Source organism: Hymenobacter nitidus, from assembly GCF_020447315.1.
GTDB lineage: Bacteria > Bacteroidota > Bacteroidia > Cytophagales > Hymenobacteraceae > Hymenobacter > Hymenobacter nitidus.
In genome coordinates, this window is the sequence record NZ_JAJADQ010000009.1 from 115343 (window position 1) to 172495 (window position 57153).

The window sequence follows — 57153 nt, forward strand, 5'->3', positions numbered from 1 at the left end:
TCTCGTCGACCAGCGGCTGCAGGCTGGGGTCTTTCTTCACGGCTTCCAGGGCCGGATTGGCCAGAAAAAATCGGTCGTATACCGTTTCGCTGAGCTTGGCCTGGTTGATGCTGCCCGAAGTCTGGGACGTGCCCTGGTAGGCCAGCACCAGGTCGGTACCCATTTCCAGGTCGGTGCCGTTGCGCAGGGCGTTCATCGTGTTGTGCACCGAGCCCCAGTCACTCATCACTACTCCGTTGAAGCCCCACTCCTTTTTGAGAATGTCGTTCATCAGGTAGGCATTTTCGGTAGCCCAGGTGCCCCGAAACTTGTTGTAGGAGCCCATCAGCGTATTCACCCCGGCTTCCTGCACGGCGGCCTTGAAGCCCGGCAGGTAGATTTCGCGCAGGGCCCGTTCGCTCATATCCACGTCGATGTCGTTGCGGTGGATTTCCTGGTTGTTAGCCGCGTAGTGCTTCACGCAAGCCGATACGCCCTGGTCCTGCACACCCTTGATGTAGCCCACCACCATGCGCGACACCAGAAACGGGTCTTCGCTCAGGTACTCAAAGTTGCGGCCGTTCAGCGGGGCCCGGATGATGTTGATGCCCGGGCCCAGAATGACGTCTTTGCCGCGGTAGTTGGCTTCGGCGCCCAGCACGGCGCCGTAGGCGTAGCCCAGGGCCGGATTCCAGGTCGAGGCCAGGGTGTTGTTGGTGGGCAGGTAAGTACCGGCGTCGTCTACGCCTTTTTGGGCCGTCCAGCCCCGGCCGTGCTCAAACCGCACACCGTGGGGCCCATCGGAGGTTTCGAGCTCCGGAATGCCGAGGCGCTCCACGCCGCCCGAATTAAACGACGACACGCCGTGGATCATCTTGATTTTCTCTTCCGGGGTGAGCTTGCTGAGCAGGGCATTGACCTTGTCGTCGTTGGCCGTGAGGCGGGCCTGCTGGTTTTCCTTGGGCGCAGGCTTCTCGGTTGTCGGGCCCGACTTGCTTTGGGCAACGTAGATGCTCATCATAGCGGAACAGACAGTGGTACCCAAGAGGGCCACCAAGCGGGGGAATTTGTAGAGCATAGAAGTAAAGGGTAAGAAGGTAAGCGGAAAGACTGTGGCCCAGCCGGTAGCCAGGCCGCCGACGGGGAAAAGCAACGCCCGTTGCCGGACGCTACTTTTCCCATCAAACGGGACCAGCCAGGGTTAGTAGCCGGGGTTCTGAGTCAGGTTCGGATTCACGTTGCGCTCCGACTGCGGAATGGGCAGCAGGTTGTTGAAGTCCTGAATGGTTTTGCCCTGGGCCCGCATCGTTTCCACGAGCTTGCCGGTGCGCTTCAGGTCGTACCAGCGGTCCATTTCGAAAGCCAGCTCGTAGCGCCGCTCCCGCAGCACGGCGGCGGCAAAATCGGGGGTGGCGGCCGTCAGGTCCTTGGCCGAGGGCGAATTGAGGGGCAGGCCAAAGGCGCGGCGCCGCACCTTGTTGATGGCCTCCAACCCCTCGGCATTAGGCCCTACGGCCTCAGCCAGAATCAGGTACACCTCGGCCAAGCGCAGCACCGGCACGTTCAGGGGCGAGTCCCAGTTGTTCACGTTCACGGTGCCCACAAAGAACTTGCGGATGTTGAAGCCAAACGGGTCCCCGACGAGCGAGGCGGGCTGCACCTGCCCGTCGGGGTATTTGTCGCCGGGCACGAACACCGTGGGGCCCTTGCGCAGGTCGCCGGGCTCGAAGCCGTCCACAAACTCCTTTTCCGGGATGTTGAAGCCATAGCCGCCCGACGACACCACGTACGGGTTGCCAAAGAAACGGGCGCCCCAGAACTCGTTCATCACCGAGCCAGGTCCGTCGGTGGTATAGCTGCTCAGGCCGTTCTTGAACTGCACTTCGAACAGCGACTCCTGCCCGTTCTCGTTTTCTACCTTGAAATTGTCGCCGAAGTTGGTCCACAGGCTTTTGCCGGAGCCGGCAATAACGGCCCGGGCCTGCACAGCAGCCTCCGACATTTTCTTCTGGGTCAGATACACCTTGGCCAGCAGGCCGGTAGCCGACCATTTGGTGGCCCGGCCCACGTCGTCGCCGGTGTAGGAGGCGGGCAGCTTGGCAATGGCGTCGAGCAGGTCTTTCTCAATCTGGGCGTACACCTGCGCGGCGGGCGTCCGGCTCAGGCCGGCCGCTTCGGCGGCCGTGGCGGGCGGGGCCAGCACCAGCGGCACGTCGCCGAAGCCGCGCACGAGGTAGAAGTAGTAGAGGGCCCGCAGGAAGGCCGCCTCTCCCAGGCAGCGGTTCTTGATGGCGGCGTCCATCTCAATGGCCGGCACGCGGGTCAGCACCTGGTTGGCCTGCCCCACGCCCAGGTAGGCCCGTTGCCAATGACTGGTGGTTAGCGGGTTGGTGGCCGGAATGGTGAAGTTGTCGAGCTGCTGGAACTCGATACCGTCGGCGGCCCCGCCCCCACCGAGGTAGGAATTGTCCGACATCACGTCGCCGATACCCCAGAGCGAGTAGTTGTACATCCCGTTCTGGCTCAACTGCGAGTAAACGGCGTTAGTGGCCTGAATGGCGTCGTTCTGGGTTTTGTAGAATATTTCGGTCGTCACCGCATTACGGGGCTGCAGATCCAGGAATTCCTTGCCGCAGCCGCTGAGCAGGCCCAGGGTGCCCAGGGCCAGCAGCAGCGCGTGTTTGGTAAAATGTGGAGTAGTCGATTTTGGGAACATGGTCGTCAGATTTGAGGGAGGGAAAAGGCAACTCGGCGGCCTGGGCGCTTAAAAGCCGATGTTGATGCCGGCCAAAAAGGTGCGGGCCTGCGGATACACGCCCCGGTCGACGCCGAAGCTGCCGCCCTGATTGCCCAATTCGGGGTCGAAGCCCTGGTAGTCGGTGAACGTCAGCAGGTTTTGGCTGCTCACGTAAATGCGCACCCGCTGGGTATAGATCTTCTTGGCCAGATCCAGGGGCAGGGTGTAGCCCAACGTGAGCAGCTTCACCCGCAGGTAAGACCCATCCTCCAGGTAATGCGAGGAGATGCGCAGGTTCTGGTTGGGGTCACCAGCCACGGCCCGCGGAATGTCATTACTCGTGTTTGCGCCGGTCCAGCGGTCCAGCGTAAGGCTGCTGGCGTTGGAGGCGCCGTACAGACCGCCTTCGGTGTAGTAGCGGTTCAGATTGTAGACATCATTGCCCTGGGAGCCCTGCAGGAAGATATTCAGGTCAAAACCCTTGAAGCCCAACGTGTTGTTCAGGCCGTAGGTAAAGTCCGGGTTCGGGTCGCCGATAAACGTGCGGTCGTCGGCATTAATAACCCCGTCCCCGTTCAGGTCCTTGAAGCGGATGTCGCCGGGGGCCGTACTCTTAGCGGGGTCGGTGCCGGCCACCTGCACGGCGTGGTTTTTCACGTCTTCCGGGGTCTGAAACAGGCCGTCGGCCACGTAGCCGTAGAAGGAGCCGAACGGCACGCCCGCCTCGTAACGGACCAGATTGCCGCCGCCCCGGGTATTCTGCCCATCGAAGGGCTTGCCGGCGCCGAGCGAGGTAATTTCGTTGCGGTAGGCACTCACGTTCAGCGAAGTCGACCAGCTCAGGCCGCCGGCTTCCCCCACAAAGTTGTTGGAAGTAATAGCCAGGTCGATACCCCGGTTGGTAGCGGCGGCAGCGTTGGTATTAATGCTCTCACTGGTACCCGACACGTAGGTTACCGGCACGGCCGCAATCAGGTTGGGCGAGGTACGGCGGTACAAGTCAACTGAGCCCGATAGGCGGTTTTTCCACAAGCCGACGTCGATACCCACGTTGATCTGCGCGTTGTTTTCCCAGCGCAGGTCCGCGTTCTGCAACCGAGTGGGGGCTCCCCCAATCACCTGTAGCTGGCTGCCGGTGCCAAACACGTAGCCCGTGCCTGGCACCCCGTTGTTCGACTGCGGCGTCGAGTTGACGGTAGTCAGGTAGGCAAACGTACCCGCGTTGAGCGGATTGCCTACCCGGCCGTAGCCCGCGCGCAGCTTCAGGTTGCTGATGGCGGCGTTGTCTTTGAGGAATTCTTCCTCCGACAGGCGCCAGCCAGCAGAAGCCCCGGGAAAGAAGCCAAACTGGTTGCCGGGCGCAAAAGCCGAGGAGCCGTCGTAGCGCAGAATGGCTTGGAACAAGTACTTCCCGGCAAACTCGTAGTTGGCCCGCCCGAAGTAGCTCGCCAGCCGGGTCCGGCTGTTGCCCCCGTTATTGCTGAGCTGGGAGTTTACCGGTCCCCGATCCAGAATCGTCAGGTTGTTGGTGCTGTAGCCGGTGCGAGCCCCCCCGAGGTAGAAATTGTCGAACTGCTGCGCCGACTGCCCCAGCAGCAAGCTGAACTGGTGGTTGTTGCCGATCAGCTTGTCGTAGGTCAGCGTGTTTTCAATCAGGTAGCTCGGGCTATAGTTGGAGCTGCTGTTGGCCGTGGCCTGCGAAGTAGGGTATTTGGAAGAGCCCACAATAGACGGGAAGAACTGGTCGCCCTGCAAGAACTGCAGGTCGGTGCCTACGTTGGTGCGCAGGCGCAGGCCTTTCAGGGGCTCCAGCTCGGCGTAGAATGTGGACGTGACCCGGTTGCGGTTGTTCTTGATCTGGGGCCGGCGGGCCGCCGTCACCGGGTTTTCCTCCCCGTAGTTGTCGGCACTGGTAAATTCGTAGTACGTCCCGTCGGGGTTGAAGGCTGGGGCCGTGGGCGGGGCCTGCAGCGCCAACTGGATAACGCCCGAAAACTCGTTGTTTTCGTTGTTCAGAGGCTGTTCTTCCTGATGAGTCAGGCCCAGCGTATTGCCGATTTTGAGGGCTTTGCTGAGCTGCACTTCCCCATTGGCCCGCAGCGTGAAGCGCTGAAAGCTGGAGTTGATAATCGTGCCGTCCTGCTGAAAATAGCCGGCACTGGCGGCGTAGCGCGCTTTTTCACTGCCCCCCGTGGCCGACAAGGCGTAGTTCTGAATCTTGGCGGGCCGGAAAATCTCGTCGAGCCAATTGGTACCCGTTCCCAGCGCGCCGGGGTTGGCGTACTTCGGAATTACGTCGAGGCCTCCGTTGCGCCGGGCTTCGTTGTTGAGTTGGGCAAACTCCTGGGCGTTGAGCATATCGGGTTGCCGCCACACCTGCTGGGTGCCTACGTAAGCATCCAGGTTGATGCTGGACACGCCGGCTTTGCCCCGTTTGGTGGTCACAATCACGACGCCGTTGGCCGCCCGTACCCCGTAAATGGCCGTGGCTGAGGCATCTTTGAGCACGTCGATGCTTTCGATGTCGTTGGGGTTGATGCTGTTCAGCTCGTTGCCCGTGGCATTGCCGTTGCCATCTACCGCCGAGGGCAGCGGGAAGCCGTCGACTACGTACAGCGGCGAGTTGTTGCCGGCCGAGGTGATACCACGCACCCGAACCGACGTCCCCCCTGTTCCGGGCGAGCCGGAGTTCGACACCACCTGCACACCCGCCGCCCGGCCCTGCAGGGCCTGGGCCGCGTCGGCCACGGGCTGGGCCGCCACATCCCTCCCCGATACCGAGGCCACCGCCCCCGTCACGCTTTGCCGTTCCTGCGTGCCGTAGCCCACGACCACTACTTCCTTCAGCGCCTGCGCATCTTCGCTGAGGGTAATATTGAAGCTCGTGCTGGCTTCCGTTACCGGTACTTCCCGGCGCGAATAGCCAACAAAGCTGAAGACCAGTACGCTCCCTTCGGGCACTTCCAGGCTGAAGTTGCCAGTAGCATCGGTACTAGTACCCAAGGACGAGCCCTTCACCACGACCGTGACGCCCGGCAGCCCCTCGCCATTGGTTTGGGTCACCCGGCCGGCCACCCGGATATCGGCCTGAGCTAGGGGCTGCTGGCTTGTACCGGGTCCGGACCGCAACGGTGCTGCCGAGGACACAAACGTTTGCAGGCTACTCGCAGTAAGCAGCACCGCTCCTTGTAAAAGGATTTTCCTGTGTGATTGTGAAAGCATAGAGGTGGGATTTTAAATGGGAGTTAGTGGACAAAGCAGGCAAAGAGGTGCCAGCCAAAAGCGGATAGGCTTTTGAATTAGGGGCAGAGTGGAACAGAAATAGATAATAGTATCGCCGGAAAGTTCAATCCTTCGATAAGCAAGGGCACACTGATTCAGGTCAGGAAATTCTGACCATTGCATACAGGCAAACAGGTGCGGGAGGGCCATTTCAGGCCCTAAAAGGCTGTGCTCGACCTCGGCTTCGTAAACTCAGGAGTCAGTCGGGCAGCTAAAAACCGGCGGCTGTGCCAGTCAGCAAGGCGGCCTCAGAGCGGAAATAATACTAATAAGGACTGCGGCTCATCTTCAAGCTTGGCTAGAGCTGGAAGGAGCTGGGTGTCGCCGGAGTAGCCAGCGGAGGGTTCGGCATGCGGTTAGAATTAGCAGTGGGAATTTTGGCAGGTCGGAAGCAGAGGATAAGCAGGAAAACAGGAACTTGCGTATCTAAAAATCGGGCAAGCTTCCACGGTTTTCTGCGCCGTCTACGGGCCGAATATAGAAACATTTGCTTACAATGCGTAAATTCTACGCAATAAACTTTTACCTATGAATACGCGTCAGGAAGTCCTGGATTTTGTGCACCACGGCGCAGAGCGGTTTTTGCCCCATCTTTCCATCGACTGCGCCATTTTCGGCTACCACGACCACGAACTCAAAACCCTGCTGATTCGGCACCACGGGCAGGAAAACTGGAGCCTGCCGGGCGGCTACATTGGCCGGCACGAAACCCTGACCGAGGCGGCCCACCGTATTCTGGCTGAGAAGACCCAGCTTACCGGCCTGTTCCTGCAGCAGTTCTACACCTTCGGCGACAGTGCCACGCGGATGAACAACATCAAGACTGAGCAGACCCATAACACGACTTACTCCAAGGTGGGCGTCAGCCTGAGCCCGGGCCACTGGCTATCGGAGCGCACCCTGTCTATTGGCTACTACGCCTTGGTCGACTACCTGCAGGTGGTCGTGACGCCCGAGTTTTTGGTGGACGAGTACTGCTGGCTGAACGTGGCTGATATCCCTCAGGAACTGGTGTACGACCACAACGAAATCATCCAGAAAGCTCTGCTGACGTTGCGGGCCCACATTTTCCAGCAGCCTATTGGCTACAACCTGCTGCGGGACAAGTTTACCCTGCCCGAAATTCACTCCCTCTACGAAACCATTCTGTGCAAGCAGATCGACCGGCGCAACTTCCGTAAGAAGCTCCTCACACTAGGCCTCATCCGGCAGCTCGACGAGCAGAAAAAAATCGGGCCGCACCGCTCCCCTTTCTTATACGAGTTCGATCTGGAGAATTACAGCCGGGCTCTGGAAGACGGCTCTATCCTGACGTTTTAGTTAGCGACTGGCCGAGCAATTGAACATGACCCGTTGTAGGCAGCGCCGCCCGGGCACCATTCCTGCTACTCTCGTAAGCAAGCCACTGCCAAGATCCGCGGCGGCCTGCTTCGTGTATGCGCTGGTACGCAAGTACAACGCGGCAACCAAGCGTCAGGCCGTCTGGGGCCACCTAAGACGACAGCGGCAACTATAACTACCCGTGCCCTTACTGAGCCCGACTGCTCAGCTTACGCTTGCCAGCCCCGGACTAATCGCCATTCTTACAAAGCCCGGGACCTTGGCAGGGCGGCCTAATCGCCCATAGGGCCTCATACGCATTGCGGTAAGCCCGGCAAAAATCCTGGTATCCGCTATAATACCCTGTGGTTCGGCACAAGGGCGAGGCACATTAAGAAAACCTAATTTGTCCAAATCCGCCCCATTCCGACCCCTACCCGCCAGAACCTTTGTTCCCAACCCACCAAGCGCTACCTTTGCCCCTCAATGCCTGTTTATACGGGCCTTTAACTGCTGAATCGTATGCTTCTCGCTGTAACCACTAATTACCAGCCGGTTGATTTTCTGCCCATTGTGGTGCAATTCGGCCTGGCCATTGCCTTCGTTGCCTTCGCCATGATTGTGTCCCACCTCGTGGGACCCAAGCGCGCCAGCACGGTAAAAGACTCCTCTTTCGAGTGCGGTATCGAGTCGGTGGGCAATGCCCGCACCCCGATTTCGATTAAATACTTCCTCACCGCCATTCTGTTCGTGCTCTTCGACGTGGAGGTAATCTTCATGTATCCCTGGGCCGTGAACTTCCGCACCCTGGGCTGGGACGGCTTCGTGCAGATGATTGTGTTCCTGACGCTGCTGATGGCGGGCTTTGCCTACGTCATCAAGAAGGGCATTCTGAAGTGGACCGGCACCCACGCCTAAGTCCAATTCAACCAAACTTTTGCCGGCTCGCTGGTGTTCGGATAAAGGGCAAACAGCCCCTCCAAACTGACAAATCTCATGAGCGATATTCGTGTTCCTGAAATAAAGATGGTGGACGCGCCCGACGGCGTGGAAGGCGCTGGCTTTTTCGCCACCTCACTGGAATCGGTGGTGGGCATGGCCCGCGCCAACTCCCTGTGGCCCCTGCCTTTTGCTACTTCCTGCTGCGGCATCGAGTTTATGGCTACCATGGGCTCGCACTACGACATCTCCCGCTTCGGCTCGGAGCGCCCCTCCTTCTCGCCCCGGCAGGCCGACCTGCTGATGGTAATGGGCACCATCGCCAAGAAAATGGCGCCCATCGTGAAGCAGGTGTACGAGCAGATGGCCGAGCCCCGCTGGGTGCTGGCCATGGGTGCCTGTGCCTGCTCGGGTGGTATTTTCGACTCCTACTCCGTGCTCCAGGGCATCGACCGGATTATTCCCGTCGATGTGTATGTGCCCGGCTGCCCGCCCCGCCCCGAGCAGGTGCTCGACGGCCTGATGCGCGTGCAGGATCTGGCCCGCACCGAATCGATTCGCCGCCGCAACGCGCCCGAGTACCAGGCGCTGCTGGCTTCTTACAACATCAAGTAGTTTGGACGCTGGCCCTTTCGGTACTCTGCCGAAAGGGCCAGTTTTCGCCTCTTAGCTTCTCGTACAGGAATGGCTGAAAATACCCAAGAATCCGCGGCAGCACCAGAAGAAACGGCGGCCCCGCTAGACCCGCAAGCAGCCAAGAACGCCCAGTTGCTTGCGCTGCTGCACCGCCTGTTCGGCGCCGACACGTTTACCGACGTGCACGAGCCCTACGGCCTGCTGACGGTGACCACGACGCGGGAGCGGATTCACGAAATCATGGCCGGCCTGCAGCAGGATCAGGAGTTGCAGATGAACTTCCTGACCACGATGTGCGGCATTCACTACCCCGAAAACGAGGGCAAGGAGTTGGGCATGATTTACCACGTGCACAGCTTGGTGAACAACCTACGCCTGCGCCTCAAGATTTTCTTCCCCATTGCCGATCCGACGGTTCCTACGCTAACCGACCTCTACGCCACGGCCAACTGGATGGAGCGCGAGGCCTACGACTTCTACGGCATCATCTTCACGGGCCACCCCAACCTCATCCGCATTCTGAATGTGGAAGACATGGACTACCACCCCATGCGCAAGGAGTACGCGCTGGAAGATGGTACCCGCGAAGACAAAACAGACCTTTTCTTCGGCCGCTAGGCCCCTGATTACTATATCATGGCAGTAAACGACACGCTGGAAGGCACCCACAAGATCATCCAGGAAGCTAAGGAACAGCAGCAGAACAGCGGCCTCGTTCCCACGCTCAACGACTTCTCGCAGGAGCTGACGACCCTGAACCTGGGTCCGACGCACCCGGCTACGCACGGCATTTTCCAGAACATCCTGCAAATGGATGGGGAGCGGATTATTTCCGGCGTGCCGACCATCGGCTACATTCACCGGGCTTTTGAGAAGATTGCCGAGCGCCGGCCCTTCTACCAAATCACGCCCCTCACCGACCGGATGAACTACTGTTCGTCGCCCATCAACAATATGGGCTGGCACATGACGGTAGAGAAGCTGCTCGGCGTGACGGTGCCCAAGCGCGCCCAGTACATGCGCGTCATTGCCATGGAACTGGCCCGCATCACCGACCACCTCATCTGTAACTCCATCCTGGGCGTGGACACGGGTGCTTTCACCGGCTTCCTCTACGTGTTCCAGGAGCGCGAGAAGGTGTACGAGATTTACGAGGAAATCTGCGGTGCCCGCCTCACCACCAACATGGGTCGCGTGGGCGGCATGGAGCGCGACTTCTCGGATGTCGCCATCCAGAAGCTGCGCGACTGGCTCAAGACCTTCCCGGCGGTGATGAAGGAGTTTGAGTCCATGTTCAACCGCAACCGCATCTTCATGGACCGCGTGGTGAACGTGGGCCCGATTACGGCGGAAAAAGCGCTGAACTACGGCTTCACCGGCCCCAACCTGCGCGCCGCTGGCGTCGACTACGACGTGCGGGCCATGAACCCCTACTCCAGCTACGAGGACTTCGAGTTCGAAATTCCCGTGGGCACCAAGGGCGACACCTACGACCGGTTCATGGTGCGCAACGAGGAAATCTGGCAGAGCCTGCGCATCATCAACCAGGCCCTGGAAAACCTGCCCGAAGGTCCGTTCCACGCCGATGCGCCGCACTACTACCTGCCCCCCAAGCAGGCCGTGTACAAGAACATGGAGGCCCTGATCTACCACTTCAAAATCATCATGGGTGAGATTGAAGCGCCGGTGGGTGAGGTGTATCACTCCGTGGAAGGCGGCAACGGCGAGTTGGGCTTCTACCTGATTTCCGACGGGGGCCGCACGCCCTACCGCCTGCACTTCCGCCGCCCCTGCTTCATTTACTACCAGGCCTACCCCGAAATGGTGGTGGGCAGCAGCCTCTCCGACGCCATCGTGACCTTGTCGTCGATGAACGTTATTGCCGGCGAGCTGGACGCGTAGTTTTTTGCTGAATTTAACTGTATGGAATCGACAACCGCGCCCGTGAAACCCCAGTTTTCGGAAGCTGCTAAGGCTGAAATAGACCGTATCTGCAAGCAATACCCGGAGGAGCGCCGCAAGTCGGCCATGCTGCCGGTGCTGCACATTGCCCAGGCCGAATTTGGCGGCTGGGTGGCGCCCGAGGTGCAGGACCTGGTGGCCGAGGTATTGGGCGTGAAACCCATCGAGGTGTACGAGGTTTCGACCTTCTACACCATGTTCAACCTCAAGCCGGTGGGCAAGCACGTGCTGGAAATCTGCCGCACGGGTCCCTGCCAGCTACGCGGCTCCGACGAGCTGACCCTGGAGCTGGAGCGTATCACCGGCGCTAAGGTTGGCGGCGGGCCGTCGGCCGACGGCCTGTTTACCTTGAAAGAGGTGGAATGCCTGGCTGCCTGCGGCTTTGCCCCGGTGGTGCAGGTGCGCGAGAAATACTACGAGCAGCTCGACACCGAAGCATCGGTAAACGCCATGCTCTCGGAGCTGCGCACCATGGTGCACCGCCCGGCTCTTCCCTGGGAAGAAAAAGGCCTGCCCAACGCCATAGCCAACAATTAACCTCTTTCAGCTAACCGCTCAGACACTATGGGACGCAAACTGCTGACCGAACATATCAACGTTGAAGGCATCGACACCTTCGAGGTGTACCGCAAGCACGGCGGCTACCGCTCGGTGGAGAAGGCCGTCAAAACCATGACCCCCGACGAGGTGGTGGAAGAGGTGAAGAAGTCGGGCCTGCGCGGCCGCGGCGGCGCCGGTTTTCCCACGGGCCTGAAGTGGAGCTTTCTGGCCAAGCCCGAAGGCGTACCGCGCTACCTCGTCTGCAACGCCGACGAATCGGAGCCGGGCACCTTCAAGGACCGGCAGCTGATGTCGAAACTGCCCCACCTGCTCATCGAGGGCATGATTACGAGTTCCTACGCCCTGGGCGCCAATACCTCGTACATCTACATCCGCGGCGAGTTGTTGTACGTGCTGCGCATCCTGGAAAAGGCCATTGCTGAAGCCTACGCAGCCGGTTTCCTGGGCAAGAACATCCTGGGCTCGGGCTACGACCTGGATTTGTACGTGCATCCCGGTGGGGGCGCTTACATCTGCGGCGAGGAAACGGCTTTGTTGGAATCCTTGGAAGGCAAGCGCGGTAACCCCCGCAACAAGCCCCCATTCCCCGCCGTGCAGGGCCTCTACGCCCGCCCGACGGTGGTGAACAACGTGGAGTCTATTGCGGCTGTGCCGGTTATCGTCAATGACGGGGGCGACGAGTACGCCAAGATTGGTGTGGGTAAGAGCACCGGCACCAAGCTGATTTCGGCCTGCGGCCACCTCAACAAGCCCGGAATTTACGAAATTGAGCTAGGCGTGCCCGTCGAGGAATTCATCTATTCGGATGAGTACTGCGGCGGCATCTGGAAAGGCCGCGACCTGAAGGCCGTGGTGGCCGGCGGTTCGTCGGTGCCGATTCTGCCCAAGGAGCTGATTCTGAAAACTGCCGCCGGCGAAAACCGCCTGATGACCTACGAGTCGTTGTCGGATGGCGGGTTCGTGACGGGCACCATGCTGGGTTCGGGTGGCTTCATTGCCATGGACGAAACCACCTGCATCGTGCGCAACACCTGGAACTTCTCGCGCTTCTACCACCACGAGTCGTGCGGGCAATGCTCGCCCTGCCGTGAGGGCACGGGCTGGCTGGAGAAAATACTGCACCGCCTCGAGCACGGCCACGGTAATGAGCGCGACATCGACGTGCTGGCCAGCGTGGCCAAGCAAATCGAAGGCAACACGATTTGCCCGCTGGGCGAAGCCGCGGCCTGGCCGGTTTCGGCCGCCATTCGTCACTTCCGCGACGAATTCGAGTGGCACGTGCGCTACCCCCAGGAAGCTACCCGCCCCGGCGCCGTGTTTCCCGGCAAAGCGGTACTGGCTTAATTTGTACTAACTGACTTTCACTTCCGCCCTTAGGAAGCTCTGAATAATGGCTAAAATAACATTTGACGGCATCGAGGTTGAAGTTCCGGACGGAACCACCATCCTCAACGCGGCCCGCACCATCGGCGGCGGCATCGTGCCCCCGGCCATGTGCTACTACACGCCGCTGAAAGGCTCGGGCGGCAAGTGCCGCGCCTGCCTCGTGCGCGTAGCCGCCGGTTCGGCCAAAGACCCCCGCCCCATGCCCAAGCTGGTCGCCTCGTGCGTGACGCCGGTGCAGGACGGTATGGTGGTCGAGAATACGACGTCCGAGCAGGTGCTCAACGTGCGCAAGGGCATCGTGGAAATGCTGCTCATCAATCACCCGCTGGACTGCCCCGTGTGCGACCAGGCCGGGGAGTGTGATCTGCAGAACTTCGCCTTTGAGCACGGCGTGAGCACGACTCGCTACGAAGAGGAGCGCCGCACCTTCGAGAAAATTGACATCGGGCCGCTGATTCAGCTGCACATGACGCGCTGCATCCTGTGCTACCGCTGCGTGTACACCGCCGACCAGCTCACCGAGAAGCGCGTGCACGGCGTACTAGGCCGCGGCGACGCCGCCGAAATCGGTACCTACATCGAGAACATCATTGACAACGAGTTCAGCGGCAACGTCATCGACGTGTGCCCGGTGGGCGCTTTGACCGATAAAACCTTCCGCTTCAAGCAGCGGGTGTGGTTTACGAAACCCGTAAATGCCCACCGTGACTGCGAGAATCCCAAGTGCTGCGGCAAAGTGGTGCTCTGGTACAAAGGCAAGGACGTGCTGCGCATAACGGCCCGCAAGGACCAGTACGGCGAGGTAAAGGAGTGGATCTGCAACACCTGCCGCTTCGACAAGAAGGAAACGTCGGACTGGACCATCGAAGGCCCGGCTCACATCGACCGGTCGTCGGTGATTTCGGCCAACCACTACGAGCTGCCCGTGCTCAACGCCCAGGTTATTGCCGACCTGCCCGAAAGCTCCGTCCGCGACCTGGAACAGAATCCTCCCATGCGCTTAGGTAATTAGTTTTTAGGTAGTGGTTTTTGGTTTTTGGCTTTGTTCCGACAGACGCCAGCCCAAAGACCAAAAACCAAAAACGAGAAACCAAAAACCATCCATGATAGAACTACCAACCTTAGGCTGGCAATCCATTGTTATCCTCGTCGTTTTCGGCGTTTCGCTACTGATTGCGACCTACTGCACCTACGCCGAGCGCGTTATTGCGGCCTTTTTGCAGGACCGTGTCGGCCCGGACCGCGCCGGTCCTTTCGGCCTGTTGCAGCCCCTGGCCGATGCCGTAAAGCTCTTTACGAAAGAGGAGTTCTTCCCGGCTGGTGCCAACAAGGCCCTGTTTATCATGGGTCCTTGCCTGGCTATGATTACGGCCCTGATGTCGTCGGCGGTTATTCCATTCGGCAACGTAATCCAGTTCGGCAACAACGTCTTTAACCTGCAGGGTATTGAAGTCAACATCGGCATGCTGTGGGTGTTCGGCATCGTGTCCTTGGGCGTGTATGGCGTGATGATTGGCGGCTGGGCTTCCAACAACAAGTTCTCTTTGCTCGGCGCCATCCGGGCTGGTTCCCAGAACATCAGCTATGAACTAGCTATGGGTATGGCGCTCATTGCCGTACTGATGATTTCGGGCACCTTGTCGCTGCGCGAAATCACGCTGCAGCAGTCGGTAGCGGGCGAGTGGCACTTCTGGAACATCGTGAAACAGCCCCTGGGCTTCATTATTTTCCTGGTCTGCGCCTTTGCCGAAACTAACCGCACGCCCTTCGATTTGCCCGAGTGCGAAACCGAGCTGGTGGGTGGCTACCATACCGAGTATAGCTCCATGAAAATGGGCCTCTACCTGTTTGCCGAGTACGTGAACGTATTCGTGGCTTCGGCCGTGATGAGCGTGCTCTACTTCGGCGGCTTCAACTTCCCCTTCCAGTACGAATTGCGTGACTGGTTGGTATCGGCCCAGGGCTGGGAGCTGATGTCGGCCCAAAACCTGATTTCCGTGCTCGGCCTGCTGGGCTTGTTCGGCAAGATCTTCGCCTTCATCTTCTTTTTCATGTGGGTGCGCTGGACCCTGCCCCGTTTCCGCTACGACCAGCTGATGCGCCTGGGCTGGACCATTCTGATTCCGCTGGCCATCTTCAACATCGTGCTCACCGGCGGCCTGATTCTGGGCGGTATCATTAAGTAACAGAACCTATGCAGTCCTTAAGCAATAGAGCGAAAAAGCTGGAGGCCAAGCCCATGACGCTGGCCGAGCGGGCTTACCTGCCGGCCATCTTTCAGGGTCTGAGCATCACCATGCGCCACTTTTTCCGGGCCGCTACCAAAAAGCAGGTGACGGTTCGGTACCCCGAAGAGCAGCGTCCTTTCTCCCCCATCTTCCGCGGCCTGCACGTGCTCAAGCGCGACGAAGTGGGCCGGGAGCGGTGCACCGCCTGCGGCCTGTGCGCCGTGGCCTGCCCCGCCGAAGCCATTACGATGGTAGCCGGGGAGCGGAAAAAAGGAGAGGAAGGCCTCTACCGCGAGGAGAAGTACGCCGTCAGCTACGAGGTGAACATGCTGCGCTGCATCTTCTGCGGCCTCTGCGAGGAAGCCTGCCCCAAAGCCGCCGTGTACCTGCAGCCCGATAAGATGGCCCCGCCCCGCTTCGAGCGCGACGAGTTTATCTACGGCAAAGACCGGCTCGTGGAGCCGGTTGATCCTGCTGCCCGCAGCATCCGCGGCATCCAGCTGACGCCCGAACAGGCACAGGCGCTGAGCCAGCGCATAGCCCAGTAGAACATCAATTCCCCTCCTTCTTAATGAATGGTGCCCGAAGGGCGGGGTGGTTTGTCGTTGTTTAGCCGGACAATCAGACTCACCGATTATCAACCATCCCTAGCCCCTGCTCATCTGAGGAGGGGAACTAGTTTTCTAGCTTTTAGCAGTAGCTTTCCGCCAATGGCCTCTTCTCCTTCCCTGTTTTTCTTCCTGTCATTTGTGGCCTTGTTTGCGGCCCTGGGCGTAGTGCTGGCCAAAAACCCGGTGCATAGCGTGCTGTTCCTGATCCTGACGTTCTTCTCACTTTCGGGGCACTACCTGATTCTGAACGCGCAGTTTCTGGCCGCCGTGAACATCATCGTATACGCCGGTGCCATCATGGTGCTGTTCCTGTTCGTGATTATGTTCCTGAACCTGAACGCCGACACGGAACCCCACAAATCGACCATGTCGAAGGTAGCAGCGGCCGTAGCAGGCGGCTTGCTGCTGGTGGTAATGGTAGCGGCCCTGCGCGATGTGCAGACGGCTAACACGTTCAACGCCGCCACCTTTGATTCGCAGATCGGCATGGTCAGCCAGCTAGGCATGGTGCTTTACACTAAATACCTGCTGCCCTTCGAGCTGGCCTCGGTACTGTTCCTGGCCGCTATGGTTGGGGCCGTGATGCTGGGCAAGCGCGAAGCCGGAGAGCGAAATTTCTAATGTGAGTCTATAAATGCAATTGCAACAACTTGTCAAGATTCAGCTCCTGATTTCAGGAGCTGTTTTCTTTTTATCGGGGTGTAATCCTTCCGACAAAGAATCTGGCTGGAGCGAAGAAACCCAGATATACAATGCTAATGCAGACGACTCTCTGATGGTTGCTGCTCAGCAGAAGAGCCGCAAGACTGTTGGTGAATTTGTTACTGCTCTGACAAGCGGTGATACAACCATGTATAATTTTGGTGTTAAAGCTGCTTTCCCAGCCGATGGATTCCAAGAACATATTTGGCTTAGCAACCTCACGGTCAAAGGTGATTCTATATACGGAGCAATTGATAATGAGCCAGAATACACAAAAACCGTCAGTATAGGTCAACGTGTAGCTGTACACAAGGACTCGATTACCGATTGGAATTACACGAAGAACAACCGACTGGTTGGTGGTTATTCCATTAGAGTAATCCGTAATCGGATGTCACAAAAGGAAAGAGCCGAATTCGACAAAGCTACCGAGTGGCAATTCTAGAACCGAAAGTGGCGCCTGAAGTATCAGGCGCCACTTTTATGTTTCCGCCAAACTGGGCCGAGATGATGCAAGCCGGAATTCTTGGCCTGCTGCGTTTACCAGGTTATTCACCAAGGATTTGCCGGCACCTACAGAGGAAGCCAACTCGAACATTAAAATTCCTACATCTTTATCCCGCAAATACAGCCCTCACTTACTCGTAATGCATATGAAGCTATTGGCGGCCATTGGTCAGGGAATCCTGCTACTCACGGTTTTAGCCTGCTCGCGGGAGAAAGTACCGTCCGAGGAAATAGAGGGCTACAGCTTCACGCGAAGTCCCAAAGCGGCGTCGGCCCAGGAAACGGTGGGCATGATTCTGGGGCAGGTCAACGGGCAACAAGCCCGGCAGGCGGCCACCGACGGCCAAGACCATTACACGGGCATCGGGCAGGTGCAGGAGGACGGGACGGTGCAAGTAGCCCTTCCTGTCGACACCGACTATCTGGTGGTAGCCGACAGCAGTGCATTCCAGCAGGTGCTGGAGGCTCAGGCATTCGGAGCCTCCCAACCTAATGCTGCCGCCCGCATTGATTTCAAACGCGAGTTTGTGGTGCTGCTTATTCACCCGCCCATGGCATTTTCCGGGGCTACCTTTCTCGATGGAGTGCAAGCGGAAGTAGAAGCGGATAATACCGTGCGGCTGGAGCTGTCGACGACTCCCCTCCCAGCATCCGATCTGCAGCAAAAGGCCTATGGTCAGTACAACTACCAGGTCAGCATGTACAAGCTGGCCCGCAAAGACTTTCAACGGGCCCACATCGTCTTTGCCGGACAGGAAGAGGATGCGCCGGCCTACGTGCCGCTGTAGCGCGTTAGCGCCTCAGTCGCGAAGGAAGGTCCTGGTCTAAACGGGCGGCTCCTGGATTCCCGGAAGCTGCCTTTCTATTCTATCTTTTCCGTCTTATCTACTCACGCTATGCAACGCCGCTCTTTTCTGCTGCTCTGTTCCAAGAAGACCTTTATTACCACGCTGCTCGTGGCAACGGCTACCATCATAGCAGTGTGGTTTGTGGGCCTGAGGCAGGAATGGACGCTGTTCCGGGACTCATTGGTAGCAGCTACTATTCTGACGGCCTCCTTCTCGTCGTTTCTCACCGTGAGCTTGTATGTGGGAGTGAAGCTGCGCGATACGCTTGGCCCTATTGCCACCCGGCAGCGGCTCCTGGCGCTTCCGGAGAATTTACCGGACGTGGATTTGGCAGACCTGGACTTCGATGCGGGAGAAGGGGCCGGGATTCTTATGGCAATTCTATTCTGGCTGCTGGCAGCGGTGGTAGCCGTAGCACTGTTATGGATGTTTGCGGCCATTGCCTGGGCGGCCTTTGTTATCTGCGCGGCTATTCTGTACTGGATATTCTTTCGGGCGCTGCGGCTGGTATTTCGCCATTCGGCCTGGTGCAAAGGCCACCTGCTGCGCAGCCTGCGCTACAGCCTCACCTACACGGCCCTCTATCTGGGCTGGCTCTACGGGATAATTCTGCTGCTACACTACCTGCGGTGAGGCGCTAAGGTAGGTGCCGTTCAATCCGTACTTGCTTTCTTACCCACTTTCTACTGGTCCCGCCCGACGGTATCCAACGCCCGCTTGGGGTACCTGTCCTGGGCATGCACGACCCTTCTCTTCACTATTCGCTGCACTGGCGGCTCCTCGGAAATAGCCTCTGAACGCATAGCTGCCGCCCAGATACTGCTGTCGAGTAGAGTACCTTCTGAGAAAACAGCTGCGCTGTAACAGTCCTGGCGGCACAAGCCCGCCACTCCGCTTGGTTGTTTTACACGAGCGAGCGGAGTGGCGGGCTTGCTCTGTATCAAGCTTTTATGAATCAGGAGAAGCGTATTGCCCAAGATGCTTTATGGGTATTTTTATAAATAATTAGTTTTAAATTAGGCATGCAACTTACCATGTAGCTTATGTGGCAGGATGAAACTGTGCTCGAAGCCGCTAATTCGGCCCTTACGGAAGCTCACCTTCAACACCTGAGCGTGTCGCTCCACCAAAGCCCAACGGTCGTTCAGAATACATTCGCCCGGCTGGTGGCCTTGGTCATCCGGAGCTTGCAGGACCGGGTACGCAAGCCCAATGGCGAAGAGGCGCTCTGGACGCTGACGCGCCAGGCTCAAGAGGCGAAGCTGCTGCCCACGCTCAGTACGCTCGACCCGCACACGCACCGGGGCCGCAACCTGATGCAGGGCCTGCTCGGGGAGCGGTATGCAGACACGACCCGCCAGCTTGCGAGTACCGCTGCCCTGCCCGCAGCGGCCTTCGACCACCTGCTGGAAGTTGCCGTGGCCGCGGTATTGGGCACGCTGGGCCAACGGGCCACCGACCAGCAGCTCGATGCGCCGGCCCTTAGCCAGTGGCTGCAGCAGCAGCCCCGGAGTGCGAATCCCGCGCCTCTGCCCCAGGCAAAACCGGCCGCGCTTCGCCCAGATTCTGACAAGGAAACGATACAGCGCTTTACCGTTGCGGGAGCTGGCACCTGGGAAAAGGTAGGCGGCGGCATCACCTTTACGCCGGGGTCCGGCGCACCGCGCAAAAGCAGCAAAGTGCCGGGCTGGGTGTGGCTGCTGGTGCCCCTGGCCGGATTGGGCTATCTGGGCGGTCAAATGCTGGGCGGCCCGGGTCAGTCCGCAATACAGCCCGGGCAAAGCTACCCCGCGGGTACGCCGGCTATGTCGGTAGCCAATGTGGTACTGCCAACCGAAGCCGCGCGCACAGCAGCACCGCCCACCCTTGCGCCGTCATCTGAGTTGGGGAGCTCTAACGCGGCGGCTATGCCTTATACCCCGCTACCGAACCCCGAGGGCTACACTACCGGTCACGCTTTGCTGCTGACCTTACCCAATGGCAGCCGGCAGCGGGTAACAGCCCACTCGACGGAATACCGCCTCTACCGCTACCTGACTGACCCTACCCAGCAGGCCGATTCGCTGCACCCCACGGCCGGCTGGCTTTCTGCTGACCGGGTGTATTTCACACCCGGAAAGGCTACGCTGACCCGGGAATCGCAGGAGCAGCTACGCAGGCTGGCGGCCATTCTGAAGGCTTTTCCCCAGGCTCAGATTAAGCTGGCAAGCCACGCGGCCCCCACGGGAGATGAGCAGGCAAACCAGCAGCTCAGCCAGCAGCGCGCCCGGGCCGCCATGTACGCCCTGAGCGCGCTGGGCGTAGCCAGAAGCCGGCTGCTGACCGCCGGCTATGGCACCCAGGCCCTATCTGCCACGCATGCTTCCCCCACTGGGCTAGCGCTAAACCAACTGAGCATGCAGGTACTCAACCGGGCTATAGCAGCGGCTGTGCCCGTCAAAGCCAGAGAAGCCGCCGCGAGTGGCCGGCGCCCGGTAGCCTACACCACCCCCGCGAAACCCGGCAAAGCCCGGGAGCTGCGGCCACGGCGCACCAAAGTAGGCCGCTGGCTGCAACGCCTGGGGACGCGCATGCGGAAGAAGCGGCCCAGAAAAGCAAAGTCTCACGCGTTCATGCTGTTTGGGCCGCCGGCCGGCTGCAGGCCCATATCCGGAACCGGGAAAGCACCGATGCGACCCACTGAGGTTAGCATTTGTACTGCATGACATCCGGACCTTCATAAACAAAAGCGGCTCCTGAGAAATCAGGAGCCGCTTTTGTTGGCTACTCAGTTGCTGTCGTCGGGGCCGGTTCGGCGCCGCGCCGCATCCAGGGCGGGCCGCAGCTGGCGCGCATCTTCTGCCGGAATTTCTCCTGCTCCTCCGGCGTCATACTGGCCATGCGGGTTTCCATGCGCTGTTTCCAGTCGTTCTTGTGTTTCTGCCACTTGCGGCTGAAGTTGGGCCGCCCGCCTCCGCCCCGAAAGCCGGTCAGCAGACGCGTGAGCAGCAGCAGACCTAGGGCTTGCCAGAAGCTGATGAAAGGGCCGTGGAAAAGCTCGGGGACCAGCCAGTTCCACAGCGCCCTGGTGCCAAAGCCCATAACGAGGATGAACAGGGCACCGAGGAAGGCAATTTTGAGGCCGCGCAGCAGCCAGAATTTACGATTCATGGGGGTGTTGCTTTTATAAAGGACGTCCGGCTGAAGGTGACCAGGCAGGACGGTCTTTTGTTAGTCGGTAAACAGATTCGTGTAGAGCACTTGCAGGCGCTGGCGCAGGTGCTGCACGGCGTAGTGCTTGCGCGAAATCAGGGTTTTGAGCGGCACGCCGGTTTCCTCGGCCAGCTCCTTGAAGCTCTTGCCCTCCAGCTCGTGCCACACGAACACGTCGCGCTGGTTTTTGGGCAATTCGGCCAGGGCGTCGGCCAGGGCTTCCATCAGGGTTTCGCGCAGCAGGCGGTTTTCGGGCGCATCATCGTCGGCGGGCAGCACGTCGGCCAGCAGTAGGGAGCCTTCCTCGTTGTCGTCGGCGTAGCGCAGCATCTCCTCTTCCAGCGATGCCGTCTTCTTTTTGCGGTAGAGGTCCGTGATGCGGTTGCGGGCCACGCGGAACAGCCAGGAGGCCACTTTTTCCACGGGCTTGAGCATCCGGTAGCTTTCCACCAGCTCCCCGAAGACATCCTGCAGAATATCCTCGGCGTCGGCCGGGTCGGGTACGCGGCGGCGAATGAAGGCCAGCAGCCGACCACGCTGCTGCTGCACGGCCTCCTGAATCTGCCGGTCCTGTCCTCTCATCGTGCCTACGGGTAAGGCGTTTAGTGCAAGTGCGTCCATTCTGACTAAACAGACGCGGAAGGCGGAAAAATACTTTATCGGCGCGAGAATATTTTGCGGGATATATAGCCCAGGCCGCCAGGAAAAAAGAACCGCCTGCCGAGCCCGAGCGAAGTAGCTAGCGGGCAACGGGAAGCAAGGCTGTTCCAACGCCAGCACCCGGGAGGCCGCGCTTTGCCCGGCACGACAGCCAAGTTAAATGTTTCTAATTCTTTCCGGATGGCCCTTCCCTTCGTGCGGCAACGGCCCAAACTGTACTTTTCCCTGTGTATTTACCGATTTTCAGGATACCTTTGCCAGCTAATTCACCCCAGCTGAGCTTTGCTGGGCCTCTTTGCCTTGTCCGCTGACCCCACTGCATGGAACAGACCATCCCGGAAGTCATTCGCACCGTCCCGCTTGAGTATTACATATACTTCGCCACGGCGCTATTTGCCATCGGCGTAACGGGCGTGCTAACCCGGCGCAATGCCATTATCATCTTTATGTGCGTGGAGCTGATGCTCAACGCCGTAAACGTGCTGCTGACGGCCTTTTCTGCCTACCGCTCCGACCCCAACGGGCAAATCTTCGTGTTTTTCATCATGGCCGTGGCCGCCGCCGAAGTTTCGGTGGGCCTGGGCATCATCGTGATGATTTACCGCAACTTCCAGAATACCGACGTCAATCTGCTTAACCGTCTTAAGTGGTAATGATAACTCGCCTGTCATCCTGAGCAGAGCGAAGGACCTTATAGCAGTGGAGCAACTTGTTCTGACGTCATAAGGTCCTTCGCTCTGCTCAGGACGACAGACGGTTTTCTTATAGCATACCTCCTATGCAAGAAACTGTAATACCCGCGGCCAGCGCCCCTTACTCCACGCTGCTGTACGTTCTGATTCCGCTGCTGCCGTTTTTGGGTTTTCTCATCAATGGCCTGCTGAACAAAAAACTCTCGGGCACGGTGGCCGGCGCTATCAGCAGCCTGATGGTGCTGGGCTCCTTCCTGATTTCGGTGTACCTGTTCACCACCTTTCAGTACCAGTACACGGTGAAGCTCTTCGACTGGATTTCGGTCGGCTCGATGCAGATTCCCTTCTCCTACCAGATTGACCAGCTCAGCCTGATTATGCTGCTGCTCGTCACGGGCGTGGGCTTCCTGATTCACGTCTACAGCATCGGCTACATGCACCACGACGAGAACGTGGGCAAGTTTTTCGCCTTCCTGAACCTGTTCGTGTTCAGCATGCTGGTGCTGGTGCTGGGCGCCAACTTCGTGATTCTGTTCATCGGCTGGGAAGGCGTGGGGCTCTGCTCCTACCTGCTTATCGGCTTCTGGAACAAGGACCACGGCAACAACAACGCCGCCAAGAAAGCCTTCATTATCAACCGCGTCGGTGACCTGGGCTTCCTGCTCGGCATCTTCCTGATCTACCTCACCTTCGACTCGGTGCAGTACGCCGAGGTGTTCCAGAAAGCCTCGACCCTGCAAATCGGGACGGGTGTTGTCACGGCCATTACCCTGCTGCTCTTCGTGGGCGCCATGGGTAAGTCGGCCCAGCTGCCGCTCTACACCTGGCTGCCCGACGCCATGGCCGGCCCTACCCCGGTTTCGGCCCTGATTCACGCCGCTACCATGGTAACAGCCGGTATCTACATGGTGCTGCGCTCCAACGTGCTCTTCACCCTGGCCCCCGACACGCTCCACGTCGTGGCCTGGATTGGCGGCCTCACCGCGCTGTTTGCCGCTACCATCGGTCTGGCCCAGAACGACATCAAGAAAGTGCTGGCCTACTCTACCGTTTCGCAGCTGGGCTACATGTTCCTGGCCCTGGGCGTTATGGGCTACAGCACCTCGCTGTTTCACGTCCTGACCCACGCCTTCTTCAAGGCCCTGATGTTCCTGGGCGCCGGTTCCGTGATTCACGCCATGAGCAACGAGCAGGACATTCGCCGCATGGGCGGCCTGCGCAAAGCACTGCCCATCACCTTCCTGACCTTCCTCATCGGCTGCCTCGCCATTTCGGGCATTCCGCCGTTCTCAGGCTTCTTCTCGAAAGATGAAATCCTGGAGCACGTCTACCAGCACAACAAGATTCTGTGGGGCATCGGCATGGTCACGGCCTTCCTGACGGCCTTCTACATGTTCCGCCTGCTGTTCCTGACGTTCTTCGGCGAGTTCCGTGGCACCGAGGCGCAGAAGCACCACCTGCACGAGTCGCCGGCCTCGATGACATTGCCGCTGGTTGTGCTGGCCATTCTGGCCGCCGTGGGTGGCTTTATGGGCGCCCCGATGTTCGTGGGCAAGCATTACCTCGCCGAGTATCTGGCTCCCCTGTTCACTTATTCGCAGCGCCTCAACCCTGAAGCCTTTGCCGGCGAGCTGGACCACGGCACCGAGCTGATGCTCATTGGCCTGTCGGTAGCCGCCGGGGTGCTGGGTATCCTTTTCGCCTACGTGCAGTACGTGAGCCGTCGGGTGCGCCCGGCCGAGGACGACGCTCACCGCTCCGCCCCCGAAAGCCTGGTCTACCACAAATACTACATCGACGAGCTGTACAACACCATCTTCGTGCAGCCCGTCATGGGCCTCTCGAAGGGCCTGTACCGCTTCGTGGAGCAGGGCATCATCGACCCGATTGTGAACGGCTTCGGTCGCGTCACGCTCGGCGGCGGGCAGCTGCTGCGCTATGTGCAAACCGGCTACGTAGGCCTCTACCTGATTCTGATGGTCGTCGGTATCGTGCTGATTCTGGCGCTGAACGTCTTCCAATTCTAACGCTTCCTCTGGACGGCCGGCGTGGAAGATTTCCCCGGCTTCATCTGCATCTGAATAAAGTATGCTGACTGCCTTTTTACTCTTCTTTCCCGTAGCGGCGGCACTTCTGCTGCACTTTGCCAAGGGCAATGCGGCGCGTGTGCTGGCCCTGGGTGCGGCCCTCGTGGAATTTGCCGTGGCGGTATTTACCGCCGTATCCGCGTCGATGAATGTGGCGCCCGGCAACAGCACCGCGGCTTACTCCCGCTTTTCCATCAACATTCCCTGGATTGAGTCGGCTGGCATCAACTTCCACATCGGGCTCGATGGCCTGAGCTTGCTGATGGTGCTGCTCACTACCTTCCTGGTGCCGCTTATCATTCTGGCCTCCTTCCGCCACAACTACCCCAACGCCTCGGCCTTCTACGCCCTGATTCTGTTCATGCAGACCGGCCTGATTGGCGTATTCGTGTCCCTGGATGCTTTTCTGTTCTACTTCTTCTGGGAAGTGGCTCTGATTCCGATTTACTTTATTGCCGGCGTCTGGGGCTCGGAGCGCCGCATTGCCGTCACGTTCAAGTTCTTTCTCTACACCATCATCGGCTCGCTGTTTATGCTGGCCGCCTTCGTGTACCTCTACTTCCAGACCGGGGTTTACGGCGGGGTTCGTTCCTCCGACATTGCCACATTCTACAGCCTGACGCTGTCGGCCTCGCAGCAGGCCTGGCTGTTCTGGCTTATCTTCATTGCCTTCGCCGTGAAGATGCCGATTTTCCCCTTCCACACCTGGCAGCCCGATACCTACACCGAAAGCCCCGTGCCCGCTACCATGCTGCTCTCGGGCATCATGCTTAAGATGGGTATCTACGGTTGTTTGCGGTGGTTGCTGCCCATCGTGCCGCTCGGCGTCAGCCAGTGGAGCAAGCTGGTGATGATTCTCTCGGTTATCGGCATCATCTACGGCGCTGTCATCGCTATTCGTCAGCGCGACATGAAGCGGCTTATTGCCTATTCGTCGCTCTCGCACGTGGGCCTGATGGCTGCCGGCGTGTTCTCGCTCACCTTTATGGGCCTGCAGGGCGCCGTGATTCAGATGCTGGCCCACGGCGTAAACGTGGTCGGCATGTTCTTTATCGGCGACATCATCCAGCGCCGCACCGGCACCCGCCAGATTCCAGAGCTGGGGGGCCTGACCAAGAATACGCCGCTGCTGTCGGTGTGCTTCCTGGTGCTGCTGCTCGGCACGGTGGCGCTGCCGCTCACCAACGGCTTCGTGGGTGAGTTCCTGCTGCTGGCCGGCGTGTATCAGTACAACCCCTGGCTGGGCGCTGTGGCCGGTGTCACCATCATTCTGGCCGCCGTGTACCTGCTGCGCATGTTCCAGCGCGTGATGCTGGGCCCCGAAACCTCCTTTACCGCTACCATTCAGGACTTGACTGGCAGTGAGCTGGCCGTATTGGTGCCCCTGATTGTGCTCGTGTTCTGGATTGGCCTCTTCCCCAATACCTTCCTGCGCATCTCGGAGCCCGCCGTGCTACAGATTCTCACGCTGGTTTCCCGCTCATAAGCCCTGATTCCGACGACATGACTTCTATTATTCTGCTCTCCGTTCTCGGCATCGTTAACCTGTTCTTCGGGTTCCTGAAGTCCAACAAAATCCTGCTGCCCGCCGCCATGGTTATTCTGGCGCTGGCCTTCGGGGTAAACCTGCTCGATTGGAACGCGGCTTCCGAGTCGTACTTCAACAACATGCTCACCATCAACCGGTACTCGGTGGCCTTCACCGGCATCGTGGTCCTGACGACGCTGTTGCTGATTCCCTTCTCCCAGAAATACGTGCGCGACGGCGAGGAAAACCTGGCCGAATACTACTCCCTGCTGCTGTTCTCGCTCGTGGGCGCCATCATGATGGTGAGCTACGACAACCTGCTGATGCTGTTCGTGGGCATCGAGATTCTGAGCGTGTCGATGTACGTGGTAGCCGGCTCCGACAAGCGCAACGTGCGCTCCAACGAAGCGGCACTGAAGTACTTCCTGATGGGCTCGTTTGCCACTGGTATCCTGCTCTTCGGCATTGCCTTGGTCTACGGCGCTACCGGCACGTTCCAGCTCACTCAGATTGATGCTGGCATCGTTAATCCGGTCAATGCTTCGCTGCGGCCCATGCTGTATGTGGGCATGCTGCTGATGTTTATCGGCATCAGCTTCAAGGTGTCGGCGGCCCCGTTCCACTACTGGACGCCCGACGTGTACGAGGGCACCCCGACCTTCTTCGCGGCCTTTATGAGCACGGTGGTGAAAACGGCAGGCTTCGCGGCTTTCTTCAAGCTGCTGATGGCCGCTTTCTACTCCGCCCAGGGCTTCTGGGTACCAACCATTATGTCCATTACCGTCCTGACGCTGCTCATCGGCAACGTGGGCGCCGTGGCCCAGACCAGCATTAAGCGCATGTTGGCCTACTCCAGCATTTCGCACGCGGGCTACCTGTTCATTGGTCTGGTAGCGGTAAACGGCAAGCTGTCGGCCAACGCCATCTTCTTCTACTCCCTGGCCTACTCCATTGCCACGGTAGCCTCCTTTGCAGTGCTCAAGCTGGTATCCGATCAGCGCCAGCGCGAAGACTACGCCAGCTTCAACGGCCTGGCCAAAACCAATCCGCTGCTGGCCTTCGTGATGACGGTAGCCATGCTGTCGTTGGCCGGCATTCCGCTGACGGGGGGCTTTTTCGGCAAGTTTTTCACTTTCGGCGCGGCCATCAACCGGGGCTATATCTGGCTGGTCGTATTCGCCGTGGTGATGTCCATGGTCAGCATCTACTACTACCTGCGGCCCATCATTGCCATGTATATGCAGCCGGCGGAAGATGAGAATGCCGAGCCCATCGTGGTGAGCGGCTTTCAGTCGGCCGTGCTGGTGCTGCTGGCCCTGCTTACAGTGGTGCTCGGCATCTTGCCCGGCCTGCTCAGCGACGTTTTTTAACGGGTTGAGCCGCCTCGGCTTCCTCCCGGACAAAGAAAAAGAGCGGCCCCAAGCCGCTCTTTTTCTTTGCTTCTGCTCCCGGGGCTCAGTCTGGTTTACTTCTGCGTTACCCGGATGCTGATGCGCCGGTTCAGGGCCCGGCCCATGGGCGTCACGTTGCTGGCAATGCCGTGCTTGCCCCCGTAGCCTTTGGCTTCGAGCCGGCTCACCGCAATTCCCATTCCCACCAGCTCCGACATAGCCGTGTTGGCCCGTTCCTCACTGAGTTTAAGATTGGCCATCCAGTTGCCGGTCGTATCGGTGTAGCCCCCAATCTTGACGCGGGCCCCGGGGAAGCTTTTCAGAATGCTGGCCACGTTGCGCAGCTGCTGCTTCGACTCGTCGGTTAGCGTGGCTTTCCGCGCATCGAAGTACACCCGGTCGAAGTTGATCCAGCCCTTGGTGCGGTTGACGGGGTCTACCTGCAGGGCGGGGTCGGCCAGGAAGGTGTAGAGCCGGTTTTCCGTCGAATTTACGCCCACCGTCTGGGTTGTGCCATCCACCATCGTCAGGGTGATGGCCCGGCCGGGGTCGTAGATGTACGTGTCGAGGGCCGCGTCGTAGTGGCCGCCGGTTCCTTCCGCATCCGCTGGGGTTATAGCTGGCGCCGCGCTAGTCCCGGCCTCGTTCGGGGCCAGGGCCGCCACCGATACATCGGCCGGGCTTACCAGCCGTTCATTGCGCATAAAGAAGTACTCGGCCAGAGCCCCCAGCACCACCAAAGCCAATACCCAGGCCCAGCGGCCGGCAGGTGAAGCCGCGGGAGCAGCGGGGGTGGGTGCGCTGTAGGTGTGGCCCCCTCCCACGGCCGCCCACCCCAGCGCACCGGGGCCGGCCTCGGGCACGGGCGCGGCCGCAACGGGTGCCGGACTGCTGAGCGGGCCAGCTTCGACGCCAAACGGCATAGCGCTGCTGCCAGGCAGCATTGCCTCCAGCACCTGGGCCCGCTGACTTTTTAAAAAGGCGAACAGCTCATCCGCGTTCAGACTATGCAGGGCGGCGTAGCTGGCCAGGCGGTGCAGCACGGCCTGGGCCACAATAGCCAGCAGCGTCTCCACGGAAGATGTTTTGGTGCCCGTGGCATTGGCAATCCGGGCCACCGTGGCCGCGTATGCCTCGCCCAGCAGGGCCCGCATCAGGTCGGAGCGCCGCTGCAGGGTATCGGCCGTCAGCAGGTTGGGCAGCACGCCCGATTCGGCGGCTTCGTGGGTCAGGGTCCAGAGGGTTTCCGAACCACCGGGCCGCTCGGCGCGGCCCATGAAACTACTGAGAACAAGTGGGGTAATCTTTCCTAAAGCCTTCCGAACTCCCTCCTCACTCTCGCCCACCACTACGCTGGCCTGGCTTACGGTATTACCCGTAAAGTACGTTTCGACTTCCTCCAGTAGGTTTTGTTGCATCACTGTAGAGTTTAGGCGTGTACGATAGTTAATAGTACTAATTTTTATTTAAATACTACCAATATATTATTACCATAATACTCTATGCTACAACAGATTACCCTCCATAAACAGTCGAAATAAAAAAGCCAGCGCCATTTCCGGGGTGGAAATGGCGCTGGCTTCAGGCAGCCGAAAGGCAGAACTTTATACGCGCTTCATCACGGCGCCCACCGCATCGGCGTAGATTACCGCCTCGTCGGGAAACGGCTCTTCCCCACGGAATTTCTGCACCAGCCGGGCCGTCGTGATAATGTCTTTCTGACAATAGTGGACGATGCGGGGCAGGTCGTTATCGGTGTAGTACACGCGGGCCACATCGGCCCCGGTGATGTCGTCCTTAGGCGTGGGAATGTTGAACATAGCGGCCAGCAACGACAGGGAGGTAAAGGATTTCCGGTCGCCAAACTTCCAGAGCTCCATCGTGTCGAGGTGGGCAATTTCCCAGGGCTTCTTGCCGGCAATATCCAGCTGCGGCGGCAGCGGCAGGCCGTTGATGAGCAGGCGCCGACCCAGGTAGGGAAAGTCGAACTCCTTGCCGTTGTGGGCGCAGAGCAGGTAGTTGGGCTTGCGGGCCAGCAGGGCCGAAAACTCGCGCAGCATCTTCACCTCGTCGTGGTCGGCGAAGCTTTTCACCCGGAAGTTCCACTGCTCTTCCTGCTTGTCGAAGGTGAAGCAGCCCACAGAAATGCACACTACCCGGCCAAACTCGGCGTAGATGCCCGCCTGCTCGAACAAGGAGGCAGCCTCCAGCTGCGAAGGCATGGCCTCCACATCGGCCCGGCTGGAGCTCCAGCCTTTTTCGCGGCGCAGGGCATGGCACTTATGCTCCCAGAGCAGGCGCAGCATGTCATTCAACTCATCATGACAGCCTACACAGGGAACAGTCTCGATGTCGAGGACGAAGATCTGCTCCAGGGAAATATTGCGTAAAATCTGCATAACGAAGCGCTCCAACCAGTATTTGTCTATCGAAGATAGGCCTTTCGGGCGCATGGGCGCACGACCGGGAGCAAGATTTGGCAGAAAAAATCGGGGGCGCCACGCTTTCGGATACCGCCCAAAGCTGCGCCGCCCGCTTTCCGGCGGTGTGTGAACCGGAAAGCGGGCGGCGGGTAGCGGGTGCAGTGGCGCGCGGCAGAACAGCCGCCAGCGGGCTTCTCAGGCCAGGGCCGGGCGGCCCGTCAGCCAAAGGCCCAGCAAAACAATCAGCACTTGGCGACGTGGTTTAGGCATGGCAACCGACAGTTTAGGCACCCTATCCAGTGACTCCGCCTGCCCTCCGCCAGCGCGGATTTGTCGGGGTCATTGGTCGGGTTCAAGATGCAGGTTTCTGGGGCGTTAATCAATCACATGAACATGTGAGACGCCTGCTGCCGGCCTAGGTCAGGCCCTGGCGCAGCGCCTTGGAGACGGCCTCGGTCATGGAGCGCACGTGCAGCTTTTCGTAGATCTTCTTGATGTGGGAGCGCACCGTGTCGATGCTGATGCCGCGGTCGGCAGCTATCATCTTGTAGCTGTAGCCTTCTACCAGCAAACCCAGAATCTCCTGCTCCCGGGCGCTCAGGTTGGCCGGCGACTCATCGGCAGTAGCGACCGGCGGCTTGGAGCGCGGAAACAGGCGCAGCACCTGCCGGGCAATGGCGGGCGTCATGGGGGCGCCGCCCAGCCGTACTTCCCCGATGGCGTCGAGCAGCTTGACGGGTGGGGTTTTCTTGAGCAGGTAGCCGTCGGCCCCGGCGCAAATGGCCTCAAACACCCGGTCGTTGTCCTCGAACACGGTGAGCATCACCACGTTTATCTGGGGGGAGGCTTTCTTGATGCGCTTCAGCCCCTCGATGCCATTGATGCCGGGCATGTCGATGTCCATCAGAATGACGTCGGGGGTGAGGCGGGCCACGTCGGCAGTGGCCTGGGTGCAGTTGCCCAGGGCCCCCACCAGCTCCAGGCCCGGCGAACCGGCAAGCAGCTGGCTGAGGCTGGCCCGCAGGTCAGAGTTGTCTTCGTAAATCAGAACGCGGGTGGGAGTTTCCATGGGCTACTGCTAGGTGTGTTTTGCAACCGTGAAGATACAGGACCCAGCAGCATAGTTGAGCCTACATGAACATGTGAGCCGGGTTTTCAGGGCGGGCAAAACGCTACCTGTGGGCTTCTGAATCAGTGTTTTAGCGGCACATTCAGGCGCAGCACGGTGCCTTTGCCGGGCGCCGTCTGAATGTCGAGCACGCCTTTCATGGCCGCGGCCCGGCTACGCATATTAGTCAGGCCATTGCCGCCGCCCTGGGCCGGGGCGGCCGGGTCGAAGCCCACGCCGTCGTCTTCCACCGTCAGCACCAGCCGGTGGTGTTCGTAGACGAGGGAAATAGCGGCCTGCTGGCACTGGGCGTACTTGGCCAGGTTGTTTACGGCTTCCTTGAAGAGCAGAAAAAACTCGCGCCGGGCCCGCATATTCAGGCGCAGGCCGGCCACCGAAGGGTCGACGCGGAAGGTGAAGTCGATGCCGCGGGCTTCGAGCACATCGGAAGCGAAGCTGCGCATGCGGGCTACCACGTCCTCCATCGAGTCGTGGGCCGGGTTGATGGTCCAGACGATGTCGTCCATGGCGTCGAGCATGCGGCGGGAGCTGTCCCCGATCTGGTCGAGCAGGGCGGTGGCCTGCTCGGTGCGCTGGTTGTGCTGGTGGGTGCGGGCAATCTGGCTCAGGATGGAAATACTGCTGAGCGTGGAGCCCATGTCGTCGTGCAGGTCGCGGGCAATGTTGTGGCGCACCCGCTCCAGGGCCAGTAGCTGGCGCACCCGCAGGCGGTAGGCCAGAAACAGCAGGCCAAACAGCAGCCAGCTGATCAGCACCCGAAACCACCAGGTGCTGTACCAGTGGGGCTGCACCACAATGGTCAGGGCCGTACCCCGCGGATTCCAGATGCCGTCGTTGTTGGTGGCCCGCACCCGGAACGTGTAGGTACCCGGGTCGAGGTTGGTGTAGGTGGCCTCGCGCTTGGTACCGGCCTGCACCCAGTCGGGGTCGAAGTTTTCGAGCATGTAGGCGTAGCGGTTCTTCTCGGGCAGCCGAAAGTTGAGAGCGGCAAATTCGAGGGAGAAGAAATAGTCGCTCGGGGCCAGCTCGACGCGGCGCCGCACCGTGATGCTGGTATCCAGCTCGACGAGCTGGTTGAACTTGCGGAAGCCCGTGAGTACCACGGGCGGCGGCGTGGTATTGGTGCGCACCGCGCCGGGCGTGAAGCTCACCAGCCCCTCCACGCCCCCGAAATACAGCCGGCCCCGGCGCCCCCGGTGGTAGCCGCCGGCGTTGAACTCGTCGAAGGGCAGCCCGTCGCGCGTGTCGAAGGTGTAGAACTGGTTGTTGGCGGGCGTGAAACGGGCCAGGCCCTTGTTGGTCGACAGCCAGAGGTGGGCGCTGGCATCTTCGAGCATACCGTATACCACGTCGTTGGGCAGGCCCTGGGGCTCCCGGAAGGTCGTGAACTGGCCCCGGCTGGGGTCGTCGAGGCGGCATAGGCCGCCGCCTTCGGTGCCAATCCAGAGGCGGCCGGTGTGGTCTTCCAGGATGGAGCGCACGAAGTTGCTGCTCAGACTGCGCGGGTTGTGGTCATCGGCCCGAAACGCCACAAACCGCCCGGTTTCGGGGTTGTAGCGGCACAGTCCGCCCCCGCCGGTGCCCACCCAAATTAGCCCCGAGCGGTCCTGGTGCACCACCCGCACGAAGTTGTTGCTCAGGCTGTGCGGGTTGGCGGGCTCGTGGCGAAAGGCGGTGAAGTTGTTTGCTTCCGGGTTGAACAGGTTCAGGCCGCCCTCGGTCCCCACCCAGAGCCGGCCCTGGGGGTCTTCGTACACGGTCCGGACGAAATCCTCGCTCAGGCTGCCCTTCACGGCCGGGTCGTGGCGGTAGTGCACGAAGCGGGTGGCGCCGGGTTCGAGGCAGTCGAGCCCCTGGCTCTGGGTGCCCACCCAGAGCCGGCCGCGCTTATCCACACACAGGGCCCGGACGAAATCCTCGCTCAGGCTGCCGGGGTCGGCAGGATTGTGCCGGAACGTTTGCCGCTGACCGGTGGCCGCATCGTAGCGCACCACGCCCATGCTTTCGGTGCCCACCCACACGCGGCCGGCCCTGTCTTCGCACACGGCCCACACCGGCCCCTGGGGCTCGGGGTAGGTGGCAAAGGCGCTGGGCCGGCCCTCGAAGCTGCTGATGCCGCCCTCAGTGCCCGTCCAGAGCAGGCCCGAGCGGTCCTGAAAGACCGACAGCACCACGTTGTCGGGCAGGGAATGAGGAGCGTTGCTGTGGTGCTGATAGGTGGTAAACGTGCCGGTGGTAGGCTGGTAGCGCACCAAGCCTTTGTTGGTGCCAACCCACAGCTCGTGCTGCCGGTCCAGAAACAGCGCCCGGATGGTTTCGCCGGGCCCGCCGGGCAGGCGGCCCACGGCCTTGGCGGGACCTTGGGCGGGTAAGTACCACAGCCCGTCGGTTTCGGTACCAATCCAGAGGCCGCCAGCCGCGTCGGGCTGCAGGGCCGTAATGGCGCTGGTGGCCTGCCAGCGCGTATCCGGCGCGAGGTAGCCGGTGCGCGCATCCAGCCAGCTCACGCGCCCTTCACCCGTGCCGACCCACAGCTGGCCGCCGGAAGTTTGGGTAATGGCCCGGACGGAGTTGCGCCGCAGGTTTTCCTTGGGCGTCAGGGGGTGGGTGAAGCGCTGGAAGTGCTTTTTGGCGGGCACAAAGCGGTGCAAGCCGCCTTCCGTACCCGCCCAGATCTGGCCTTTCTGGTCGCAGAACACAACCCGCACAAAGTTGTCGGCCAGGCCGTTGATATCATTCTGCTCGTACTCGAAGGCCTGAAAACGACCCGTTACGGGGTTATAGCGGCACAACCCGCCCCCGCCGGTGCCCACCCAGAGCCGGCCCTGCTGGTCTTCGGCCAGGGAGAGAATGAAGTTGCTGCTCAGGCTGCCCGCCCGCTGGGGGTCGTTGCGAAACACCCGAAACTCGACGCCATCGTAGCGGCTCAGCCCGTCCTGAGTGCCAAACCAGAGAAAGCCCTGCCGATCCTGCACCATGCTGTAAACGCTGTTTTCGGACAGGCCCTGAGCAGCCGTGAGCGTGCGGAAGGTAAGAGAGCCTGGGGTTTGGGCGCGGGCGGTTCCCGTCTTACCGGACACCAAGCCGATAAGCAGCAGGAACAGAAAAATACGGCGTAGACGAACCATGAGCAGAAACCGGCCCCGCACCCGCGCAAAACCGGTTTAAAACTATTGAAAAATAGGATATCGTCTATATCCGGCACTCTTGCGAGGGCAAGTGTTACGAACGGCTTGGCACCTGTTTCGCCGCTCCCATTTCATCTGCCGCCAGCCTACCAAAGTAAGCTCCATTCCAAAAAGGGCCTTTTACTGCTGGCATTTCGATAATTTGTCGTCCTGTTCATCCTACCGCTTCTGCCGAGCTGCCACCACCACTACATGAGCGAACCACTAACCAGCGTCAGTTCCGCCGAAACCGGACAACTCGGGGTGCTGCACCTAAAACGGTACTGGGCCCAGACCCTGGCCAAGCGCACCGGCCGGGGCTTTGAGCCAACCGAAACTGACTGGCGCTTCGACAACCTGCTGCTGAACGGGTTGGGCCTGCCTCTGGAAGAAACCACCCACTACCTGCTCCAAACTGCTCCGGCTTTCGACGAGTTTGAGCGCTGGATTCTAGCCAAAAACGGGGGTACCATTGCGCCCCGGCAGCTTGAGCGGCTAAACAGTACTCTCTCGGGCCAGCCCTACGGGGAAGCCCTGCGGGCGCATTTACGCGAAATGGAGGCCCACGAAGACGTGCTCAGCGCCGAGGACTTACGCTTCTGGGACCAACACGGCTACGTGGTGCTGCGCCAGGCCGTGACGCGGGAGCAGGCCCGGGCCACCGAGCTGGCCGTGTGGGAAGCCCTCGGCATGCACCCCGACGAACCGGCTTCCTGGTATGAAAAGCCGATTGGCAAGGGCATCATGATGGACTTCTACCACCACCCGACGCTACGGGCCAACCGGCAGTCGATGCGGATTCAGAAGGCCTTTGCTCAGCTCTGGCGCACGCCCGACCTGTGGACGACCACCGACCGAACCAGCTTCAACCCGCCCGAAACGGCTAGTCTGCCCTTCCAGGGGCCCCATCTGCACTGGGATATGAGCCTGCAGCCGCCGTTTCACTTCGGCACCCAGGGCTTGCTCTACCTCTGCGACACACCCGCCGAGCAGGGCGCGTTCTGCTGCGTGCCGGGCTTTCACCGCCGGCTGGAGCCCTGGCTGGCCCAGCTGCCCGCCGGCACCGACCCGCGCCAGGTAAACCTGGACGCGCAGGCCGTGCCCATTGCCGCCCAGGCCGGCGACTTCGTTATCTGGCACCACTTTCTGCCCCACGGCAGCAGCCCCAACCGCGGCACCTACCCGCGCATCGTGCAGTACATGAATATGTATCCGGTGGAGTTTAAGGAGAATGTGGCGTGGTTATAATGTAATGAACAAGTGCAAGACGTAAAGAATACCAGTCCATTTGAATACGCCGAATTAATCAACGTTTTCGCCGAAGGGCTACGGCTGGGCATATTCACCAAACAAGAGGTAACGCAATGGGCGGACGGCTTTATCCTACGCGACGCGCAGCCGGACATATTCTTCATTGAGCTGTCTTTAAGCCACGACAAAGAGGCCGCACTCGAGATTCTAAGTGGGGCAGCGCATCAGATGGAGGCTTCTACCAGCCCGCGGCCGCTGTTGGGCGCACTCTATAAAAAGCTGGTAACGACCAAAGAACCAGTGCCCGATGTGACGGATGCATTACTGCCTTTCAACTGGGAGGATGAGCTACTCACCAAGACCGAAAGCGTCTGTCTAAACACCTTGGTGAATGCGGCAGAGCTATTTGAAATAGGTCTTGGCCCAGCCTATGAGCAGCTGCAAGAAGACACCTTGTCATTCCTTTCCCTGTATCAGGAATACACGATTGCAAACTATAGCCACTGGGATGTTCTTGACCAGGAAATTCCGCGGCAGCTCAGCACAAAGCACAATCAGGCTCCTTACCGCAGTCGATACAGTATCTAGAAACGAAAGCAGCAGTGTCGTTAAAAATCCCTGGTGGCAGTTCTGGAAAGCCATATAAACCAAGAGCGGCACCTGACAAATCAGGTACCGCTCTTGGGTTCTGTTATTAAAAGTCAGTTGCTCCTACACTTTCGCAGCAGCGTCCCCATTTCTTTAGAATCAAGGCCCAGAGACATAAGAGCCACTGAATCCAGATGCTCACGAGTAGTGTGGCGCTTGATGCTCAGGTAATAGATGGTTCCAACGTTAAAGCCTGAGGCAGAATCTATTTGCACATGAATTCGCTCCCAGGGCAAAAAGCCGAGCTTGGGCGTCCACAGTCCGGCATGTCCCATTTGGAGCAAAGGCACTTTATTGGCTTGGACTTTTCGACCCTGCCAAAGGGCCACACCACCAATAGCCCAAAACCCGAGAGTAGTACCTACACTACCTGAGCCGCGTAGCGAACCGTAAGTAGCTATCGAAATGAAAAAAAGCCCAAACAGCATACAGGCATAGCCTACCCACTTCGTTTCGTAAAAGACTTGCGGGTACTCCTCGGGCTCCACTTACGCCTTCTTCTCCACCGCCGTAGCAATGCTCAACTCCTTGAGCTGGGCGCCGGAAATGGGCGAGGGCGAGTCAATCATCACGTCGCGGCCCGAGTTGTTCTTGGGGAAGGCAATGAAGTCCCGAATCGAGTCGGCACCGCCGAAGAGGCTGCAGAGCCGGTCGAAGCCGAAGGCAATGCCGCCGTGGGGCGGGGCACCGTACTCGAAGGCGTCGAGCAGGAAGCCGAACTGGGCCTTGGCTTCTTCATCACTGAAGCCCAGCAGGCTGAACATGCGCGCCTGCACGGCCCGGTCGTGGATGCGGATGGAGCCGCCGCCCACTTCCACGCCGTTGATGACCATGTCGTAGGCATTGGCCCGCACCTCGCCAATGGTATCGGGGTTGTCGAGCAGGGCCACGTCCTCGGGCTTGGGCGAGGTGAAGGGGTGGTGCATGGCGAAGTAGCGACCTTCCTCCTCGAGATACTCCAGCAAGGGGAAATCCACCACCCACAGGGGTGAAAACACGTCCTTGTCGCGCAGGCCCATGCGCTGGCCCATTTCCAGGCGCAGCTCGCTCAGGGCCTTGCGGGTTTTGTTCGGCTCCCCGGCCAGAATCAGCAGCAGGTCGCCGGGGTTGGCGTTGAAAGCTGCTTTCCACTTCTGCAGCTCGTCCTGGGAGTAGAACTTATCCACCGACGACTTCACGTTGCCGTCGGGCTCCACGCGGGCGTACACCAGGCCGGTGGCGCCCACCTGGGGCCGCTTCACAAACTCGGTCAGCTCGTCGAGCTGCTTACGCGTGTACATAGCCGAGTTGTGGGCGTTGATGCCGACCACGAGGCCAGCCGCGTCGAACACAGGAAAGCCCTGGCCTTTCACTACGTCGTTCAGCTCCACGAACTTCATTTCGAAGCGCGTGTCGGGCTTGTCGTTACCATAAAAGCGCATGGCGTCGGCGTAGGTCATGCGGGGCAGCGTCCCGATTTCGAGGCCCTTCACCTCCTTAAACAGGTACTGCACCAACCCTTCGAACGTGTTCAGGATATCTTCCTGGGTCACAAACGACATTTCGCAGTCGATCTGGGTAAACTCCGGCTGCCGGTCGGCGCGCAGGTCTTCGTCGCGGAAGCACTTCACGATCTGGAAGTAGCGGTCGAAGCCCGACACCATCAGCAGCTGCTTGAAGGTTTGGGGCGACTGGGGCAGGGCGTAGAATTCGCCGGGGTTCATGCGCGAAGGCACTACAAAGTCGCGGGCTCCCTCGGGCGTGCTCTTGATCAGCACCGGGGTTTCGACTTCGATAAACTGCTGACCGTCGAGGAAGCGGCGCGTGGCCTGGGCCACGCGGTGGCGCAGCTCCAGGTTGCGGCGCACCGGGTTGCGGCGCAGGTCGAGGTAGCGGTACTTCATGCGCAGGTCGTCGCCGCCGTCGGTTTCGTCCTCAATCAGGAAGGGTGGCAGCTTGGCCGCGTTCAGCACCTCCAGCTGCTCGACTCGGATTTCGATGGCGCCGGTCGGGATTTTGTCGTTTTTGGAGTAGCGCTCGGCTACTTTGCCCGTCACGCTAATCACGAATTCGCGGCCCAGCTCCCGGCCTTTGGCCCGCAGCTCCTCACTTTCCACGCCTTCTTCCAGGGCTAGCTGGGTAAGGCCGTACCGGTCGCGCAGCACAATCCAGAAGATGCCGCCCGCGTCGCGGGTGCGCTGCACCCAGCCGGTCAGGGTTACGGTTTGGCCAATATGGTCGGGGCGAAGTTCGCCGCAGGTGTGCGTACGGAGCATAGTAACGGGGATATTCAGATGAAAGAGCCGGGCCGGCCGCCGCAAAGATAGGATTCATGGGCGCCTGCGCCACATGCCCGCCGCAATGCACCTGAATTTGCTGGCCGCGCCCCGGTGCGAGGAAGGGGATTCTGTACCCTTCTCCGGTCATGCGGCGCCTGGCCAAGCAGCTCTCCCGAACGACACACCGAAGCGGGAGAGTTGCTTCGCCAAGCGCCGCATGACGTTCTTTTATACTACTGGCAGCATCTAAGATTATCCCTACCCAAATAGTTAAAATTCACATAGCATATATATTTCCCTATGTTTGTCGATAGTGCCAAGAGTGCCAGACAACTACCGGCGGCATTCTGGTGTCTACTCCCCTACTCCCGACCTTCTACTCTATTTCTTCTCAGAACATGGAACTGGTTATCGACCACCTCTCCAAAACTTACCCCAACGGCACCAAGGCCCTCAACAGCGTGTCGCTGCGCATCGCGCCGGGTATGTTTGGCCTGCTGGGCCCCAACGGCGCCGGCAAATCGTCGCTGATGCGCACGATTTCGACCCTGCAGGAGGCCAACTCGGGCACGATTCAGCTCGGCGACATCAACGTGCTGCAGGAGCCCGAGCGGGTGCGGCAGGTACTGGGCTACCTGCCCCAGGAGTTTGGCGTGTACCCGAAGGTGACGGCCAGTGAGCTGCTGGAGCATTTTGCCGTGCTCAAGGGCATTAGCCACAAGGGCGAGCGGCGGCAGGTGGTGGATGCGCTGCTGCATCAGACCAACCTCTGGGAGGCCCGCAACAAAAACCTGGGCGGCTACTCGGGCGGTATGAAGCAGCGCTTCGGCATTGCCCAGGCCCTGCTCGGCAACCCCAAGCTCATCATCGTGGATGAGCCCACGGCCGGCCTGGACCCTACCGAGCGGAACCGCTTCCACAACCTGCTGGCCGAAATCGGGGAAGACCGTATCGTGATTCTGAGCACTCACATCGTGAGCGACGTGTCGGACCTATGCCGGCAGTTTGCCATCATCAACAAGGGCCGGGTGCTGTACACCGGCGACCCGCTGGTGGCCATCGAGGAAATGCGCGGGCAGATCTGGCGCCGCAGCGTGGCCAAAGCCGAGCTGGCGCAGTATCAGCAGCAGTTTTCCGTGATTTCCTCTCGCCTGTTTGCCGGCCAAACCATCATTCACGTGCACAGCCTGGCCCAGCCCGGCAACGGGTTCGAATCGGTGGAGCCCACGCTGGAAGACGTGTATTTCGCCCGCATTCATACGGCCGAAAAGGTAGCTACGGCCCTGGCAAAAGGCTAAAAGACCGTCCTGCTGACCGCCGGGCCTGTTCCATAACGCCGGCCCACGCGGCGCTTACTCTAGAAAACCACGGACTATGTTCCTCGAAATATTCCTTTTTGAGCTGCGCTACCGCCTGAAGCGGCCGGCTACCTACATCTACTTTGTGCTCATTACGGCCATTGCCTTCCTGCTGATGCTGGCCGTGGGCGGCGTGTTTGGGGCCAACGTGACCATAGGCGGCGGGGGCGGCCGGGTACTGGCCAACTCGCCCTACCAGATATCGGCCATTCTGCTAGTGGTCAGCTTATTCGGCTCCTTCATTACCTCGTCGATGATGGGTACGCCGGTGTACCGCGACTTTGAGCACCGCACTCATTCGCTCTACTACACCAACCCCATCAGCAAAATGGGCTACCTCGGCGGCCGGTTTCTGGGCTCGTTCGTCGTCACGGTCGGCATCTTTCTGGGCGGGGCCCTGGGCTTGTGGCTGGCCACCTTCTGGCCCACGATGATAGCCGATAAGCTGGGCCCGAACCACCTGGCGGCTTACCTGCAGCCTTACCTGCTCATCGTGATTCCCAACCTGTTCCTGACCGGGGCCATCTTCTTCACCGGTGCCACCCTATCACGCTCGGCCCTGGCTATCTACCTGGGCGGCGTGCTGTTTCTGGTGCTTTATACCGTCAGCGCCGGCCTCAAGCAGAACCTGGACAACGAAACGCTCAAGAACCTGCTCGACCCGCTCGGGGGCAGCGCCATCAACCTGACCCAGCGCTACTGGACCGTGGCCGAGCGCAACTCCCAGCTCCTGCCCTGGAGCACATATATGGTCCAAAACCGCCTGCTCTGGTGCGGCGTGGCCCTGCTGACGCTGGTGGCGTGCTACGTATTTTTCCGGTTCTCCTTCGCCAATAAGTCTGACTCCGGCGTCCGGCCCCGGGCCGACAAGCTGGCCGGGGCCGACGTGCCCCAGACCTTGCAGCTGCCGCGGGTGGCGCCGCGCTTCACGCCCGGCCTGGCCTGGGCCCAGCTGGGCCGCTTGGTGCGCCTGGAGTTTTTCAGCACCATCCGCAGCGTCTACTTTATCGGGATTCTGGGCGCGGGCCTGCTGTTTCTGCTGGTAGCGGGTCTGCAGGTCGGCAAGATTTATGGCACCAACACCTACCCCGTCACGCCCGTGGTGGTGCAGCTGCTGGTCGGGTCGTTCAGCATTTTCCAGCTCATCATCATCACCTTCTACTCGGGGGAGCTGGTGTGGCGGGAGCGGGACGCCAACATTCACCAGATCTACGACGCCATGCCCATGCCCTCGTGGGTGCCGTTCGTGGCCAAGCTCACGGCCCTGATGCTGATTCAGGTGCTGCTGCTGGCCCTGGTGATGGTCTGCGGGCTGCTACTGCAAACCGGCATGGGCTACTTCCGCTACGAGCTGGGCGTTTATATCAAGGACCTGTTCGGCTTCCAGCTCATCAGCATGCTGCTGCTCTGCGTGCTGGCCATGCTGATTCAGGTGCTGGTCAACAACAAGTTCATGGGTCATTTCATCATGATCCTCTACTACCTGTTCAACATTTTCAAAAGCCAGCTGGGCCTGGAGCACAACCTCTACAGCTTCAACTCCGACCCCGGCGTGCTGTATTCGGCCATGAACGGCTTCGGCCACTTCGTGCTGCCCTACTTCACCTTCAAGCTGTACTGGGCGGCCTTTGCCGTGGTGCTGGCCATTGCCAGCAGCCTGCTGTGGCCGCGGGGCACCGAAACGCGCTTTTCCTGGCGCTGGCAGCAGTTCCGCTCCAGCTTCTCGCCCGGCCTGCGCGTAGTAGCGGGCCTGGCCCTGTTGGTATTCGCGGGCGTGGGCGGCTATATTTTCTACAACACCAACGTACTGAACGCCTACCGCTCGTCGGATGCCCAGCAAGCCCTGCAGGCCCGCTACGAGAAAACCTACAAGCCCTACGCCCGCCGGCCCCAGCCCAAGGTAGTAGCCGTGAATGTGGCCGTGGATATGTACCCCGAGCAGCGCGACATCCGCTTCCGGGGCTCCTACTGGCTGCTCAACCGCACGGCCCAGCCCATCGACTCGGTGCAGGTAGTGAGCAGCACCCACGCCGAAGTGAAGCAGCTACAGCTGGGCCGCCCGGCCAAAGAAGTACTGCACGACCAGCTCGGCGACCTGGATTTCCGCATCGTGCGCCTGGCCCAGGCCCTGCAGCCGGGCGACTCGGTGCAGCTCAACTTCGACTTGGCCTACACCAATCCGGGTTTCGAAAACAACGGCTCGAATACGGACGTGGTCTACAATGGCACGTTTGTCAACAATTCCGAGCTGCTGCCCCACATCGGCTACCAGGAGGCCGTGGAGCTGGGCGACGATGATGTGCGCAAAGAGCAGGGCCTCAAGCCCCGGCCCCGCATGGCCCCCGTCGGCGACTCGCTGGCCCGGATGAAGCCCTACATCAGCAGCGACGGGGACTGGATTCGGTTTGAAACCACGCTGAGCACCAGCGCCGACCAGGTCGCCATTGCCCCGGGCTACCTGCAGCGGGAATGGACCAAGGACGGCCGCCGCTACTTCCACTACAAGATGGACGCGCCTATACTGAACTTCTACTCGTTTCTGTCGGCCCGCTACGAGGTGTACAAGGACAAGTGGCAGAACGTGCCCATCGAAATCTACTACCAGCCGGGCCACGAGTACAACCTGAAGCGCATGGCCCTGGGCGTGAAAAAGTCGCTGGACTACTACACCACCCGCTTCGGGCCCTACCCGCACCGGCAGGTGCGCATTCTGGAGTTTCCGGGCTACAACAGCTACGCCCAGAGCTTTCCCAACACAATCCCCTTCTCGGAAAGCATCGGCTTCGTGGCGCAGGTCGACTCCACCGACCCCGAGGACATCGACTACCCGACCTACATTACGGCCCACGAGGTGGCCCACCAATGGTTTGGCCACCAGATTGTGAGTGGCAACGTGCAGGGCGGCACGCTGATGTCGGAAACCCTGAGCCAGTACGGAGCCCTGATGGTGATGAAGCAGCTCTACGGCGAACAGAAAATGAAGCGTTTCCTGCGCTTCGAGCTCAACTCCTACCTGACGGGCCGGGCCATGGAGCGCAAGAAGGAAGTGCCGCTTTACCTAGTCGAAAACCAGCCCTACATCCACTACCGCAAAGGCTCGTTGGTGATGTACGCCCTGCAGGACTACCTGGGCGAGCGGGTCGTGAACGAGGCCATCAAGGAGTACCGCGACAAAGTGGCCTACCAACGGGCGCCCTTCACCAACTCGGTGGAGTTTCTGACCACCCTGCGCCGGCACACCCCCGATTCCCTGCAGTACCTGGTCACGGACCTGTTTGAGCGCATCACGCTGTATGAAAACAAGGTCGATTCGGCCTCCTACCACAAGCTGCCCAACGGCCAGTACCGCGTGCAGTTTACCATCGATACCAAGAAGCTCTACGCCGACTCGCTGGGCAACGAAACCGCCGACACCAAGTCGCGCACCCTGATTGACGTGGGCGTGATGGGGCGTAAAAAAGTAAACGGCAGCTGGCAGGATGTGCCCCTGCGGGTGGAAAAGCAGCGCCTGGCCCCGGGGCATCACCGCCTGGAGTTTACCGTGCCCGACAAGCCGGAGCGCGTGGGCATCGACCCCTACAACAAGCTGATTGACCGCAACCCGGACGACAACCTCAAGGCTCCGGATGAGAAAAAGGCGTAGGCCCGCGTAGGGCTTCCGTGCAAAAAGCCCGACCGTAGCCGGCCGGGCTTTTTGCTGGGCGGCAAGTACGCGCCAATCATGCTACCTTCGCGCCCAGAGCGGCCGGCTCGTTGGCGCCGAAAAATTGGCCCGGAATCTGCAATGCGCCTCCCCGACACTGCTATACTGCTTTCTCCCCCTCATCTGCATATGAAACGTACCGTTCTTCTTGCCGCTGCCGCCCTGCTGGCCTTCTCTACCGCCCAGGCCCAAACGGCGCCGACCAAGATCAAAACCAAATCGAAATCGGAAACCGGCGCCTCGGTTAAAACCAAAACTGAAGCCGACACCGAGCCCGTAACCCTGAACGGCCCCATCAAGCGGGTGGAAACCCTTTCGGGCATCGATGTATTCCCCGCTTCCGGCGGGCAGACCATCATGCTCAGCTTCACCCAGCAGTTTACCAAGCCCGGCACGCTGGTGATGACCGACTATAAGAACAAGCCCGTGTATACCACCGAGCTGGACCCGGCCAACAACACCGGTGCCCCCGTGGACCTGGGCCGCATTCCGGCCGGTACGTATATGATTGAGGCCAAAACCGGCAACTACGTGTACTGGAAGAAGGTGCGCATCAAGTATCCTTCGGCTCCGGTGTCGAAAAAGCGTCGCTAGAAACGCTTTACAGCATTTTTCGCCTCCGAAATCGTTCTGGTTTCGGAGGCGTTTTATTTCGGGCCCGGGCCGGAACACTCCGGCGCCGCCCGAGCGTTTTACCCGCTTCTTTCCCTTCTCCCGGCTACCTTGCTGCTGACCTATGAAAACATTCCCTTTTTCCGGCCGCCTGGCCGCCCTGCTGCTGCTAGTGGTGCTGCTTACGGCCTTCGCCGGCCCCAAGCTGACCAAAACCACAGTCGGTAAGAACATCACCATCGGCGTACCCACCGGCTTCTCGGCTTTGCCCGACGACGGTATTGCGGCCAAATACCCAGCCCCGCGCAAGCCATTGGCCGTTTTCACCAACCCCAGTGGCCGCGTCGATTTGAGCGTGGCCCAGAAGCCCACTACCTTCACCGACCGGGACTATGGCCTGCTGCTGAAAATCTACAAGTCCAGCATCCAGAACATGTATTCCAAGGTGGAATTCCTCTCCGAAGACATCCGCACCATCAACAAGCGCGACTTCATTGCCCTGGAGTTCGTCTCGTCGGTGGCCGACAACAAGCGCGGCAGCAACCTGGCCCCCATCCGGCGCTACCAGTTTGTGCAGTACGCCATTCAGGGCGACCAGCTGCTGGTCTTCACCTTCAACTGCCCTGCCGAGGAGCAGCCCCAGTGGCGCCCCACCGCCCAGGCCCTGATGCAGAGTATCACGGTTAAGTAATGTGCTAATGTGTTAATGCCAGTCATTGCGAACGTAAACCGCGGCACCCGCAGGACAGTGTAGTTAACCCGTCCTCTGAATTGTGCCAAGTGCCTTTAAGCGAAAAGCCCTTTCTCATTGTTACGAGGAAGGGCTTTCTGGTAAAAGACAGTAACTACCTTCGCAGAGGACGGATGGCCACGGCCTTCGCTCGCCATTACAGGTGATTAGCACCTTACCCACATTCCTCACAATAGAAAACATGACTCTTTCCCTGTATTCCGACGAGCAGTACATGCGCGAGGCGCTGAAACAGGCGCGCTACGCCCTGCAGGAGGAGGAAATTCCGATTGGGGCGGTAGTCGTGATGGACAAGCAGATCATTGCCCGGGCCTACAACCAGACCGAGAAGCTGCGCGATGTGACGGCTCACGCCGAAATGCTGGCCCTGACGGCAGCGGCCAACTACGTGGGCAACAAGTACCTGGCCGACTGTACGCTCTACGTCACGGTGGAGCCCTGCGTGATGTGCGCCGGGGCCAGCTTCTGGGCCCAGGTGAAGCGCGTGGTATACGGCGCGGCTGAGGAGAAACGCGGGTTTCGGCGCCACGGCAACCTGCTGCACCCGCGCACCGAGCTGGCCACCGGCATTCTGGGCGAGGAAGCTGCCGGGCTGATGCGGGAGTTTTTCGCCCAACGCCGTAAATAAGCTACTTTTGGCCGGCCCCGGTGGGGATGGTCACAACCATAACTGCCGCGGGGGAGTTATTACCTAACCTCTCCACAGCATCCATTCACCCAACTTAACCTCCTACTTATGGCTTTCGAACTGCCCCAACTGCCCTACTCCTACGACGCGCTAGAGCCTTACATCGATGCGCAGACGATGGAAATCCACCACAGCAAGCACCATCAGGCCTACGTTACCAACCTGAACAACGCCATTGCCGGCACCGACCTGGAAGGCAAGTCGCTGGAAGAGCTGATGCACAACGTGGCTTCGGCCCCAGCCGCGGTGCGCAACAACGGCGGCGGCCACTGGAACCACTCCCTGTTCTGGACCATTCTGGGCCCCAACGGCGGCGGTGAGCCCACCGGCGCCATCGGCGAGGCTATTACCTCGGCTTTCGGCTCCTACGAGAAGTTCAAGGAAGAATTCACCAAGGCCGCTACCACACGCTTCGGCTCGGGCTGGGCGTGGCTCTGCAAGCAGGCCGACGGCTCGGTGCAGATCTGCTCAACACCCAACCAGGACAACCCGCTGATGCCCGACACCGGCTGCAAAGGCACCCCCGTACTGGGCCTCGACGTGTGGGAGCACGCCTACTACCTCAAGTACCAGAACAAGCGCCCCGACTACATTGCGGCCTTCTACAACGCCATCAACTGGGACGAGGTAAACCGCCGTTTCAGCGAAGCTGGCTAAGCTGCTTCAGTCAACTAAAAAAGCCTCCCCACTGCTGGGGAGGCTTTTTTTATGCAGTATTAGTACAAGTTTAAGCGGAATCCGGGGGTTTGAGGTAGCGCTGCAGGGCCGCCACATAGGCCTCGAAAGCAGCCACACCCTGGGGCGTGATGGCGCAGCGCGTAAGCGGGTAGCTGCCGCTGAATTCCTTGGTCATGGTCAGGTAGCCGGCGTCCTTGAGCTTGCCGATCTGCACGCTCAGATTGCCGGCCGTGGCCCCGGTTTTTTCCTTCAGGAACGTAAACTCAGCCTCGCGCACACTCAGCAGCAGCGACATGACCGCCAATCGGAGCTGGGAGTGCAGCAGCGGGTCGAGTTCCTCAAACGGCGCGGCCACGGCGGTACTGAATTTTGAGTAGATGCCCCGGGATGATATAGGCCACCAGCACGGCCGCCGCTACCAGCAGCAGCTGCAGGTCGAAGCTCACGCGGAAGGCCACCGTGGCCAGCAGCCAGCAGGTGGCCCCACCCCAGATGAGCGGCCGAAACCGCAGGGCCCCGCCCGTGGCAAAGGTACCCAGGCCGTAGAGCGCAATAATGAGTGGGTAGGCCGTTTTCCAGCCGTAGGCAGCGCCCACGCCCAGCAGCATGCTCATCATCACGCCAAAGCCCGACCAAAGGTATACCATAAAGTCGCCCTGGGCGGTGCGCGTCCGTTCGCGGCGGCCCCGGCGCACCCCATGCACGAAGGCCACCACCGAGCCCAGGCTCATCAGAATGGGCCAGGCCAGCCACGGCTTGTCGTAGTTGGCTTGCAGCAGGCCGTAGTGTACCAGCGTAGATACCAGCACCAGCCAGCCCCAGAGCAGCAGGTCGAAGGAATTGTCGCTCAACTCCTGCTTGGCCTCCCGAATCATCTGGTGAATCAGGTGCAGGCTTTCCGCGCCGGTCAGCGGTTTATCAGTGGTTTCCATAAAGATCGGGAAAGAGGGTAAAAGAGGGAAATACTAGAGGGAAGGCGAGGAAAGCAGCTCGAAGAAGGGGTTGCAGCGAATTTCCCCGGCCGGCTCCCGCTTCGCCGGAGCATTGGATGGCACCGACGCAGCAGACCTGGGTTGAGGTTGGAGGTCCGCCCGGTTTTCGCGCAGCAGCCCCAGCACGCCTAGGCCATACACCACGGCCATGCTCCAGGGCACCACCACGAAGCTGTGGGTGGCAAAGAGCAGCCCGCCGCCATAGGCCACGGCTACCGTGGCAATGGTCAGGAACCAGTAGGTACGGCTGCTGTAGAGCCAGGCGTAGACGAAGAAGTGGGCGCCGGCCACTACGCCTACCAGCATGGGCAGCTGCGGCAGGTGGCGGAAGTAAAACCAGATAAACAGGGGCGTGAAGAACTGCTGCCACACGGCCGCCAGCCCGCCCAGCGTGCCCAATGGGTTGTCTTGGATGAAGAAGTCGATTCCCAGTAGGCGGTTCAGCAGCAGCCCCAGCGGAAAGATGAGGCCCATTCCGCCGAACAGCACCAGGCCCATGGTGCGCTCTGGCAGCCACCAGCCCAGCGCCCCCACCACGGCCAGCACCACGGCGGCAGTGGCAATGATGGTGACGCCCCGGCGGGAGGCCCGAATATTTTCCAGTTGAAGCTCAGCAAGAGAACGAGCAGGCATCATGGCAGTACAGATTAAAGACGTTGAGAAGCGTTTTGGCAGGAATGAAAGCGGTAATCAGCCCATTCTCCGGGCTTCCGCTTAGCGGCGCGAGGCAGCCCGCAGCACCGCGCCGGGTACCAGCAGGGCCGCCGCCGCACCCGCGGCCAGCAGAATCATCTGGTCGGTAGAAGCCGGAAAGCGGAAGGCCAGGGCGCCCAGCATCCAGGCCGCCGCGCCCCCAAAAATCAGGGTGCGCAGTTGCAGAATGCCGCCGGCCACAAAGGTGCGGGTACCCAGGGCAAACAGCATCAACGGCAGCACGGTGGCCCAGCCCAGGCGCGGCACCAAGGCCGGCAGCACGGCCAGCAACACCCACGTAGCCAAACGCAGCAACCGCACCGCCTCGCCCTGCACCGAGCGCGCCGACTGCTTCCAGCCACGATAGAAGTGGAAAGCAAAGGCCGTGAGGCCGGCCCCGGCAATAGCCACTGAGAAAGGCAACCCCTGCAGCGCAGGAACTGCAGCCTGCACGATGGCCGCCGTGCCTACGGCTGTGCCCCACAGCAGGTAATCGGTGGCGTTGGTAGCCAGTTCCTGGGGAGTGGCCGCCAGGGGCTGAGAAGCGGCTGAGGATGCTTGGGCGGCGAATGTGGTGGCAGTTGACATAGCGGTAAGGGTTTGGTTGTGGATGACTGTTTGAACGATACAAACATAAACTAGTTTACAATATAAACTACATCACAACGCAAACTTTATTTTTCGCCAGCCTTTTCCGCGGCTGTATTCTGCCTGCCAGAGTTTCATCCTTTCTGCCTCTTTCCCGGCTCTGCTCCGGCCTGACCGGTGGCCTTTCTGCTCTTCTCGCTGCGCACAAATCCGACTGCCAATGGGTCAGGATCTTCATAATGCGGCCCCAACCCGAAGCTTTTTCCCCCAATTCCTCCGCAAAGAAATCTTGTATCTTTAGGAGCAAAAATTCCCTCCCTCCCTTTCTTTCAATCTGAATTGCATGAGTACCAAGCTTCGCCTCATTATTCTGAGCTTCTTACAGTTTTTCATCTGGGGTTCGTGGCTGATAACAATTGGCGCGTATTGGTTTCAAACCAAACAATGGTCGGGGGGGCAGTTCGGCGCCATCTTCTCGACGATGGGCATTGCCTCCATCTTCATGCCTTCCCTGATGGGCATCGTGGCCGATAAGTGGGTGAATGCCGAGAAACTCTACGGCATACTCCACATCCTGGGCGGCATAGTGCTGTTCACCGTGCCGCTCGTGGCCGACCCCGGCACCATGTTCTGGGTGATGCTGCTGAACATGATTTTCTATATGCCCACGCTGGCTCTGTCCATTGCCGTGTCGTATTCGGTGCTCAAGCGCGAAGGATTTGACGTGGTCAAAAGCTACCCGCCCATCCGGGTGTGGGGCACCATCGGCTTCGTCGTGGCCATGTGGACGGTAAGCTTGCTGGGCTTCGAGAAATCGGCCAGTCAGTTCTATATAGCATCGGGCGCGGCCATTCTGCTGGGTTTCTACTCGTTTACCCTGCCCAAGTGTCCGCCCACGGCTACCAATACGTCCAGCCAGAGCCTGATGGAAGTACTGGGCCTTAAGTCGTTTGCCATCCTGCGCGACACGAAGATGCTGACCTTCTTCCTCTTCGCCATGCTGCTGGGCGCCGCTTTGCAGCTCACCAACGCTTACGGCGACACCTTCCTGCACGATTTCGACAAGGTGCCGGCCTACCAGGACACGTTTGCCGTGAAGTACCCGGCCATCATCATGTCCATCTCCCAGATTTCCGAGACGCTGTTTATCCTGGCTATTCCCTTCTTCCTGCGCCGCTTCGGCATCAAGCAGGTAATGCTGTTCAGCATGATTGCCTGGGTGCTGCGCTTCGGCCTGCTGGCCTACGGTACTCCCGACAACCCCGGCATCTGGCTGATCATCCTCTCGTGCATCGTCTACGGCATGGCTTTCGACTTCTTCAACATCTCCGGCTCCCTGTTCGTCGAAACGCAGACGGCCCCGTCTATTCGCGCCAGCGCCCAGGGCTTGTTTATGATGATGACCAACGGCTTCGGGGCCGTGCTCGGCTCCCTGGTAAGCGGCGTGGTTATCGAGCAATACTTCACCAACGCCGACCAAAGCAAGGACTGGCACGGCATCTGGCTGGCCTTTGCGGGCTACGCCTTGGCTATTGCCTTGTTGTTCGTGGTCCTGTTCCGCCACAAGCACGACCCCGAAGCCGTTTCCGAGCATCACGCGGAGCCCCTGCTGTCGGAAGCTTAGCCATTTGGGCTCCCACATTCCTAGCAAAGCTCCTGAGTCTGGCACTCAGGAGCTTTTTGTTTTCCGGCTTACTTCAACAGCAGCATTACTTGCTCAAGTAGTTCTTATTCTCTTACTTGCTGCTTACTAAGGCGTTGCAGATAACGACAGCGCCAATCCGGAGACAATCAGTCTTTAATTGGTATAACCTCAGTATAAAATAAGTTTGTTTTCAGCACACGAAAAAACCCACTCTGCATTACGCAGAGCGGGTTTTCCTGTTCTAGAAGCTACTGAAAGCCTAGAACTGCTCGTCGGCAGCGAAATAGAAGTCGCCTTCGATCTGCGCGTTTTCGTCGGAGTCCGAACCGTGTACGGCGTTGGCTTCGATGCTCTTGGCGTACTTCTTCCGGATGGTGCCTTCCGCGGCCTGGGCCGGGTTGGTAGCGCCAATCAGGGTACGGAAGTCGGCTACGGCGTTGTCCTTCTCCAGGATAGCGGCTACGATGGGGCCCGACGACATGTACTTCACCAGGTCGCCGTAGAAGGGGCGCTCCTTGTGGACGGCGTAGAACTCACCGGCGCGCTCGGCCGTCAGCTGTACTTTTTTCAGGGAAACGATGCGGAAGCCACCCTCTTCGATCATCTGCAGGATGCCACCAATGTGGTTGTCCTGCACCGCGTCGGGCTTAATCATCGTGAACGTGCGGTTAGTTGCCATTCGGGAGAATTTATAAGGTTATGAAAGTGAAATCAGAGGAAACCGGCCGGCGCCGATTGTGGCCGCAAAAGTAGCCGAATCTTGGCAGCTAAGTACAATACTCCGCAAATTACGCCCCGGCCCGGCCCACGGGGCCGCCGGCTTTTGACAACTTTCTTCTCCCGCGGCCCAAGTTTCGGCGGGGCTACTATTGGCGTTTTCCACCGTGCGTTGCGGCTTTCTTAAGCTCCACATTACCAGCCTGCGCCTGCCCTTCCCACCCTTGGCCGCGCCGAAGAGAACCCAAAGCCCGCGAAGCTTTGTTAGGGCTTCGGCGAATATCTGCGGAATATTTCCGACTTTTGCCGCCTTGCTTCCGGCCTAAACCGCCGAATTTCAGCCACCTATCAGTAGGCAATGTCCACTATCAGCGACCTGAAGGAGCTGCTCGCGCAGCCCCGGCAGATTTTCATCACCACGCACCACAAACCCGACGCTGATGCGCTTGGCTCCTCCCTGGGTTTGGCGGGCTACCTCCGCAAAAAGGGCCACCACGTCACCGTCGTCACGCCCTCCGACTACCCGAGCTTCCTGGCCTGGATGCCCGGCAACGACGAGGTAATCGTGTACGAGCCGCGGCAGAACGACGCGCAGGTCCGGGAGATTATCGGCACGGCCGAGGTTATCTTCTGCCTCGATTTCAGCTGCCTGGGCCGTATCAACGAGATGGGCGAGTACATCCGCTCGGCACCCGGCACCAAGGTCCTGATCGACCACCACCTGGAGCCCGAGCAGTTTGCCGACCTCGACTTCTCGAACCCCAAAGCCGCCGCGACGGCCGAGCTGGTGTTCGAAGTTATCCGCGACCTGGGCGACCAGGACCTGATTGACGTGGGCATCGGCGAGAGCCTCTACGCCGGCATCATGACCGACACGGGCTCGTTCCGCCACCCCAGCACCTCGCGCAACGTGCACCTCATTATTGCCGAGCTGCTCAACGCCGGCATCGATTTGTCGTCGGTGCACCGCCGCATCTACGATTCGCACTCCGAGATGCGCCTGCGCTTCCTGGGCTTTGTGCTCAAGGACAAGCTGGTAGTACTGCGCGAATACAACACGGCCTACATTGCCATTACCCAGGACGAGCTGCGCCAGTACCAGTCCAAAACCGGCGACACCGAAGGCCTGGTAAATTTCGCGCTCAGCATCGAGGGCGTCGTATTCGCGGCCGTGCTCATCGACCGGGGCCAGGCCGTGAAGATTTCCTTCCGCTCGGTGGGCGACTTCTCCGTCAATGAGTTTGCCCGCAAAAATTTCAACGGCGGCGGCCACCACAATGCGGCCGGTGGCATCAGCCACGAGGCCCTGGAGCCCACCGTGCAGCGTTTTCTGGAGCTGCTGCCCCAGTATCAGACCCAGCTTGTTACGGCGCCCTTGGCGGTTGCGCCCCCTTCGGTGTAACTTGCCCCAAATTCAATTTTTCCAACCCTTCCCTTTTCATGTCTTTTCAACGCAATTTTCTGAGCCTGGCCCTCGCTGCCGGCGTTCTGGGCCTGGCCTCCTGCAACAAGGGCGGCGGTGATTTCACCAAGACCAAGTCGGGCATCGAGTACAAAATCTTCAAGAATGAAGGTGGCAAGTACAGCGACAAGTCGGTAGCGGCCGAAGGCGACGCGACCTACAAAGACCGCCTGGGCAAGATTCTGGCGCTGAACGTGGAATACCGCACGGCCAAGGACTCGGTCCTGTTCAACTCGCGCAAGCAGCAGGGCATTCCCATGCGCATCAAGCTGCAGGAAGTGACCACCAAGGGCGGCATTGAAGAGGCCCTGGCCCTGCTGGCCCCCGGCGACTCGGCCGTGTTTAAGTTCAACGTGGACACCATTTTCGCCAAGTCGTTCAAGCAGCCTGTGCCCCCGTTCATGAAGAAGGCCGGCAACACGATGACCATGTTCGTGAAGGCCGACAAGCTGCAGACCGAGGAAGAAGCCAAAGCCGCTCAGGAAACGGAAATGGCCGAGCAGCAGAAGAAGATGATGGCTTACGCCGAGCAGCAGATCAAGAAAGACGATGTGATTCTGCAGGACTACATCAAGAAAAACAACCTCACCGCGCAGAAAGACCCTTCCGGCATCTACTACGTGGTAACCAAGGCCGGCGCGGGCGCCAAGCCGACCCCCGGCCAGACGGTTTCGGTGCTCTACAAAGGCACCCTGCTCGACGGCAAAGTATTCGACTCGTCGGAGAAGATGGGCAACAAGCCAATCGAATTCCCGCTGGGTGTGGGCCAGGTGATTCCGGGCTGGGACAAGGGCATTGCCCTGCTCAACAAAGGCTCGAAAGCTACCCTGCTGATTCCTTCGTCGCTGGCCTACGGGCAGCGCGGTGCCGGCGCCGACATTCCGGCCGATGCGCCCCTGCGCTTCGACGTGGAACTGGTGGACGTGAAGTAAGCTGCCGCACCACATACCCGAGCCGCCGTGCTTGTGCCCTGGGGCCGGGCGCGGCGGTTTTTTTTATTCAGCTCAGCAGCCCCCGTATGCTACAGCACTTTTCATTTCGCCCGCTGGCCAGCCGTCTGCTGGCTATTCTTGGCGCCATCAGCCTGCTTACCGCCTGCAAAGACGAAGAGGTGAAGGACTACACGGCCATCGACGAAGCCATCATCAAGCAGTACGTGGCCGACAATAAGCTGGCCGACGCCCAGCGCCAGGCTTCCGGTCTGTATTTTATTCCGACTTCGACCACGACCGGCGTGCAACCAAAGCAGGGGCAGACAGTCTCCGTATCGTACACCGGAATGTTACTGAACGGAACCGTGTTTGATGCATCATCCCGGCGCAACAATGGGGCTCCCTTCGAGTTTGTGTTGGGCAAAGGCGAGGTTATCAAGGGGTGGGACGAAGGCATTGGCCTGATGACCAAAGGTAGCAAAGCCATCCTGCTGCTGCCCTCGGCCCAGGGCTACGGTGCGCGGCCGGCCGGGGCCATTCCGGCCAACAGCGTGACCCGCTTCGACGTGGAGCTGGTAGACGTGAAGTAAGTCTGCTGGTGCTTTAACCGGTCAACGGTTTGGGCGCAGTTTTTTCAATACAACGACCAAGGTTAAAAGAGATGAAAAGTTTATTGTCGCACTCGCTCGTCACTCGGCTGGTTATTCTGCTGCTGGCGGTGGCCCCTGTATTGTCGGCCTGCAACACGGAAACCGACGCCGTTCGGGACGCGCGCAAGCACGAAGAAGAGTACAAGAAGATTGACGACGCCCTGATTCAGGACTATTTCACCCGCCACGGCATTACCAGCAGCAACTACCAGCGCACCGAGGAAGGCATCTACCTGGTGAATGTGAAGGAAGGCACCGGCAACCTGATTGTGGCCGGCAACACGGTGCAGGTGAAGTACATCGGCAAATACATCAAGAAAGAGTACGAGGACGTTGTGTTCGACAAGTCGTACGGCAACCGCAGCTTGTGCGAGTGTACCGAGGTAGTAGTGGGCAGCAACCGCGTAATTCAGGGCTGGGAAAAGGCCTTGCTGCGCATGAAGCTCGGGGATGAGAAGCGGATTTTCATTCCCTCCTACCTGGCCTACGGTCAGTACGGCAAGGCTCCCATTCCCGGCGACGAGCCCCTGCAGTTCGACATGCTCATCAGCAAAGTTCAGTAGCCGCAAGGCCTCGTTGTGCTGATGAAATACTCCCGGGTTTGGCTGCTGGCGGTGCTGCTGGGTGCCCCCACGGCCGCACTGGCCCAGCAACGACCAGCGCCGACGGCCGTGGCCGATACGGCACTGCAGCAAAGAACAGCCAGCGGGGTGCGCTACACCATCCGGCAGCTGGGCACGGGCCCCAAGGCCCAAACCGGCGACCGGATGCAGGTGCACTACACCGGCTTTCTGCCCGATGGCCACATCTTCGACTCGTCGGTGGCCCAGGGGCGACCCTTGCGGCTGAAGGTAGGCACCGGCGAAGTTATTCCGGGCTGGGACGAAGTGCTGCTACTACTACCGGCCGGCAGCCGGGCCCGGGTCTGGATTCCGGCGGCGCTGGCCTACGGCCCGACCGGCGTCCGCAACCCCGACGACGACAGCCGATTCACGGTACCGCCCAACACCAGCCTCATTTTTGAGCTGGAAGTCGTGAAAGTCCGCTAGCTACTGTCCTAACAACAACGCCTACTGAGGAATCAGCAGGCGTTGTTGTTTTATAAGCCAGGGCGCATTATTCGGCCAGTACTTCCGACAGAATATCCAGGGAGCGAATATCTCCCAGCTTCTCGATGTGGAGCTGGTAGTAGCGAATCACCACGTCGAGCAGCTCGCGGCGGACGCGGCCGTTGGGAATCGTCACGTGGTCGGGAGTGCGCAGCAGCTGGTCGAAGTACTGGTCGAACTCGCGGAAGCGCAGCGCGGCCGGGCCCGTAGCACCCGCCGTGGCCGGAGCTGCCGAAGCAAAGGCCACCTGGCTGGTCAGCTCCTCTCCCGACTCAATGCCGAAGCCCAGGTAGCTGGCAAACTGCAGCAGAAACGTCAGGGCAAAGTTTTCGAAGCCGTCGGGCTGCTGGTCGAAGCGCGTGATGGAGTCGTAGAGAAACTCAAACAGGGGCTCGTTCTCCTCTTCTTCCAGCAGCGTACGGCTCACTACTTCCGACAGAAACAGCACCACGCTGCTTTTGTGCACGTCGTAGGGCAGCGTGCTGAACGGCACCGCGCACCGGTACTCCGACAGGCGTGTGATGCCGCCCTGGCGCGAAGTATAGGCCACTAAGTCGAGCAGGGTGAAGGGCTGAAACAGGGCAATACGGCCCGGCGGCTTGGCCTTGCGCACCCCGTTGATGATATAGGTCTGCAGGCCCAGCCGCTCGGTGTAGATGCGGGCAATGATGGACGTTTCGCGGTACTTGATATAGTTCAGGACAATGCCCCGAGTCTTGATCAGCATAGGGAATGAAAAGCTGGTAGTGGTGCCGGGCCAGCAGGCCCGATCAGGACAGAAACACCACCGCGCGGCTAATGGCTCCCGCCGCCCGGGTGGCCCGCTGGATTATTTCTGCACTACGGCAATTTTGCTTACGCAGCCGTTCTTGCCGTCCGCATCCGCTGACAGCACCAGGTACACGCCCGACTGCACCTTGCGGCCGTTGTAGTCGGCCAGGTTCCAGACGACGGTGCCGCCGCTGGCCGTGGTCTGGTATACGAGCTTGCCGGTGACGTCCGTAATTTTGACCGTCCCGTTGTTGGCCAGCCCACTGATGCCCACCTGCCCGGTGAAATCGGTGCGCACGGGGTTAGGCGACACCTTGGCGCAATCGGGGGTTCCTTCCGTGACGGTAGCCGAGCCGCGGTAAGAGAGCAGCCCCGCGTCGGTTATCACGAACACGTCGCCGGTGCGGTCATTCACTTCCACATCCACGATGTTGCTGGAGGGCAAGGGGCTGTTTTCGGTGGTGAAGTACAGCAGGCTTTCGTCGACCTCTTCGCTGAACAGCCACAGGCCCCGGTCGGTGCCAAACCACTTGCGGTTGGCCCCGTCCACGGCCACCGTTTTCACGACCTCATTGAGCAGGGCCCGGTAGCCGCTGCTGATGCCCTGCCGGATGATGGGCTGCTGGAAGTTGTAGCTGCTGACGCCCGAAAACACCGAGCTGGGGTCACTGAAATACGCAATGCCCTTGGCCGTCGCCACCCAGATATCCCCTTTGCGGTCTTTCACGATGTCGTAGATTTCGTCGGCCGGCAGCTCGCTGTTACCGGTGGAGAAGTAGCGGATGTTCTGCTCCTTGGGGTCGTAGGCGATGATGCCGATGCCGTCTTTGCGCGACTGGGACGCCCACACGAAGCCGTTGTTATCGATGACAATCCGGTCCAGGTTATCGAAGCCCGCGAAGTAAGGCATGGTGCGCCAGGTATTGGACGCGGGCATGTATTGGTGCAGGCCCGAGGTGTTTTTCAGTTCGGGGTGCCGGTTCACGACCCACACGTTGCCCTGGGCATCCGTCGCCAGATCAGTAATGCGGGTATATTCCGGGTCGCTGAGAATGGCACTTTTAAGCGGGCTGCCGGGCGTACCCTGGGTGAATTGCTTGTAGTCGGTGGGGCTTTTCCACTGCAGCAGCCCGTTGCCGTAGGTGGCAATGTAGAGCGTGCCATCGGGGGTGCGTACGCCGCGGGTGATGTCCTTAAAGCGGCGCATCGTGGGCGAAGGCTGGAAGTTCTCGTTGGTGAAATTGGTCCAGCGGCCGTCCTTGTACTCGAAAAAGCCGCCCAGCCAGTCCTGCTGCACGTACCGGTCGAAGTAGCCGCCGCTGAAGACATCCACGGTGTTGGTACGCGCATCGGCCAGCACACTAAACGCCCGGGCATAGGCCGGGGCGTTGGTCGTGAAGTTTTCTGCCTGCTGGCCATCCTTGGTTTTCACCAGGCCTTTGCTGAGGTCGGCAACATAGTAGGCGCCCTCGGCACTCTGTAGGGCCATCAGCGGAAACGGCAGCTGGGCAGCGGTGAGCAGCTGGGTCATGGTTCCGTCGGGCTTGCGCAGCATCACCTTCTGGTCGCCCACAATGAGCAGCCCGGCCGCGCTGCTGTTGAGCTGAGCATACTCGCCGGCGTAGGTGTTCGGCAACGGCTGCCAGGCCGGAGTGCCGCAGTTGTAGCACAGCACGGCGC

50 protein-coding genes (2 of these 50 only partly in view) are annotated in these 57153 nt (G+C 60.0%); 33 read left to right on the plus strand and 17 right to left on the minus strand.

The features are described 5' to 3' along the window. From LGH70_RS17065 to LGH70_RS17075, 3 genes are all read right to left on the minus strand, one after another. Positions 1 to 1057, minus strand: partial view of a glycoside hydrolase family 3 C-terminal domain-containing protein gene (locus tag LGH70_RS17065; RefSeq protein ID WP_226188040.1) — the start only. Its footprint begins 1226 nt before the window's first position; the window shows 1057 of its 2283 coding nt (coding positions 1-1057); its start codon is at positions 1055 to 1057; its stop codon lies off the left edge, out of view. A gap of 123 nt (positions 1058 to 1180) precedes the next feature. Next, positions 1181 to 2695 (minus strand): RagB/SusD family nutrient uptake outer membrane protein, encoded by a 1515-nt coding sequence (locus LGH70_RS17070; protein ID WP_226188041.1) that lies wholly within the window; start codon positions 2693 to 2695, stop codon positions 1181 to 1183. A 48-nt stretch (positions 2696 to 2743) separates the two neighbouring features. After that, positions 2744 to 5845, minus strand: a complete 3102-nt coding sequence (locus LGH70_RS17075; protein WP_226188043.1) for a SusC/RagA family TonB-linked outer membrane protein — start codon at positions 5843 to 5845, stop codon at positions 2744 to 2746. A 681-nt stretch (positions 5846 to 6526) separates the two neighbouring features. Here LGH70_RS17075 and LGH70_RS17080 point away from each other — a divergent pair. The 15 genes from LGH70_RS17080 to LGH70_RS17150 all read left to right on the plus strand — a co-directional run bounded on the left by LGH70_RS17080 (position 6527) and on the right by LGH70_RS17150 (position 20403). Continuing rightward, positions 6527 to 7318: an NUDIX hydrolase gene (locus LGH70_RS17080; protein WP_226188046.1), complete on the plus strand. Its 792-nt coding sequence runs from the start codon at positions 6527 to 6529 to the stop codon at positions 7316 to 7318. Between the two features lie 522 nt (positions 7319 to 7840). After that, a complete protein-coding gene (locus LGH70_RS17085) occupies positions 7841 to 8236 on the plus strand; it encodes an NADH-quinone oxidoreductase subunit A (RefSeq protein WP_226188049.1) in 396 nt (131 codons plus the stop codon). Positions 8237 to 8314: 78 nt separating this feature from the next. Next, entirely contained in the window at positions 8315 to 8872 is a 558-nt protein-coding gene (locus tag LGH70_RS17090) for an NADH-quinone oxidoreductase subunit B (RefSeq protein WP_073109614.1), read from the plus strand. A gap of 69 nt (positions 8873 to 8941) precedes the next feature. Further along, positions 8942 to 9511, plus strand: coding sequence for an NADH-quinone oxidoreductase subunit C (locus LGH70_RS17095; protein ID WP_226188052.1), 570 nt, complete (start codon positions 8942 to 8944; stop codon positions 9509 to 9511). An 18-nt stretch (positions 9512 to 9529) separates the two neighbouring features. Further along, complete coding sequence (nuoD, locus tag LGH70_RS17100) at positions 9530 to 10795, plus strand: NADH dehydrogenase (quinone) subunit D (protein WP_226188056.1); 1266 nt, start codon at positions 9530 to 9532, stop codon at positions 10793 to 10795. 21 nt (positions 10796 to 10816) lie between these two features. Continuing rightward, a complete protein-coding gene (locus LGH70_RS17105; protein WP_226188059.1) occupies positions 10817 to 11392 on the plus strand; it encodes an NADH-quinone oxidoreductase subunit NuoE family protein in 576 nt (191 codons plus the stop codon). Positions 11393 to 11419: 27 nt separating this feature from the next. Continuing rightward, positions 11420 to 12760, plus strand: a complete 1341-nt coding sequence (nuoF, locus tag LGH70_RS17110) for an NADH-quinone oxidoreductase subunit NuoF (protein WP_226188061.1) — start codon at positions 11420 to 11422, stop codon at positions 12758 to 12760. Positions 12761 to 12806: 46 nt separating this feature from the next. Next, the gene (locus LGH70_RS17115; RefSeq protein ID WP_226188063.1) at positions 12807 to 13814 is read left to right on the plus strand and encodes an NADH-quinone oxidoreductase subunit G; all 1008 of its coding nucleotides are present in this window, start codon (positions 12807 to 12809) and stop codon (positions 13812 to 13814) included. A 91-nt stretch (positions 13815 to 13905) separates the two neighbouring features. After that, complete coding sequence (nuoH, locus tag LGH70_RS17120; RefSeq protein WP_262905393.1) at positions 13906 to 14988, plus strand: NADH-quinone oxidoreductase subunit NuoH; 1083 nt, start codon at positions 13906 to 13908, stop codon at positions 14986 to 14988. Between the two features lie 8 nt (positions 14989 to 14996). Then, complete coding sequence (locus LGH70_RS17125; protein ID WP_226188065.1) at positions 14997 to 15578, plus strand: NuoI/complex I 23 kDa subunit family protein; 582 nt, start codon at positions 14997 to 14999, stop codon at positions 15576 to 15578. Between the two features lie 162 nt (positions 15579 to 15740). Continuing rightward, positions 15741 to 16262: an NADH-quinone oxidoreductase subunit J family protein gene (locus LGH70_RS17130; RefSeq protein ID WP_226188067.1), complete on the plus strand. Its 522-nt coding sequence runs from the start codon at positions 15741 to 15743 to the stop codon at positions 16260 to 16262. A gap of 13 nt (positions 16263 to 16275) precedes the next feature. Next, positions 16276 to 16788, plus strand: a complete 513-nt coding sequence (locus LGH70_RS17135) for a YegJ family protein (RefSeq protein ID WP_226188069.1) — start codon at positions 16276 to 16278, stop codon at positions 16786 to 16788. Between the two features lie 208 nt (positions 16789 to 16996). Beyond that, positions 16997 to 17638 carry a hypothetical protein gene (locus LGH70_RS17140; protein ID WP_226188071.1) on the plus strand — a complete coding sequence of 214 codons (642 nt, stop codon included), beginning with the start codon at positions 16997 to 16999 and terminating at the stop codon, positions 17636 to 17638. A 108-nt stretch (positions 17639 to 17746) separates the two neighbouring features. Beyond that, positions 17747 to 18331, plus strand: coding sequence for a hypothetical protein (locus tag LGH70_RS17145; protein WP_226188073.1), 585 nt, complete (start codon positions 17747 to 17749; stop codon positions 18329 to 18331). Positions 18332 to 18741: 410 nt separating this feature from the next. Continuing rightward, positions 18742 to 20403: an OmpA family protein gene (locus LGH70_RS17150; RefSeq protein WP_226188076.1), complete on the plus strand. Its 1662-nt coding sequence runs from the start codon at positions 18742 to 18744 to the stop codon at positions 20401 to 20403. A gap of 58 nt (positions 20404 to 20461) precedes the next feature. Here the strand turns inward: LGH70_RS17150 and LGH70_RS17155 are convergent, their stop codons facing one another. Both LGH70_RS17155 and LGH70_RS17160 read right to left on the minus strand, forming a co-directional pair. Then, a complete protein-coding gene (locus LGH70_RS17155) occupies positions 20462 to 20848 on the minus strand; it encodes a hypothetical protein (protein ID WP_226188079.1) in 387 nt (128 codons plus the stop codon). A gap of 60 nt (positions 20849 to 20908) precedes the next feature. Next, positions 20909 to 21511 (minus strand): RNA polymerase sigma factor, encoded by a 603-nt coding sequence (locus LGH70_RS17160; RefSeq protein ID WP_226188083.1) that lies wholly within the window; start codon positions 21509 to 21511, stop codon positions 20909 to 20911. Positions 21512 to 21870: 359 nt separating this feature from the next. Between LGH70_RS17160 and nuoK the strand changes: the two genes are divergently transcribed. The 4 genes from nuoK to LGH70_RS17180 all read left to right on the plus strand — a co-directional run bounded on the left by nuoK (position 21871) and on the right by LGH70_RS17180 (position 27227). Then, on the plus strand, positions 21871 to 22203 hold the full coding sequence (gene nuoK, locus LGH70_RS17165; RefSeq protein WP_100339108.1) for an NADH-quinone oxidoreductase subunit NuoK: 333 nt from the start codon (positions 21871 to 21873) through the stop codon (positions 22201 to 22203). Between the two features lie 125 nt (positions 22204 to 22328). Next, positions 22329 to 24269 (plus strand): NADH-quinone oxidoreductase subunit L, encoded by a 1941-nt coding sequence (gene nuoL, locus LGH70_RS17170; protein ID WP_226188086.1) that lies wholly within the window; start codon positions 22329 to 22331, stop codon positions 24267 to 24269. Between the two features lie 61 nt (positions 24270 to 24330). Beyond that, positions 24331 to 25815, plus strand: coding sequence for a complex I subunit 4 family protein (locus tag LGH70_RS17175; RefSeq protein WP_226188089.1), 1485 nt, complete (start codon positions 24331 to 24333; stop codon positions 25813 to 25815). Between the two features lie 17 nt (positions 25816 to 25832). Continuing rightward, positions 25833 to 27227, plus strand: coding sequence for an NADH-quinone oxidoreductase subunit N (locus tag LGH70_RS17180; protein WP_226188091.1), 1395 nt, complete (start codon positions 25833 to 25835; stop codon positions 27225 to 27227). A gap of 95 nt (positions 27228 to 27322) precedes the next feature. On the opposite strand, the gene LGH70_RS17185 is transcribed toward LGH70_RS17180, so the two are convergent. The 4 genes from LGH70_RS17185 to LGH70_RS17200 form a co-directional block, all read right to left on the minus strand. Continuing rightward, on the minus strand, positions 27323 to 28666 hold the full coding sequence (locus LGH70_RS17185; protein WP_226188094.1) for an OmpA family protein: 1344 nt from the start codon (positions 28664 to 28666) through the stop codon (positions 27323 to 27325). 186 nt (positions 28667 to 28852) lie between these two features. Then, the gene (locus tag LGH70_RS17190; protein WP_226188097.1) at positions 28853 to 29647 is read right to left on the minus strand and encodes a 3'-5' exonuclease; all 795 of its coding nucleotides are present in this window, start codon (positions 29645 to 29647) and stop codon (positions 28853 to 28855) included. 439 nt (positions 29648 to 30086) lie between these two features. Further along, positions 30087 to 30740, minus strand: coding sequence for a response regulator (locus tag LGH70_RS17195; RefSeq protein ID WP_226188100.1), 654 nt, complete (start codon positions 30738 to 30740; stop codon positions 30087 to 30089). Between the two features lie 122 nt (positions 30741 to 30862). After that, positions 30863 to 33928, minus strand: a complete 3066-nt coding sequence (locus LGH70_RS17200; RefSeq protein WP_226188103.1) for a sensor histidine kinase — start codon at positions 33926 to 33928, stop codon at positions 30863 to 30865. 252 nt (positions 33929 to 34180) lie between these two features. Between LGH70_RS17200 and LGH70_RS17205 the strand changes: the two genes are divergently transcribed. Beyond that, positions 34181 to 35215 (plus strand): phytanoyl-CoA dioxygenase family protein, encoded by a 1035-nt coding sequence (locus LGH70_RS17205; RefSeq protein WP_226188106.1) that lies wholly within the window; start codon positions 34181 to 34183, stop codon positions 35213 to 35215. 12 nt (positions 35216 to 35227) lie between these two features. After that, positions 35228 to 35806 (plus strand): hypothetical protein, encoded by a 579-nt coding sequence (locus LGH70_RS17210; protein WP_226188110.1) that lies wholly within the window; start codon positions 35228 to 35230, stop codon positions 35804 to 35806. Positions 35807 to 36354: 548 nt separating this feature from the next. On the opposite strand, the gene aspS is transcribed toward LGH70_RS17210, so the two are convergent. After that, positions 36355 to 38121: an aspartate--tRNA ligase gene (aspS, locus tag LGH70_RS17215; protein WP_226188112.1), complete on the minus strand. Its 1767-nt coding sequence runs from the start codon at positions 38119 to 38121 to the stop codon at positions 36355 to 36357. Positions 38122 to 38522: 401 nt separating this feature from the next. On the opposite strand from aspS, the gene LGH70_RS17220 reads away from it, so the two are divergent. From LGH70_RS17220 to LGH70_RS17245, 6 genes are all read left to right on the plus strand, one after another. Beyond that, on the plus strand, positions 38523 to 39422 hold the full coding sequence (locus LGH70_RS17220; RefSeq protein ID WP_226188263.1) for an ABC transporter ATP-binding protein: 900 nt from the start codon (positions 38523 to 38525) through the stop codon (positions 39420 to 39422). A gap of 76 nt (positions 39423 to 39498) precedes the next feature. Further along, a complete protein-coding gene (locus tag LGH70_RS17225; protein ID WP_226188114.1) occupies positions 39499 to 43125 on the plus strand; it encodes an ABC transporter permease/M1 family aminopeptidase in 3627 nt (1208 codons plus the stop codon). A gap of 189 nt (positions 43126 to 43314) precedes the next feature. Next, positions 43315 to 43779 carry a T9SS type A sorting domain-containing protein gene (locus LGH70_RS17230; protein ID WP_226188117.1) on the plus strand — a complete coding sequence of 155 codons (465 nt, stop codon included), beginning with the start codon at positions 43315 to 43317 and terminating at the stop codon, positions 43777 to 43779. 142 nt (positions 43780 to 43921) lie between these two features. Further along, entirely contained in the window at positions 43922 to 44488 is a 567-nt protein-coding gene (locus tag LGH70_RS17235; protein WP_226188118.1) for a DUF1795 domain-containing protein, read from the plus strand. A gap of 241 nt (positions 44489 to 44729) precedes the next feature. Further along, the gene (locus tag LGH70_RS17240) at positions 44730 to 45176 is read left to right on the plus strand and encodes a nucleoside deaminase (protein ID WP_226188119.1); all 447 of its coding nucleotides are present in this window, start codon (positions 44730 to 44732) and stop codon (positions 45174 to 45176) included. Positions 45177 to 45284: 108 nt separating this feature from the next. Continuing rightward, positions 45285 to 45893, plus strand: a complete 609-nt coding sequence (locus LGH70_RS17245; protein ID WP_226188120.1) for a superoxide dismutase — start codon at positions 45285 to 45287, stop codon at positions 45891 to 45893. 70 nt (positions 45894 to 45963) lie between these two features. On the opposite strand, the gene LGH70_RS17250 is transcribed toward LGH70_RS17245, so the two are convergent. From LGH70_RS17250 to LGH70_RS17265, 4 genes are all read right to left on the minus strand, one after another. Further along, complete coding sequence (locus LGH70_RS17250) at positions 45964 to 46269, minus strand: winged helix-turn-helix domain-containing protein (RefSeq protein ID WP_226188122.1); 306 nt, start codon at positions 46267 to 46269, stop codon at positions 45964 to 45966. Further along, positions 46253 to 46846 carry a hypothetical protein gene (locus LGH70_RS17255; protein ID WP_226188123.1) on the minus strand — a complete coding sequence of 198 codons (594 nt, stop codon included), beginning with the start codon at positions 46844 to 46846 and terminating at the stop codon, positions 46253 to 46255. The genes LGH70_RS17250 and LGH70_RS17255 overlap by 17 nt, the downstream gene beginning before the upstream one ends. 33 nt (positions 46847 to 46879) lie before the next feature. Then, the gene (locus tag LGH70_RS17260) at positions 46880 to 47542 is read right to left on the minus strand and encodes a DUF7010 family protein (protein ID WP_226188125.1); all 663 of its coding nucleotides are present in this window, start codon (positions 47540 to 47542) and stop codon (positions 46880 to 46882) included. Positions 47543 to 47620: 78 nt separating this feature from the next. Further along, entirely contained in the window at positions 47621 to 48187 is a 567-nt protein-coding gene (locus LGH70_RS17265) for a hypothetical protein (RefSeq protein WP_226188128.1), read from the minus strand. A gap of 343 nt (positions 48188 to 48530) precedes the next feature. On the opposite strand from LGH70_RS17265, the gene LGH70_RS17270 reads away from it, so the two are divergent. Continuing rightward, the gene (locus LGH70_RS17270) at positions 48531 to 49811 is read left to right on the plus strand and encodes a nucleoside permease (protein ID WP_226188131.1); all 1281 of its coding nucleotides are present in this window, start codon (positions 48531 to 48533) and stop codon (positions 49809 to 49811) included. A 280-nt stretch (positions 49812 to 50091) separates the two neighbouring features. On the opposite strand, the gene LGH70_RS17275 is transcribed toward LGH70_RS17270, so the two are convergent. After that, a complete protein-coding gene (locus LGH70_RS17275; RefSeq protein WP_226188134.1) occupies positions 50092 to 50511 on the minus strand; it encodes a nucleoside-diphosphate kinase in 420 nt (139 codons plus the stop codon). 396 nt (positions 50512 to 50907) lie between these two features. Between LGH70_RS17275 and LGH70_RS17280 the strand changes: the two genes are divergently transcribed. The 5 genes from LGH70_RS17280 (at position 50908) to LGH70_RS17300 (ending at position 54642) form a co-directional block, all read left to right on the plus strand. Continuing rightward, complete coding sequence (locus tag LGH70_RS17280) at positions 50908 to 51951, plus strand: DHH family phosphoesterase (protein WP_226188137.1); 1044 nt, start codon at positions 50908 to 50910, stop codon at positions 51949 to 51951. A gap of 38 nt (positions 51952 to 51989) precedes the next feature. Continuing rightward, entirely contained in the window at positions 51990 to 52943 is a 954-nt protein-coding gene (locus LGH70_RS17285) for an FKBP-type peptidyl-prolyl cis-trans isomerase (protein WP_226188140.1), read from the plus strand. A gap of 86 nt (positions 52944 to 53029) precedes the next feature. Next, on the plus strand, positions 53030 to 53533 hold the full coding sequence (locus LGH70_RS17290; protein WP_226188144.1) for an FKBP-type peptidyl-prolyl cis-trans isomerase: 504 nt from the start codon (positions 53030 to 53032) through the stop codon (positions 53531 to 53533). A gap of 71 nt (positions 53534 to 53604) precedes the next feature. Then, positions 53605 to 54156: an FKBP-type peptidyl-prolyl cis-trans isomerase gene (locus tag LGH70_RS17295; RefSeq protein ID WP_226188147.1), complete on the plus strand. Its 552-nt coding sequence runs from the start codon at positions 53605 to 53607 to the stop codon at positions 54154 to 54156. A gap of 21 nt (positions 54157 to 54177) precedes the next feature. Beyond that, entirely contained in the window at positions 54178 to 54642 is a 465-nt protein-coding gene (locus LGH70_RS17300) for an FKBP-type peptidyl-prolyl cis-trans isomerase (protein ID WP_226188149.1), read from the plus strand. Positions 54643 to 54709: 67 nt separating this feature from the next. Here LGH70_RS17300 and recO read toward each other — a convergent pair whose 3' ends face one another. Further along, complete coding sequence (gene recO, locus LGH70_RS17305) at positions 54710 to 55429, minus strand: DNA repair protein RecO (protein ID WP_226188152.1); 720 nt, start codon at positions 55427 to 55429, stop codon at positions 54710 to 54712. A gap of 102 nt (positions 55430 to 55531) precedes the next feature. Then, on the minus strand, positions 55532 to 57153 hold the 3' portion of the coding sequence (porZ, locus tag LGH70_RS17310) for a type IX secretion system anionic LPS delivery protein PorZ (protein WP_226188155.1). 724 nt of this gene lie beyond the right edge of the window; 1622 of the gene's 2346 nt are visible here — the last part of the coding sequence; its start codon lies off the right edge, out of view; it ends in the stop codon at positions 55532 to 55534.

What these genes read in the sequence shown, in the direction of transcription:
- LGH70_RS17300 (WP_226188149.1), top strand. Translation starts at nt 54,178, where the DNA reads ATGAAATACTCCCGGGTTTGGCTGCTGGCGGTGCTGCTGGGTGCCCCC.
- LGH70_RS17270 (WP_226188131.1), top strand. Translation starts at nt 48,531, where the DNA reads ATGAGTACCAAGCTTCGCCTCATTATTCTGAGCTTCTTACAGTTTTTC.
- LGH70_RS17135 (WP_226188069.1), top strand. Translation starts at nt 16,276, where the DNA reads ATGCAATTGCAACAACTTGTCAAGATTCAGCTCCTGATTTCAGGAGCT.
- LGH70_RS17255 (WP_226188123.1), bottom strand. Translation starts at nt 46,846, where the DNA reads ATGGAAACCACTGATAAACCGCTGACCGGCGCGGAAAGCCTGCACCTG.
- LGH70_RS17245 (WP_226188120.1), top strand. Translation starts at nt 45,285, where the DNA reads ATGGCTTTCGAACTGCCCCAACTGCCCTACTCCTACGACGCGCTAGAG.
- recO (WP_226188152.1), bottom strand. Translation starts at nt 55,429, where the DNA reads ATGCTGATCAAGACTCGGGGCATTGTCCTGAACTATATCAAGTACCGC.
- nuoL (WP_226188086.1), top strand. Translation starts at nt 22,329, where the DNA reads ATGCAAGAAACTGTAATACCCGCGGCCAGCGCCCCTTACTCCACGCTG.
- LGH70_RS17125 (WP_226188065.1), top strand. Translation starts at nt 14,997, where the DNA reads ATGCAGTCCTTAAGCAATAGAGCGAAAAAGCTGGAGGCCAAGCCCATG.
- LGH70_RS17230 (WP_226188117.1), top strand. Translation starts at nt 43,315, where the DNA reads ATGAAACGTACCGTTCTTCTTGCCGCTGCCGCCCTGCTGGCCTTCTCT.
- LGH70_RS17070 (WP_226188041.1), bottom strand. Translation starts at nt 2,695, where the DNA reads ATGTTCCCAAAATCGACTACTCCACATTTTACCAAACACGCGCTGCTG.
- LGH70_RS17155 (WP_226188079.1), bottom strand. Translation starts at nt 20,848, where the DNA reads ATGAATCGTAAATTCTGGCTGCTGCGCGGCCTCAAAATTGCCTTCCTC.
- LGH70_RS17220 (WP_226188263.1), top strand. Translation starts at nt 38,523, where the DNA reads ATGGAACTGGTTATCGACCACCTCTCCAAAACTTACCCCAACGGCACC.
- LGH70_RS17150 (WP_226188076.1), top strand. Translation starts at nt 18,742, where the DNA reads ATGTGGCAGGATGAAACTGTGCTCGAAGCCGCTAATTCGGCCCTTACG.
- LGH70_RS17285 (WP_226188140.1), top strand. Translation starts at nt 51,990, where the DNA reads ATGTCTTTTCAACGCAATTTTCTGAGCCTGGCCCTCGCTGCCGGCGTT.
- LGH70_RS17095 (WP_226188052.1), top strand. Translation starts at nt 8,942, where the DNA reads ATGGCTGAAAATACCCAAGAATCCGCGGCAGCACCAGAAGAAACGGCG.
- LGH70_RS17295 (WP_226188147.1), top strand. Translation starts at nt 53,605, where the DNA reads ATGAAAAGTTTATTGTCGCACTCGCTCGTCACTCGGCTGGTTATTCTG.
- LGH70_RS17235 (WP_226188118.1), top strand. Translation starts at nt 43,922, where the DNA reads ATGAAAACATTCCCTTTTTCCGGCCGCCTGGCCGCCCTGCTGCTGCTA.
- LGH70_RS17195 (WP_226188100.1), bottom strand. Translation starts at nt 30,740, where the DNA reads ATGGAAACTCCCACCCGCGTTCTGATTTACGAAGACAACTCTGACCTG.
- LGH70_RS17240 (WP_226188119.1), top strand. Translation starts at nt 44,730, where the DNA reads ATGACTCTTTCCCTGTATTCCGACGAGCAGTACATGCGCGAGGCGCTG.
- LGH70_RS17280 (WP_226188137.1), top strand. Translation starts at nt 50,908, where the DNA reads ATGTCCACTATCAGCGACCTGAAGGAGCTGCTCGCGCAGCCCCGGCAG.
- LGH70_RS17205 (WP_226188106.1), top strand. Translation starts at nt 34,181, where the DNA reads ATGAGCGAACCACTAACCAGCGTCAGTTCCGCCGAAACCGGACAACTC.
- LGH70_RS17105 (WP_226188059.1), top strand. Translation starts at nt 10,817, where the DNA reads ATGGAATCGACAACCGCGCCCGTGAAACCCCAGTTTTCGGAAGCTGCT.
- aspS (WP_226188112.1), bottom strand. Translation starts at nt 38,121, where the DNA reads ATGCTCCGTACGCACACCTGCGGCGAACTTCGCCCCGACCATATTGGC.
- LGH70_RS17140 (WP_226188071.1), top strand. Translation starts at nt 16,997, where the DNA reads ATGAAGCTATTGGCGGCCATTGGTCAGGGAATCCTGCTACTCACGGTT.
- LGH70_RS17085 (WP_226188049.1), top strand. Translation starts at nt 7,841, where the DNA reads ATGCTTCTCGCTGTAACCACTAATTACCAGCCGGTTGATTTTCTGCCC.
- LGH70_RS17090 (WP_073109614.1), top strand. Translation starts at nt 8,315, where the DNA reads ATGAGCGATATTCGTGTTCCTGAAATAAAGATGGTGGACGCGCCCGAC.
- LGH70_RS17160 (WP_226188083.1), bottom strand. Translation starts at nt 21,511, where the DNA reads ATGGACGCACTTGCACTAAACGCCTTACCCGTAGGCACGATGAGAGGA.
- LGH70_RS17260 (WP_226188125.1), bottom strand. Translation starts at nt 47,542, where the DNA reads ATGATGCCTGCTCGTTCTCTTGCTGAGCTTCAACTGGAAAATATTCGG.
- LGH70_RS17225 (WP_226188114.1), top strand. Translation starts at nt 39,499, where the DNA reads ATGTTCCTCGAAATATTCCTTTTTGAGCTGCGCTACCGCCTGAAGCGG.
- LGH70_RS17080 (WP_226188046.1), top strand. Translation starts at nt 6,527, where the DNA reads ATGAATACGCGTCAGGAAGTCCTGGATTTTGTGCACCACGGCGCAGAG.
- LGH70_RS17130 (WP_226188067.1), top strand. Translation starts at nt 15,741, where the DNA reads ATGGCCTCTTCTCCTTCCCTGTTTTTCTTCCTGTCATTTGTGGCCTTG.
- nuoH (WP_262905393.1), top strand. Translation starts at nt 13,906, where the DNA reads ATGATAGAACTACCAACCTTAGGCTGGCAATCCATTGTTATCCTCGTC.
- LGH70_RS17145 (WP_226188073.1), top strand. Translation starts at nt 17,747, where the DNA reads ATGCAACGCCGCTCTTTTCTGCTGCTCTGTTCCAAGAAGACCTTTATT.
- nuoD (WP_226188056.1), top strand. Translation starts at nt 9,530, where the DNA reads ATGGCAGTAAACGACACGCTGGAAGGCACCCACAAGATCATCCAGGAA.
- LGH70_RS17175 (WP_226188089.1), top strand. Translation starts at nt 24,331, where the DNA reads ATGCTGACTGCCTTTTTACTCTTCTTTCCCGTAGCGGCGGCACTTCTG.
- LGH70_RS17265 (WP_226188128.1), bottom strand. Translation starts at nt 48,187, where the DNA reads ATGTCAACTGCCACCACATTCGCCGCCCAAGCATCCTCAGCCGCTTCT.
- nuoF (WP_226188061.1), top strand. Translation starts at nt 11,420, where the DNA reads ATGGGACGCAAACTGCTGACCGAACATATCAACGTTGAAGGCATCGAC.
- LGH70_RS17115 (WP_226188063.1), top strand. Translation starts at nt 12,807, where the DNA reads ATGGCTAAAATAACATTTGACGGCATCGAGGTTGAAGTTCCGGACGGA.
- LGH70_RS17185 (WP_226188094.1), bottom strand. Translation starts at nt 28,666, where the DNA reads ATGCAACAAAACCTACTGGAGGAAGTCGAAACGTACTTTACGGGTAAT.
- nuoK (WP_100339108.1), top strand. Translation starts at nt 21,871, where the DNA reads ATGGAACAGACCATCCCGGAAGTCATTCGCACCGTCCCGCTTGAGTAT.
- LGH70_RS17290 (WP_226188144.1), top strand. Translation starts at nt 53,030, where the DNA reads ATGCTACAGCACTTTTCATTTCGCCCGCTGGCCAGCCGTCTGCTGGCT.
- LGH70_RS17275 (WP_226188134.1), bottom strand. Translation starts at nt 50,511, where the DNA reads ATGGCAACTAACCGCACGTTCACGATGATTAAGCCCGACGCGGTGCAG.
- LGH70_RS17200 (WP_226188103.1), bottom strand. Translation starts at nt 33,928, where the DNA reads ATGGTTCGTCTACGCCGTATTTTTCTGTTCCTGCTGCTTATCGGCTTG.
- LGH70_RS17190 (WP_226188097.1), bottom strand. Translation starts at nt 29,647, where the DNA reads ATGCAGATTTTACGCAATATTTCCCTGGAGCAGATCTTCGTCCTCGAC.
- LGH70_RS17180 (WP_226188091.1), top strand. Translation starts at nt 25,833, where the DNA reads ATGACTTCTATTATTCTGCTCTCCGTTCTCGGCATCGTTAACCTGTTC.